Annotated in this window: 36 protein-coding genes, 2 rRNA genes and 3 pseudogenes (1 of these 41 cut by a window edge); 11 read left to right on the top strand and 30 right to left on the bottom strand. The window is 55.5% G+C overall.

The features are described from left to right. Together QTO31_RS18800 and QTO31_RS18805 are read right to left on the bottom strand one after the other, a co-directional pair. Positions 1-237, bottom strand: the 5' portion of a protein-coding gene (locus tag QTO31_RS18800) for a GNAT family N-acetyltransferase (protein WP_301430673.1). The gene continues 600 nt to the left of window position 1, outside the view; 237 of the gene's 837 nt are visible here — the first part of the coding sequence; it begins with the start codon at positions 235-237; its stop codon lies beyond the left edge, outside the window. Positions 238-459: 222 nt separating this feature from the next. Next, a complete protein-coding gene (locus QTO31_RS18805; RefSeq protein WP_031461288.1) occupies positions 460-690 on the bottom strand; it encodes a hypothetical protein in 231 nt (76 codons plus the stop codon). A gap of 581 nt (positions 691-1,271) precedes the next feature. Between QTO31_RS18805 and QTO31_RS18810 the strand changes: the two genes are divergently transcribed. Then, the gene (locus QTO31_RS18810) at positions 1,272-5,711 is read left to right on the top strand and encodes an NB-ARC domain-containing protein (RefSeq protein WP_301430674.1); all 4,440 of its coding nucleotides are present in this window, start codon (positions 1,272-1,274) and stop codon (positions 5,709-5,711) included. An 85-nt stretch (positions 5,712-5,796) separates the two neighbouring features. On the opposite strand, the pseudogene QTO31_RS18815 reads toward QTO31_RS18810, so the two are convergent. From QTO31_RS18815 to QTO31_RS18835, 6 genes and pseudogenes are all read right to left on the bottom strand, one after another. Beyond that, a pseudogene (locus tag QTO31_RS18815) lies at positions 5,797-7,062 on the bottom strand (tryptophanase); the annotation flags it as partial. A gap of 3 nt (positions 7,063-7,065) precedes the next feature. Continuing rightward, the gene (locus tag QTO31_RS18820; protein WP_301430676.1) at positions 7,066-8,406 is read right to left on the bottom strand and encodes an RNA-guided endonuclease InsQ/TnpB family protein; all 1,341 of its coding nucleotides are present in this window, start codon (positions 8,404-8,406) and stop codon (positions 7,066-7,068) included. 8 nt (positions 8,407-8,414) lie between these two features. Then, positions 8,415-9,041, bottom strand: a pseudogene (locus tag QTO31_RS19375) (IS607 family transposase); the annotation flags it as partial. A gap of 41 nt (positions 9,042-9,082) precedes the next feature. After that, positions 9,083-9,250 (bottom strand): annotated as a pseudogene (locus QTO31_RS18825) (tyrosine phenol-lyase); the annotation flags it as partial. Between the two features lie 50 nt (positions 9,251-9,300). Beyond that, positions 9,301-10,440, bottom strand: coding sequence for an NAD(P)/FAD-dependent oxidoreductase (locus QTO31_RS18830; RefSeq protein ID WP_031461039.1), 1,140 nt, complete (start codon positions 10,438-10,440; stop codon positions 9,301-9,303). A gap of 98 nt (positions 10,441-10,538) precedes the next feature. Further along, positions 10,539-10,784 carry a sulfurtransferase TusA family protein gene (locus QTO31_RS18835; protein ID WP_301430678.1) on the bottom strand — a complete coding sequence of 82 codons (246 nt, stop codon included), beginning with the start codon at positions 10,782-10,784 and terminating at the stop codon, positions 10,539-10,541. A 430-nt stretch (positions 10,785-11,214) separates the two neighbouring features. Here QTO31_RS18835 and QTO31_RS18840 point away from each other — a divergent pair, with 430 nt between their 5' ends. From QTO31_RS18840 to QTO31_RS18865, 6 genes are all read left to right on the top strand, one after another. Continuing rightward, on the top strand, positions 11,215-12,390 hold the full coding sequence (locus QTO31_RS18840) for a GNAT family N-acetyltransferase (RefSeq protein WP_301430680.1): 1,176 nt from the start codon (positions 11,215-11,217) through the stop codon (positions 12,388-12,390). Positions 12,391-12,686: 296 nt separating this feature from the next. Then, complete coding sequence (locus tag QTO31_RS18845; protein ID WP_031461042.1) at positions 12,687-13,043, top strand: hypothetical protein; 357 nt, start codon at positions 12,687-12,689, stop codon at positions 13,041-13,043. A gap of 61 nt (positions 13,044-13,104) precedes the next feature. Further along, positions 13,105-13,683 carry a copper chaperone PCu(A)C gene (locus tag QTO31_RS18850; RefSeq protein WP_301430681.1) on the top strand — a complete coding sequence of 193 codons (579 nt, stop codon included), beginning with the start codon at positions 13,105-13,107 and terminating at the stop codon, positions 13,681-13,683. Positions 13,684-13,857: 174 nt separating this feature from the next. Beyond that, positions 13,858-14,454: an SCO family protein gene (locus tag QTO31_RS18855; RefSeq protein ID WP_031461044.1), complete on the top strand. Its 597-nt coding sequence runs from the start codon at positions 13,858-13,860 to the stop codon at positions 14,452-14,454. 26 nt (positions 14,455-14,480) lie between these two features. Continuing rightward, positions 14,481-14,861, top strand: coding sequence for a hypothetical protein (locus QTO31_RS18860; RefSeq protein WP_301430684.1), 381 nt, complete (start codon positions 14,481-14,483; stop codon positions 14,859-14,861). Between the two features lie 70 nt (positions 14,862-14,931). Continuing rightward, on the top strand, positions 14,932-16,149 hold the full coding sequence (locus QTO31_RS18865) for an NAD(P)/FAD-dependent oxidoreductase (protein ID WP_301430686.1): 1,218 nt from the start codon (positions 14,932-14,934) through the stop codon (positions 16,147-16,149). 16 nt (positions 16,150-16,165) lie between these two features. On the opposite strand, the gene QTO31_RS18870 is transcribed toward QTO31_RS18865, so the two are convergent. The 9 genes from QTO31_RS18870 to QTO31_RS18910 all read right to left on the bottom strand — a co-directional run bounded on the left by QTO31_RS18870 (position 16,166) and on the right by QTO31_RS18910 (position 29,097). Next, the gene (locus QTO31_RS18870; protein WP_301430688.1) at positions 16,166-17,812 is read right to left on the bottom strand and encodes an amidohydrolase; all 1,647 of its coding nucleotides are present in this window, start codon (positions 17,810-17,812) and stop codon (positions 16,166-16,168) included. An 82-nt stretch (positions 17,813-17,894) separates the two neighbouring features. Continuing rightward, positions 17,895-18,791, bottom strand: coding sequence for an ROK family protein (locus QTO31_RS18875; protein WP_301430689.1), 897 nt, complete (start codon positions 18,789-18,791; stop codon positions 17,895-17,897). A 184-nt stretch (positions 18,792-18,975) separates the two neighbouring features. Then, positions 18,976-20,280 (bottom strand): diaminopimelate decarboxylase, encoded by a 1,305-nt coding sequence (gene lysA / locus QTO31_RS18880; protein ID WP_301430691.1) that lies wholly within the window; start codon positions 20,278-20,280, stop codon positions 18,976-18,978. Next, complete coding sequence (locus QTO31_RS18885) at positions 20,277-20,915, bottom strand: HDIG domain-containing metalloprotein (RefSeq protein ID WP_031461049.1); 639 nt, start codon at positions 20,913-20,915, stop codon at positions 20,277-20,279. Before QTO31_RS18885 ends, lysA begins: the two co-directional genes overlap by 4 nt. A gap of 1,397 nt (positions 20,916-22,312) precedes the next feature. Beyond that, complete coding sequence (locus tag QTO31_RS18890; protein ID WP_301430693.1) at positions 22,313-24,865, bottom strand: heavy metal translocating P-type ATPase; 2,553 nt, start codon at positions 24,863-24,865, stop codon at positions 22,313-22,315. Positions 24,866-25,722: 857 nt separating this feature from the next. Next, positions 25,723-25,947, bottom strand: a complete 225-nt coding sequence (locus QTO31_RS18895; RefSeq protein ID WP_028459238.1) for a heavy-metal-associated domain-containing protein — start codon at positions 25,945-25,947, stop codon at positions 25,723-25,725. 15 nt (positions 25,948-25,962) lie between these two features. Next, positions 25,963-26,238 (bottom strand): metal-sensitive transcriptional regulator, encoded by a 276-nt coding sequence (locus QTO31_RS18900; protein WP_301430695.1) that lies wholly within the window; start codon positions 26,236-26,238, stop codon positions 25,963-25,965. Positions 26,239-26,674: 436 nt separating this feature from the next. Beyond that, positions 26,675-27,532, bottom strand: coding sequence for an ABC transporter ATP-binding protein (locus tag QTO31_RS18905; protein WP_411278407.1), 858 nt, complete (start codon positions 27,530-27,532; stop codon positions 26,675-26,677). A 20-nt stretch (positions 27,533-27,552) separates the two neighbouring features. Then, positions 27,553-29,097 (bottom strand): aldehyde dehydrogenase family protein, encoded by a 1,545-nt coding sequence (locus QTO31_RS18910; RefSeq protein WP_028459235.1) that lies wholly within the window; start codon positions 29,095-29,097, stop codon positions 27,553-27,555. Between the two features lie 414 nt (positions 29,098-29,511). Between QTO31_RS18910 and QTO31_RS18915 the strand changes: the two genes are divergently transcribed. Beyond that, complete coding sequence (locus QTO31_RS18915; protein WP_301430700.1) at positions 29,512-33,108, top strand: CHAT domain-containing protein; 3,597 nt, start codon at positions 29,512-29,514, stop codon at positions 33,106-33,108. 69 nt (positions 33,109-33,177) lie between these two features. Here the strand turns inward: QTO31_RS18915 and rrf are convergent. From rrf to QTO31_RS18945, 6 genes are all read right to left on the bottom strand, one after another. Beyond that, positions 33,178-33,292: ribosomal RNA gene (rrf, locus tag QTO31_RS18920) — 5S ribosomal RNA — on the bottom strand. Positions 33,293-33,382: 90 nt separating this feature from the next. Further along, positions 33,383-36,324: ribosomal RNA gene (locus tag QTO31_RS18925) — 23S ribosomal RNA — on the bottom strand. 706 nt (positions 36,325-37,030) lie between these two features. Then, the gene (locus QTO31_RS18930; RefSeq protein ID WP_031461430.1) at positions 37,031-37,657 is read right to left on the bottom strand and encodes an ATP-binding cassette domain-containing protein; all 627 of its coding nucleotides are present in this window, start codon (positions 37,655-37,657) and stop codon (positions 37,031-37,033) included. Further along, positions 37,644-38,069: a hypothetical protein gene (locus QTO31_RS18935; RefSeq protein WP_301430701.1), complete on the bottom strand. Its 426-nt coding sequence runs from the start codon at positions 38,067-38,069 to the stop codon at positions 37,644-37,646. Before QTO31_RS18935 ends, QTO31_RS18930 begins: the two co-directional genes overlap by 14 nt. After that, positions 38,066-39,193 (bottom strand): hypothetical protein, encoded by a 1,128-nt coding sequence (locus QTO31_RS18940; protein WP_301430702.1) that lies wholly within the window; start codon positions 39,191-39,193, stop codon positions 38,066-38,068. The genes QTO31_RS18935 and QTO31_RS18940 overlap by 4 nt, the downstream gene beginning before the upstream one ends. A 167-nt stretch (positions 39,194-39,360) precedes the next feature. Further along, on the bottom strand, positions 39,361-39,831 hold the full coding sequence (locus QTO31_RS18945; RefSeq protein WP_301430703.1) for a hypothetical protein: 471 nt from the start codon (positions 39,829-39,831) through the stop codon (positions 39,361-39,363). A 257-nt stretch (positions 39,832-40,088) separates the two neighbouring features. Between QTO31_RS18945 and QTO31_RS18950 the strand changes: the two genes are divergently transcribed. Beyond that, positions 40,089-40,805 (top strand): DUF5995 family protein, encoded by a 717-nt coding sequence (locus QTO31_RS18950; protein ID WP_301430704.1) that lies wholly within the window; start codon positions 40,089-40,091, stop codon positions 40,803-40,805. Positions 40,806-40,853: 48 nt separating this feature from the next. Continuing rightward, entirely contained in the window at positions 40,854-41,414 is a 561-nt protein-coding gene (locus QTO31_RS18955; RefSeq protein ID WP_301430706.1) for a VTT domain-containing protein, read from the top strand. Positions 41,415-41,550: 136 nt separating this feature from the next. On the opposite strand, the gene bchE is transcribed toward QTO31_RS18955, so the two are convergent. From bchE to QTO31_RS18990, 7 genes are all read right to left on the bottom strand, one after another. Further along, positions 41,551-43,197 (bottom strand): magnesium-protoporphyrin IX monomethyl ester anaerobic oxidative cyclase, encoded by a 1,647-nt coding sequence (bchE, locus tag QTO31_RS18960; RefSeq protein ID WP_028459226.1) that lies wholly within the window; start codon positions 43,195-43,197, stop codon positions 41,551-41,553. Between the two features lie 64 nt (positions 43,198-43,261). After that, positions 43,262-43,873: a bacteriochlorophyll 4-vinyl reductase gene (gene bchJ, locus QTO31_RS18965; RefSeq protein WP_031459962.1), complete on the bottom strand. Its 612-nt coding sequence runs from the start codon at positions 43,871-43,873 to the stop codon at positions 43,262-43,264. Between the two features lie 308 nt (positions 43,874-44,181). After that, positions 44,182-44,994, bottom strand: a complete 813-nt coding sequence (locus QTO31_RS18970; protein WP_301430710.1) for a TlyA family RNA methyltransferase — start codon at positions 44,992-44,994, stop codon at positions 44,182-44,184. A 1-nt stretch (position 44,995) separates the two neighbouring features. Next, the gene (locus tag QTO31_RS18975; protein ID WP_301430711.1) at positions 44,996-45,337 is read right to left on the bottom strand and encodes a hypothetical protein; all 342 of its coding nucleotides are present in this window, start codon (positions 45,335-45,337) and stop codon (positions 44,996-44,998) included. A gap of 243 nt (positions 45,338-45,580) precedes the next feature. Next, positions 45,581-46,090 (bottom strand): NUDIX domain-containing protein, encoded by a 510-nt coding sequence (locus QTO31_RS18980; RefSeq protein ID WP_301430712.1) that lies wholly within the window; start codon positions 46,088-46,090, stop codon positions 45,581-45,583. Positions 46,091-46,300: 210 nt separating this feature from the next. Continuing rightward, positions 46,301-47,371 carry a CobW family GTP-binding protein gene (locus QTO31_RS18985; RefSeq protein WP_301430713.1) on the bottom strand — a complete coding sequence of 357 codons (1,071 nt, stop codon included), beginning with the start codon at positions 47,369-47,371 and terminating at the stop codon, positions 46,301-46,303. An 8-nt stretch (positions 47,372-47,379) separates the two neighbouring features. Continuing rightward, positions 47,380-47,616: an FmdB family zinc ribbon protein gene (locus QTO31_RS18990; RefSeq protein ID WP_301430714.1), complete on the bottom strand. Its 237-nt coding sequence runs from the start codon at positions 47,614-47,616 to the stop codon at positions 47,380-47,382. Between the two features lie 471 nt (positions 47,617-48,087). Between QTO31_RS18990 and QTO31_RS18995 the strand changes: the two genes are divergently transcribed. Next, positions 48,088-48,597: a glutathione peroxidase gene (locus QTO31_RS18995; protein WP_031459968.1), complete on the top strand. Its 510-nt coding sequence runs from the start codon at positions 48,088-48,090 to the stop codon at positions 48,595-48,597. The last annotated feature ends 231 nt before the right edge of the window (positions 48,598-48,828 follow it).

Genomic DNA, 48,828 nt, shown 5'->3' on the forward strand with positions numbered 1-48,828 from the left:
GATCCCCCGCCGACGCCACGCCGGATCAACGGCAATCACTGCTTCAATCGCAAAATAGCCGTACATCACAATTCCGCCGACCAGGGTATCACCAAACCGCGCCGCAGCCATCGTCGGCGCCAGATCGGTGTTGAGATAGAGAGGTAGTTCGATACTATCGGTACGATTGCAGCGCTCGAAGAGTGCAATCAGTTCTGGCCATTCGCTAGCGGGGACAATGGCGATGTCAGGCGTCATAGCGGTAGCAATATCCTTTCCGCAACTCGTGCATTCAGTGCAGCAACGGTGATATTGTAGCGCGAATTTGGGTTCACTTCGCCCCCCCTGCAAGCGGGGCATGCTACCCCCCCCTAGCCCCCCGCTTGCGGGGGGGTGGGGGGGGTGACGCACCTACAGTGCCACAAAAAAAACCGACGCGATTGCGTCGGTCGGGTACGGTGGCCTGGCAGGCACAACGTATCAGGCGTACTCTTCAACCGAATGCTTGACAGCGCGAGCAGCACGTCGGCGAATACCGGCATCAAGCTGGGCGAAGAACTCATCGGGCGTCACACTCGCCGCAGCGCAGGCATCGGCGAAACGCAGGTTGCTGCGGTCAATGCGATATTCACGCAAAAAAGTGCGTGCCTCAGCACCAAACGTCTGCAATATGTCCTCAACTGTGTACTGCTCAAAGGTTCCGTTGCGCATTGCTGTACTCCTTTCGATGTATCAGGACTATCTTCGTCGTGACGGCTTCATTGCCGATTGCGCTTTCATTATACTGGATATTTTATACAACTGCAAGAGGTTTGAATTGTGCAAAATGTACAAATCTCAAGTCCTCTCAGCTTCGTATGCTGCTACCATCCGCCGAGTGTATGGGCACGCCATCACGAGCGGCCAGGAAATCATTGCTAACTCACTCTCGCCTGAGCTTTTTAAACATGCCCGATTTTTGGTCGTGCTTGCCAGCGCAGCCTCTCACTCTTACAACGCATCCTCACTATGCGCGATTGGTTTTGGATAGGCCGCTGGCCTCCGTCCTGTTGTCGGCAGCGACATATCGCCTGATGCACCAACATGCCATCTGAGGCAAGTGCTGTTCCGTCCTTTCGCCCTGTTTGGGAGTAGCAGGTGAACACGGGAGAATACGAGAGATGCAATATCCCGCAGTAGCGGCACCGAAAATACTCAAAAACCCTACGTTCCTCCGATCAAAATACTGTTTCATGTGCTATCATTCTCACTAGAAACGGCTCACACGTCACACCTGAACAAGGAATTGTAGGATGCTCGAAGCACTCTTCTCCGCCATCGCCGAAGCCGTCTTTGGCTACCTGCTCCAGGAGAGCACCCTGACAGAGCGCATCCGCGCCACCCTTGGTCTTGACCCAACGCGCCGCGCCTTCCAGACCGCGCTGGCGCAGACGTATGCCGCCTTCGCCCGCCAGCACCCGGAGTGGACAGCCGCGCTCTTTGACGAAACCTTCCTCAACAGCCGGGATGTCGTGCCACTGCTGGCTACGCTGCTTACCCGCCGCGGTCAACCCGACCCGGCCCACCTGGCGCGTCTGTTCGCTGCGCACCTCGGGCATCCCGACCCCGACCGCTGGGAACGGCTAGGTGACGCCACCCGTGCTGCTGCCGACTTCCTGACCTGGCTGGAGGCCGAACTGGCGCGCCAAGACGCTCTGCAACCTCTTTACGATAGCCGTGCGCTGGAGCGCATTGCCGAACACACCGGGGCCATTCGCCGGGCGCTAGAAGCGCTGGCGCACAACCGGCAAACGGCAGCCGACCTCGATCTCCTGCGGCAGGCGCTGCGCGATGGTCAGATCACGCTGGCGACCGGCAATCGCGCCGTGGCTCTCGGTAGCAGCGCCGACAGCGCGGTCATCGTTACCGGCGACGGCAATATCGTTCAGGTGCTGAATGTCCAACAGCGCACCGACCTGGAGCGCCTGCTGACCACCCGCCGTTATAACCTCCCCTCGCTGCCGGAGCACTATGTCCTGCGTGAAGCAGACCTGGAACGGCTGCGGCAGGCGCTGCTGAACAATGGCGCCGTTGCCCTGGGCATTGTCGGCGTGAAGGGCATGGGTGGCATTGGCAAGTCGGTGCTGGCTGCTGCCCTGGCCCGTGATCTTGCCGTGCAGGCCGCCTTTCCCGATGGCATCGTCTGGCTGCCCATCGGTCGCGAGCCAAACCTGCCCGCCCGCCAGGAAGAACTCTACCTCTTTCTGACCGGTCAGCGCGAGAACTTTCGCGACGCGATCCAGGGCCGCAGCTTCTTGAGAGTTGCACTGGAGGGCAAGACCTGCCTGGTGATCCTGGACGACGTCTGGGACTCCAGCCACACCGAAGCCTTTCCCGTGGTGACCGGTTCGGCGACCCGTTACCTGATCACCACCCGTAACGCCGAGGTCTTGCAGACGCTCAACGCGCCCCCCGTTTCGCTGGACGTACTCAGCCCGGATCAGGCATTGAGTCTGCTGGCCGATTGGACCGGGCAACCCGTTACGAATCTGCCATCGATAGCCTGCGAGGTAGCGCGGGAGTGTGGCTACCTGCCGCTGGCGCTGGCGATGGTAGGCGCCTTCGTGCGCCAGAACCCTGAAAGCTGGGAGCGGGCGCTGCACCGCTTGCGGAACACTGACCTGGAGAAACTCCGCCGCCTCTTCCCCGGCTACGAGCACCCCACCCTGCTGGCGGCGCTGGAGGTGAGCGTGGATGCGTTGCCGAAGGACGCCTGCACCCGCTACCTGGATCTGGCCGTCTTCCCTGAAGAGGCCGCGATTCCGCTTCCCATCCTGCACGCCTTCTGGCAACCGCTGGGGCTAGATGATGATGACGTGTTCGACCTGGCGGAGACCTTTGTGAACCGCTCGCTGGCCCGCCGCGATGAGGACGGCCACCTGCGCCTGCACGACCTGCAGCACGACTACCTGCGCGCCCGCGCTGGGAACGCCCTGCCCGATCTGCACCGTCGCTTCCTGCTGGCCTGTGCCCGCAGTCTTCTTGGTGCCGCCGATGAAACGCTGGAAGGGCTGCCCTGGCATCGGCTGCCATCGCAACCCAACTACCTGTGGGATCGGCTGGTCTATCATCACCTACAGGCTGGCGCCTGGGACGCCCTCTTCACCCTGCTGACCGACTTCGACTTCCTGGAAGCGCGTTGCCGGGCGACGACCGTCTTCGACCTGGAAGCCGACTACCGCCAGGCTCTGGCTGCCTGGCCGCCGGCAGATGCCGCACGGCGAGACGTGCTGGCCGCCTTCGAGGAGCGCCTGCGCCTGGAATCCTCGCGCATTGCCCAGGCGCCTGAATGGCTCTTTCCGGCCCTCTATAACTACCTGCGCTGGCTTGATGCCCCGGACGGCCCGCTCCATCGGCTGTGCGACACTGCTGCATCCCACCGCACGAATTACCTGCGCTCCCGCCTCGACCCACGGCCTGAACCACCGCTCTGGCTGCGCTCCCTGGAAGGCCATACGGCTGCGGTGACCGCGGTGGCGCTCAGCCCCGACGGGCGCACCATCGTCAGCGGCTCCCTTGACGGCACCGTCAAGGTGTGGGACGCCGCAAGCGGGCGCCTGCTCCGCTCCCTCGAAGGCCATACGGATGCGGTGCTCGCCGTGGCCCTCAGCGCCGACGGGCGCACCATCGTCAGCGGCTCTGCTGACCGCACCGTCAAGGTGTGGGACGCCCACGACGGGCGCCTGCTCCGCTCCCTCGAAGGCCATACGCATTGGGTGACCGCCGTGGCCCTCAGCGCCGACGGGCGCACCATCGTCAGCGGCTCTGCTGACCGCACCGTCAAAGTGTGGGACGCCCACGACGGGCGCCTGCTGCGCTCCCTGGAAGGCCATACGGATTGGGTGAGAGCCGTGGCGCTCAGCCCCGACGGGCGCACCATCGTCAGCGGCGCGGATGACCGCACCGTCAAGGTGTGGGACGCCCACGACGGGCGCCTGCTCCGCTCCCTGGAAGGCCATACGGATTGGGTGAGAGCCGTGGCGCTCAGCGCCGACGGGCGCACCATCGTCAGCGGCTCCAAAGACCGCACCGTCAAGGTGTGGGACGCCCACGACGGGCGCCTGCTCCGCTCCCTGGAAGGCCATACGGATTGGGTGCGGGCCGTGGCGCTCAGCCCCGACGGAAGCACCATCGTCAGCGGCGCGGATGACAACACCGTCAGGGTGTGGGACGCCCACGACGGGCGCCTGCTCCGCTCCCTGGAAGGCCATACGGGTTGGGTGTTGGCAGTGGCAGTCAGCCCCGACGGGCGCACCATCGTCAGCGGCTCCCTTGACGGCACCGTCAAGGTGTGGGACGCCGCAAGCGGGCGCCTGCGCCGCTCCCTGGCAGGCCATACGTTTGGGGTAGACGCCGTGGCGCTCAGCCCCGACGGAAGCACCATCGTCAGCGGCTCCCATGACGGCACCGTCAAGGTGTGGGACGCCGCAAGCGGGCGCCTGCTCCGCTCCCTGGCAGGCCATACGCATTGGGTGAACGCCATGGCGCTCAGCCCCGACGGGCGCACCATCGTCAGCGGCTCCCATGCCGGCACCGTCAAGGTGTGGGACACCCACGACGGGCGCCTGCTCCGCTCCCTGGAAGGCCATACGGATGCGGTGACCGCGGTGGCGCTCAGCGCCGACGGGCGCACCATCGTCAGCGGCTCCAAAGACCGCACCGTCAAGGTGTGGGACGCCCACGACGGGCGCCTGCTCCGCTCCCTCGAAGGCCATACGGATGAGGTGAACGCCGTGGCCCTCAGCGCCGACGGGCGCACCATCGTCAGCGGCGCGGATGACTGCACCGTCAAGGTGTGGGACGCCCACGACGGGCGCCTGCTCCGCTCCCTGGCAGGCCATACGGCTGCGGTGAACGCCGTGGCGCTCAGCGCCGACGGGCGCACCATCGTCAGCGGCTCCAAAGACCGCACCGTCAAGGTGTGGGACGCCCACGACGGGCGCCTGCTCCGCTCCCTGGCAGGCCATACGGATGAGGTGAGAGCCGTGGCGCTCAGCCCCGACGGAAGCACCATCGTCAGCGGCTCGTGGGATAACACCCTGAAGGTGTGGGACGCCCACGACGGGCGCCTGCTCCGCTCCCTGGCAGGCCATACGCGATGGGTGACCGCAGTGGCGCTCAGCGCCGACGGGCGCACCATCGTCAGCGGCGCGGATGACCGCACCGTCAAGGTGTGGGACGCCCACGACGGGCGCCTGCTCCGCTCCCTAGAAGGCCATACGGATGATGTGAGAGCCGTGGCGCTCAGCCCCGACGGGCGCACCATCGTCAGCGGCTCTGCTGACCGCACCGTCAAGGTGTGGGACGCCGCAAGCGGGCACCTGCTCCGCTCCCTGGCAGGCCATACGGGTGCGGTGAACGCCGTGGCCCTCAGCCCCGACGGGCGCACCATCGTCAGCGGCTCTGCTGACCGCACCGTCAAGGTGTGGGACGCCGCAAGCGGGCACCTGCTCCGCTCCCTGGCAGGCCATACGGATGCGGTGCTCGCCGTGGCCCTCAGCCCCGACGGGCGCACCATCGTCAGCGGATCGCATGACCGCACCATCAGAGCCTGGGACCTGGTAAGCGGCGAGTCGCGGGTGCTCTTCTGGAATGACGCTGCCATCTTCAGCCTGGCACTTTCCGGCGATGGTCAACTGCTGGCATGCGGCGATAAGTCTGGGCGGGTGTGGATCTTTGATGTGGTGGCGTAGGGGCGCAACGTGTGGAGTGTAGATGGAAGAGGCAACACGCCAGGTTGCCTCTTCGACGGCTTCTGAATGCTCTGGCGATGGTGTACTATAGGTTCTTATCGGCTATCGGCTCAAAACGGGCTTGGAAGAACCGCAGATAGCGTGGCTCATACACCATGCGTAGTCCGCGAGCGTGCGCTCGTTGATCGTAAACCGCTTTCACCGATTCAGCTACTACGTCCATATGGGCCTGGGTATAGACCCGGCGTGGAATAGCGAGGCGGGTCAATTCCAGTTTGGGATAGTAGTGCTGACCGGTCTTCGGATCACGTCCGGCGCTGGCAATGCCCCGTTCCATTGCCCGCACTCCCGAATCGAGGTACAACTCGGCGGCCAGCGTCTGCGCCGGGAAGAGGTCTTGTGGCAAATGTGGGTAGAAACGGCGGGCGTCAAGAAAGATGGCGTGACCGCCGACAGGCACAACGATCGGGATGCCCCAATCGAGCAACAGCTCTCCCAGATAACGTACCTGACCGATCCGCGCCCGAATATAGTCTTCCTGGAGTGATTCTTCTATCCCGACCGCCAGTGCCTCCATATCGCGGCCAGCCATCCCACCATACGTATGTAACCCTTCATACACAACAACCAGATTGCGCGCTTCATCGGCCAGTTGCTCATCGTTAACCGCTAACCATCCACCAATATTGACCAGCGCATCCTTCTTTGCGCTCATCCACGCACCATCGGTGTAAGAACAAAACTCGCGCACGATGGCAGCGATGCTGTGTTCGGCATAACCAGGTTCACGCTCTTTGATGAAGAAGGCATTCTCAACCAGGCGGGTCGCATCGAGAAAGATGCGAATACCGTAGTGGTCACACAGTGCACGTAGTGCGCGCACATTTGCCATACTCACCGGCTGACCACCAGCCATGTTGACAGTGCCGGCCAGACTGATGTACGCAATCTGTTCTGGGCCGACCTGCTTGATCAGCGTCGCGAGCTTATCGAGATTGACATCGCCTTTGAACGGATACTGACTGAGCGGATCATGCGCTTCGTCAATGATCACATCAACGAAAATACCACCTGCCAGCTCCTGGTGCAGGCGTGTCGTCGTGAAATACATGTTGCTAGGCACATACTGCCCACGTCGGATTGCAATCTGACTGATCAGATGCTCGGCGCCACGACCTTGATGGGTAGGAATAACATGCCGGTAGCCATACGTCTGCTGCACCACTGCCTCTAATCGGTAGAAGCTGCGACTACCGGCATACGCCTCATCACCCATCATCAGCGCAGCCCACTGGCGGTCACTCATGGCATTGGTGCCGCTATCGGTCAGCAGATCGATATAGACATCCTGCTATCAAGAAAGTGCGCAAAAGTGCGCACGGTTCTCTTCCTGCCCCGACGTGTCTTGATGACCACCGTCGTCTCTGACAGGCGTGACTTTCCCGGCTGCGGCGGGGACGGTCCCCGCTGCAGCGCCGCCATTACTGGTCGGACTCGCCACGGGTAGGGCAGTTTCGGTTGCCAGCCGTTTCAGGTTCCGCGCCGCATTGAGGTCACGGTCATGGTGCGCGCCACATTGCGCACACACCCATTCTCGATCGCTCAACGTCAGCGCCTCGTTCTTCCAGCCACACTTGGAACAGAGTCGGCTACTTGGATACCAACGATCGGCGATGATGAGATGAGTACCGTAGCGTTTCGCCTTGTATTCCACCTGCGAGCGGAACACACCAAAGCCCACGTCAGAGATGGCGCGGGCGAGTCTCTCGTTCGCGAGCATCCCTTTGACGTTTACATCCTCGATCACTACCGCTTGGTTTTCGCGGCAGAGTCGGGTCGTGAGCTTATGAGTAACGTCCGCTCGGAGATTGGCAAGGCGGGCATAGAGCCTTGCCAATGTCGCAGCGGACTTTCGCCGGTTGTTCGATACCGGCAGGCGCGTTCCTTTGGGCAGGCGGGCATGGCGTCCAAACCCCGCCATCTCTTTGGCGGCTTGCAGCTTGCGGCTGAGACGCCGACCGCGAATCTTGAGGCGACGCAGCGCTGCGTTGAGCGGCTTTGGCGCTTCGATGACTTCGCCGCTGGAGATCGTTGCGGCAGCCGTAACGCCCAAGTCGATGCCGTTGACATCGTGCGCCGTGCGACGCCGATAGCATTGCGCATCAGGCACTTCGACCTGTATGGCCACAAACCAACGATCCGCCGTGCGCGAGACCGTCGCGCCCAGTATCTTTCCTTTGAAGCGCAGTTCCTCGGTCATGGCGACGTCGCCGATCTTGGGTAGGCGGATCGTCTTGCCGTCCAGACGGAACTTGTCGTTGGCTACGTAAAAGCTGTCGCGGCAGCGCCCCTTTTTCTTGAAGCGCGGTGCGTGCGCCTCTTTGCCAGCCTTGAGGTCGGTGAAGAATCTTTCCCAGGCTTTGGCGAGATGGGCAAACGGCTGGGCGTGTGCGTCCCGGTGAATGTCTCGCAACCACGGCCGTCCCTTCTCGTCGAGCCACTGTGGGTCGGTGTATTTGATGGCGTTGAACTGCTTTTTGAGCGCCATGGCGTTTGGCCTGCCGCCTGCTGCGTATTGCCTGTTCCACTCATTGAGCGCCCAGTTCCAGACACGCCGCGCCGTGCCGCAGGCGCGCTTGACGTAGTCCACCTGCTCAGGAGTCGGACAAAGAGCGATCTTGTGGGTTCGTTGCATGGTTGGGCCTGTTTGACGCCATGTGCATCCTGTTTCAGCGCTGCATCCACCTGCTTTCGATCGTTCCTCACACCGTATCGCCGAGACGAACAACCGTGCACGATGGTCATCACGTCTTGCACCATTTCCGGTTCGGGAGACAGCCGTTCCTGGGTGAGCACCAGCACTGCGCAGCCATGGGTTTTGGCGTCATGTTCGAACCACTCAACGCCGAAACGGGTGAGGCGGTCTCGGTGCGCGAGGATCAGCATCGTGACGTCCCGTCGCCCGATCTCGTCCATACGGGCCAGAAACCGCTTGCGCGTGACGTTCAACCCGCCGCCCACTTCCTCGATACACTCGACCCCCGCCAATCCCTTCGCCACCACGACCTCTTCCAGCACGTTGCGCTGATTCGCCAGGTCCGGCTGCTGTGCTGCACGCGATACCCGACAGGAGGCGACCAGCGTGGGTGGCGCATGGTTCGCCTGCCGCAAACCGATGACCGCACGGATTTGCGTCTCAGGGGAGAGACGGCGGTTGCTGTCCGTTCGGGCCACCGGAATCAGCCTTCCTTCGCGTTCCCAACGCTGCAACGTCTTGACCGAGACACCAAGGAGTGTTGCGGCTTTCCCTGTGCGCATGGTGTTTTCCATGAGATACACTATCGCGTACTAGAAGTCAAGCTAGAGTCCGGCTCCGAGCGTAACAAGAAGGTATTGTAGCCTGCCGCCTTCAGCGCCGCTTCGCGTTCAGCCCGACTGATGATCCGTAGTGGTTCGACCATCTTGATTTTCCACGGTTCGGCCCACGAACGGCGCCCAAACTGTTGCCCCATCGTCTGAGGGTAGTCCTGATCCTGCATACGTGCCTCGTCGCAATTGTTGCATACGCCGTTGTTGCCAATCTCTCACCCTAGACAATTCCAGTCGGTATCAGATGCCAGTAGGCCCGATTGAGCAACGCCTTTTCGTAGTGATAATAGGCGCTCGGCTTTGGTGGATGGGGTGGATGCGTGTAATCGAAGACCAGTTGGGTGGCCTGACCATAACCGGTCTCGAGAAAGCACATCACCTGACCCTGATACCGTTCATCACTCGGTTTGCCTTTGATTTCACCGGCAATCCGGTGGGCGATCACTTTAGCCTCGAAATGCGCAGCGGCGCCACTCTTACTCACCGGCAGATCGGTCGCATCACCTACTCCGTAGATGTACGGAAACTGTTTGTGTTGCAGTGTTTCTCGATCGGTGGGTAGCCAACCCTGCGCATCACCCAACCCCGACTCACTGATGATCGTTGCTCCCCGATGTGGTGGTACCAATACCAACAGATCGTAGGGTAAGGTCGTTCCTTCAAGCGATGAAATAGTGCGGTTGACGGGATCAATCTGCTCGGTGTTGAAGAAGAGTTCGTACTGAATACCTCGCTCTTCCATCAGCGGCGTCACGAATTGAGACACGCTTTCGATGGTAAAGACGCGACCAATCGGCGAAAGATACGTAATCTCGGTTTTCTCACGCAAACCACGCTTACGTAGTTCATCCTCGAGCAGAAACGTGAACTCCAGCGGCGCCGGTGGGCACTTGTAGGGAATATCCGCCACACCAATGACGATCCGACCACCGCTAAATTCACGCAACGCTGCGTGCAGCCGCAGCGCAGCTTCCGCGCTGTAGAAATGGTGTGCACCCTCGCTGTAACCGGGCACCGCAGACGGCTCAAGTCGTGCGCCAGTCGCAATCACGAGATAGTCAAACGGCACTTGTGCCCCGTCGGCCATTTCCACATAACGCTCGTGTGGATCGATCCGTACTGCATCGCCAACAATCAAATCTACCGCACGACGCAACAACGAACGCTCACTGCGCTCCCAACGTTCGGGTGGCGGGCCACCGAACGGCACGTAGAGCCAGCCGGGTTGGTAGATATGTTTGCCGGTGCGATCAATCAATGTAATCTGGGCCTGTTTGCGCGTCAATTGACTGGCCAGTAGGTTAGCAACCAGTGTACCACCTACACCGCCACCCAAAATCACAATCTGTTTGACTATCATAGTCGTTACCTTCTCGGTATCGGCTACGAGGCCGATAGCCACCTTGCACCACACCTCACCGGTGGGCGCACACTCAATCTAATCCTGATAAACACTTATCAACGCATTTTGCGCACGACAAAGCGGGTAAATCCTTGTTCGGGGAAGGCACCGATAAACTCGTGTCCTGCCTTTTGTACCCAGATCGGAATGTCTTTCGCCGAGCCAGGATCACTCGACAATACAGCGACAACCGAGCCAACCGGCACACTCTTGATACCTCTAATCAGTTCCATCATCGGCCCAGGGCAATGGCTGCCACGAGCATCAATCTCTTTGTCAATTGCTACGTTTGGGCTGGTCATACATGCCTCCTCCGGTCAACGCTGACCGCATGTATTCCTTGTGACAACTATAGCATTACGATTCGTCTTCAAACAGAAAGAAGTCACAACATATTCGGTACAGGTGGCAACTATTGACTTAGCGACAACATCCACAACACACGGCAACGAACCATCATTGACCAGAATGCCGCAGTATAATGGAACAACAACACATCGTCACGACCTGTTCGGTGATAACAATGAGTCCACTGCACAAACTAACCACGGAGCACACAGAGTACACAGAGCGTGTAAGATTTATGAATAAAAGGATAATTTTTGGCCATTGGGCGTATGGAAGAACATTTTTCACAACCCTATGTTCAATGAAAGATAACATTATCTTTAGCCTCTGCGATCTCTGTGGTCTCTGTGGTGAAAAGATCACCTTTTTGCAGTGGAGTCAACAATGCAAACCGTCCTGACCGCACACTATCTTGATCCAACTGACCGCAACTGGAACGCAACGATTGATACGCTGTGGCAACAGGCAGGTGCTGCGCAGAATCCAGCCTTTATTCCGCCCCATTTTGTCAAGAGCACGTTTCCGCGCATGGGCGGATTGGTGGTAGCCTTCTACACAGGTGAACGCCTTAGCGGGATCGGTCTTCTCTTTCCGCGGGCGATCATCAACAACAATCGCCACTACACCCTTCGCCTCCACGAGATACACGAGCGGCTCGCCGATGCAGCCGTTCAAGCGGCACTTGCTAAAACACCGGCCATTATCTACCGTCCAACCGACGGTACAACCTTTACTCCTACTGCCCCGCGTCCTGCCGGTGTCTGGATTGGGCCGCCGCAAGCCGGTGATCTGGACGCCATCACTACCCTCTACCGTAAGGTATGGGGCAGTCAACCCTATCCGCCTGACCTGTTTAGCCGCGAATTCGGTCCTGGCACTGCCCTTGTCGCTACTGTTGACGGTCAATTGGCTGGGTTCCTGCTCGGTTTCCTACGTTTCGGCTGCTCACCCACGGCGAAGAACGAACTGGCAATTGAGTCGCAAGTGCTAGCCGTTGACCCGGCTTACCGGCAGCACGGTCTCGCTACTCGTTTGAAACAGGAACAGGCGCGTCTGGCGCTGGCTAGCGGTTTACACTGCATCCACTGGACGGTCGATCCGCTACAACTGCCGAATGCCATACTCAATTTCAATCACCTGCATGCTGTTGCTGGTGAATTTGTGCGCGGCTACTATCCGGTACGCAACGAGCAGAACCTGGTCACTGCCTCGCGTTTTGGGATAACCTGGTTGCCGACTACGCTACACGGTCGGCAGGGCTTATCTGACAAACGCCAACGGTTTCAGCTCAGTAATCTGCCGAATGTTGCCATCTTGAATGAGGGCCTCCGCTTGCGCTCCGTTTTCGCCGACCCACTATTTATTGCTATCGAAATACCCTCCGATTGGACTGCGCTCCAACATCGTGATCTGAATCACGCGATGGCCTGGCGTAGCACAACCGATGAACTGTTTGCGACGTGGATTGGTTGGGACAGATACGTGATCTACGCGGTAGCCGGTGATGCTGGCGGTCATCACTATCTCGTTGGCAGGCCAGCCGGTGCCTGGATATGGTAACAGGAGGGGTAGCTTCCCAACCCACCCTCGCAGGGTTCGTCTCGCGAATGATGGCAGACATGGCCCAGAAACCCACACACCGGGGGTAAGCCGTGTGCATCGGGGATAGTCGTGCGGGGATGAACGAATAGAATGAGCAAGATCGGAAAGCCGAGTTTCTGATCTGGTGCTCAAGTTGCGAGTTGATATCCCTCATTCTCAGGCGAGAAAGCATTACCATACGGCATAAGAACAATCGAACACTGGTTACAAAATCTCTACCATCGGTTTGAGAAGTTTGATGTATACTATCTGTGATGATTGTGCATTTTGGTGCAAATACGGTACATCGTACCGTCATCCTGTGGATACTGGCCTTCCTGATTGGGCCATGGCCGGCACTCTCGTGCATCATTCACTGCTTCCACCTGCCGCGTGTCCACGCGGCGGGGATTGAGCATTTTCTATGCAATGTGCCCCATCCTTCTACCCAACACGAGACCAACACTCCACCAGTACGGTACGATTTGCTGCCATTTGCCCTCATCACAGTCATTGGGATGTACATTGTCATTCGGCGGATGACAACACGCATAACCATTCCCCTTTCATCATTCATCGTCCCGCCCGATCCCCCACCACCTCGCAAGACGTGCTTCTGGGTGGCAGGTTAAGGAAGCACCGTATCTGTAGTTTATATGTGTGAGACGATGTACTCTCTTGCGAGGTGATACTATGCGACGCTTTTTTACGCTGTTGGGAGTAACTCTCTTAATGGTACTACTGGTTGGGTGTGGTGCGAACCAGAGCACAGGTCAGAGCGCAACTGCTGGCATTACAGTCCGTGACCCCTGGGTACGTGCAGCGATGATGAATATGGCAGGCGATCAATCCGGTGCTATGGGCAACATGCAGGGCAACATGGGCCAGGCAACACCAATGGCCGGTATGGAAGGTGGTCATGGTCATGGTCATGGTCACGGCCATGAGTATGGCAGTCAAGCCGTAAGCGCCGCGTACATGGTGCTGGTCAATAATAGTGCCAATGCCGACGCGATTGTCAAAGCCGAGAGCGATGTAGCCAAGACAGTCGAGCTGCATAACGTGATAATGGAAAACAATGTGATGCAAATGCGGCAGGTTGAAGCCATTGAAGTCCCAGCAAACGGCCAGGTTGAACTGAAGCCCGGCGGATTCCATGTAATGCTTATCGGTCTGACCCGCGATCTCAAGGAAGGTGATGAGGTTGTGATCAAGCTCACAACCCGCAGCGGTAAGACGATTGAGGTCAAGGCACCGGTGCGTAAGCCGTAGAATCCTTCCAGAGTCGATATCGATAAGGAGGGGACAGCATGAAATCTGTCCCCTCCGCTATCCAACAGCAGCAAATGCTCAACAGACGTGCGCCGTCACTGCATCCATCACAGTAGAGCTGATAATACGGTAAGCAGCAAACAGGTTCCGCTTGTTCTGATTGCAGGTACTCTTATGAAACGCATCTTTTTATCAATCCTTGCCATACTCAGCGCACTCCTTCTCAGTAGCTGCGGTGCCTATGAATTTCGTGGTACGGTGCTTGAACCACCTAATCCGGCGCCAGAATTACCCCTTACCGATCAATTTGGTAATGAGTTCCGTCTCAGTAACTATCGCGGTAAGATTGTGCTGCTCTTTTTTGGGTTTACGCATTGCCCGGATATTTGCCCTACTGCGCTTGGTGATTTGAAACGCGTGATGGAGAAGCTTGGGAACGACGCCGAAAAAGTCCAGGTTGTCCTCGTATCAGTTGATCCTGAACGTGATACGCCTGATCTGATGCAACGCTATCTGGCAGCATTTCACCCGACGTTTCTGGGGCTGAACGGTGATCGGGCGGTGCTCGAAAAAGCTTATAAAGACTACGGGGTTACCGCGATTCGTCGTGACTTACCGAACTCAGGCTTAGGCTACACCATTGATCATTCCGGTTATATTTACGCTATCGATCAGGCTGGAAACTGGCGCCTGCTCTGGGCCCATGGCACTCCGGTTGATGATATTGTCAGCGACGTCCAGGCCCTGCTGCGCAATCCACCTCGCTCGTAGCCAGAGCAGACAACAAGATACGTTCTATGGCGTCGAATCGCATCCTTACGACACGAGCGCGAGTCACTATCTTACTGGCAACTATCGCTACTATTGGCGTAAGCGGTTTCTTTCTCTGGCAAACGACAACCGACCGCCAACGCCAGTTAGTCTTTGAGATACCACCCGGCACTGCGGCCCGCATCGCCGCTGGTGAAGTGGTGAACATTTTCCCGTCTACAATTGTGATCGATCTGCGTCAGAAAGATACGCTGGTTATTCAGAACAATGATAGTGAAGAGGTTACAATCGGTCCGTTCAAAATCGTTCCCGGTCAACGTCTCGTGCAACGTTACTGGAGTCCCGGCGTTTACGAGCTGATCTGTTCGGTGCATCCAGGTGAGCAGTTGCGAATCGTGGTGCAGTGAACGGTTATCTCACCTATGAGAAACTTACGCTACAATAGAAAGAAGAAGCAGTGTTCTCCATAGGAATGGTATGTTGCTTTCGTACTGGCATGCCACGCTCAACCAACCACCACTGACCGGGATCGACCTGCCGCCAACTGCCGGGATCGTTGTGGTCGGCGCCGGTGTCGTTGGTGCTGCTACTGCACTTTGGCTGGCACGTGCTGGCCTTAAGCCGCTAATCATTGATCGTTACGGACCGGCAGCCGGCGCGAGTGGGAACAATGGCGGTATTCTGGCCGCCGGTCTGGCCGAGAACTATCTGGCAGCTACTGCCCGCTACGGCGCAGCCACGGCCCGCGACCTCTACGCACTTAGCCTGGCCGGTCAGCGTCTGATGGTTGAGCTGATCCAGCAAGAGCAGATCGAATGCGATCTCCGTTTGCACGGTAACCTCAATTTTGCTATCGGTGAAGCGCAATTGACCCTCGCCGGTGCGACTGTCGCCGCACTCCAGGCTGACGGATTTCCGGCGCAGTTGCTTGATCGGGATGCTGCGCAAGAGTTGGTTTCTATCCCTCTCGGCGCCGCTGTGAGTGGCGCCCGCTTCAATCCTGCTGCCGGTACGGTACATTCGGGTCGCTTAGTATACGGTTTGATCGCCGCTGCCCAACGCTATGGCGCTCAGTGCAGTTGGGGAGTCACACTTCAACGCATCGTCGTCACCAATAATAGCCTACGCTTGGAAACCGACCGTCGCTCGATTGAGGTGGCTGCCGCTATCGTTGCCGTTAATGCCTGGAGTGGTGAAGTGCTGCCAGAACTGGCCCAGCAGATTCAGATGGTGCGCGGACAGATGCTCTGCACGGCGCCAGTTGCGCCATTTATTGCGTGTGGCTTCGATGCCAGTCTAACCTCAACTGGCGAATACGGGCAACAAGTTCCCACTAGTCAGGTTCTGTTCGGTGGTTGTCGTGCTATTGCGCCGAATAACGATGTTGGTGTTCCAGCCGGTGAAGTTAGCCCTGAAGTACAGGGTGCACTCGAGACAGGTCTTGGTCGCCTGTTCCCAACGCTCGCCGGCATTACCATTGAACGTCGCTGGTCAGGCGCAATGGCCTTTACCTCCGACTATTTGCCAATTGTCTACCATCCTTATTCTGGCCTGTTCGCAGTCGGCGGTTTTTCTGGTCACGGCATGCCATTTGCTGCCATCATTGGCCGTTATCTCGCCGAGGCAGTGCAGACCGGTATCTTCCCTAACGCACTGACCCCGCTGCGTATTGATCGCCCGACGTTGCAGACGTAGAAGTAATTGGGTCACCTTAACGCTCGCTAAAACCGTCACGCATGTACACAATATTCCCGCCCAAAATAGTCATCTCAACCTGAATCTGCTTAATTTCCTCGGCGGGACACGTAAAATAGTCGCGATCAAGAACAGCCATGTCAGCGAGAAAACCAGGTGCGAGGGGACCTTTCAGATGTTCTTCACGAGTTAACCAGGCGCCAGCTACTGTATAAGCATAGAGCGCCTCTTCACGACTCACCGCCTGATCAGGAGCAATTAAGGTGCCTTTCCAACTTTTCCTCGTCACCAGACTGTACAGACCAATGAAGGGATTGAAATGTACCGTGCTAGGTACATCACTTGTCGCTACTACCCGAATGCCATGATCAAGATAGGTTCGCATCGGTTTATAACGAGCTGCCAGTTCCGGGCCAACATCACGAAACAGATCATCTCCTTCGTAGTAGATAAAGGTCGGTTGAATTACGACAGCAAGGCCATGACGCGCCATATGCTGTAAACTCTCTTCAGTCGCAAAATAGCCATGGATCAAATTATGACGATGCTCACGCGGATGGGCAGAAAGTACTTCGGCAAAAGCACGAGCCGCTTCATGATGTGCTCGATCACCGATTGCGTGAATACCAATGTCCCAGCCAAGTGTATGACCACGGGTAAAGAATTCGTGCAGCTCCTTCGGATCGAGCCGATTGTAGTTATAAACTCGATCCTCTCCCAAAAAAGGCTGAAACATCCACGCTGTGTGCGATGTGGTGCCTCCGTCAATTGCCATTTTTAAACCACCGATACGTAGCCACTCATCACCTAAACCACTTAAGCCGCCGAGCGCAGCCGCACGCCCATCAAGTTCAGCACGTGTTTCACTCTCACGGAAACCATGCCAGGAAACAAGGAGACATGCCCGTACCGGTAAGCGACCGGCCCGCCGGGCCGCCAGATAGGCCTGGATTTCCCATGGCTGTAAGCCTGGATCAAGGATGCTAGTGATACCATAGGAAAGATACGCTTGTCCAGCCACTGCCAGAGCCTCCACACACTCAGCCTGAGTGGGGCGCGGGATCAGGCGTCGGCAAAGTTCTTTTGCCGCAGCACGGAGAATCCCCGTCGGTGAACCGTCAGGTTCACGCTCAATCTTCCCGCCACTTGGATCAGGCATCGCCGCAGTTACACCCGCTAGCGCCAGTGCTCGTGAGTTAACGACATCCATGTTGAAAAAGCGCTTCAGCAACACCGGATGTTCGGTTGTCGCCTGATCGAGATCATGGCGGCTAGGTAGACGCCCTTCTTGAAAGAGAGACTCATTCCAACCCTCGCCAACAATCCATTCGCCAGCCGGGGTGATTGCTGCTGCCGCCCGTACCCGTTCAATCAGCTCGGCAATCGAAGTACAGTCATCAAGACCAATCCGCTTTAACTTGAGACCCATCTCAAGCATATGGTTATGCGCATCGTTAATGCCGGGAATGACTGAACGTCCTTTCAAATCGATCTGAAGCGTTGTCGATCCGGCCAGTGCCAGTACTGCTTCATCACTGCCTAAAGCGACAACTCGGCCATCTTTGCAAGCTACGGCATGACACCGAGGTAATGGTTGATACAACGTGTAAATCGTGGCGTTATAGAGGATCAGATCAGGTGCAAGATCACGGGCTAGCAGCATACAAACCTCTTTTCCTCGGCCTAGAAATCTGTTGGAAACAGAGCATCTCCAGAAGCCGACAATAGACACCATCTACTTTTTTCTACCCTGCTACTCTCATCGCCAGGGCAATCGCCCCCAGCACACCGGCGCGTGACCCTAACGCTGGCGGTACGATCAACTGTTCGGGGTGAACGAGAATGTGGGGATGCTGCAAGTAACCGTTTAACCACCGCTGCGTTGCTGCCCGCACACGTGGAAACATGTGTGGCTGACTCATAACACCGCCGCCAACAATGATGCGTTGCGGCGAAAGAATGCAGAGCAACGTCGCCATTGCCTGACCAAGATAATCAGCCTCGAGCTCCCAGGCTGGATGATCGGCAGGCAATTGTTCAGCCGGCGCATGCCAGCGCGCTTTGATTGCCGGGCCACACGCCAAACCCTCTAGACAATCACTGTGATAGGGGCAAATACCGGTAAACGGATCACGTTCTGGATCACGTACCAGACGAATATGACCCATTTCAGGATGGATCAATCCGTGCACCAATCTACCGCCAACTAGCGCCCCACCGCCAATTCCTGTACCAACCGTGATATACACAGCAACGTCGCAGTCACGCGCTGCTCCCCACTGTTGTTCACCGAGCAGGGCCACATTGACATCAGTATCAAAGCCGATGGGTCGCCCTAATGCCCGCTGGAGTGTGCCAACCACATCCGTATTTGCCCATCCCGGCTTCGGTGTAGTAGTGATATACCCATACGATGATGAGAGCGGATTGAGATCAACCGGCCCAAATGACCCGACCCCAATTGCAGCCAATTGTTCAGAATCATGTGCACGGAAAAATTCGACAGCGCAGCTTAGCGTCTCGGCAGGCGTTGTAGTTGGAAAACGAGTTTCAGCCCGAATATCATCTGGCCCCGTCCCAATAGCACAAACCCATTTCGTGCCACCAGCTTCAATGCCACCGTAGAGGGGAGTATGTGTCATACGAACCTCGCACCCCGATTAACATGGGGTCAAACAAAAAAGAGTTTACCGCAAAGAGGATATTTCACGACGGAGAGGTCAGCCTCTAAAATCCTCTCCGCAGAGTGCGCTGTGTTCAAGCCGCCTCCCTTTCCAATGAAAAACTCAATGGCAAAAGAAACTAATATCTTGTCTCATAAACACCTTACATGTCGAGAAACTGATCGCGAGCCAGAACATCTTCCTCGCTTTCACGGCGCTGAAGCAGGCACACCTTTCCATCACCGACCAACACTAGTGCCGGACGAGGCACGAGGTTGTAATTGCTGGCCATACTCAGTGTGTACGCACCGGCTGTTGCTACCGCGAGCACATCACCCGGCTCCGCCAACGGCAACTCAATCTCGCGTAACAGCACATCACCCGACTCACAGTAACGTCCACCCACATCAAGCTTCGTGGATGCCGATACATTGGCCCGATTCGCCAACATTGCACTGTAACGAGCACCGTAAAGCGCGGGTCGAATGTTATCGGCCATCCCGCCATCGATATGCAGCCATCGTTCGCCCTTCCGCCCGATCACCCGATACAATGCTACCCCGGCACGGGCAACAATTGAACGTCCTGGCTCAACGGTCAGACGTGGCAACGGAAGAGCATGTTGTGCACAGGCCCGACACATAGCCGCACTCACAATGTGTGCGTAGTGTTCAATATCGGTTGCTGGCTGATCGGCGGTGTAAGGTACCCCCAGCCCGCCTCCCGGACTAAGTTCTTCTGGAATGACCCCAAGGCGATCACGTGACCGGGCCGCCAGTGCTACCAGGACCTCAACCGTTGCCGTGACCTGATCGAGCGCAAAGAGTTGTGATCCGATATGGGCGTGGAAGCCTAACCAGCGTAAGCCGGGGGCGGTTAGTGTCTGCGCAACAGCTTGATCAAGGCTGTCGAGCGGTAAGCCAAACTTAGCGGTAGCGCTCCCTGTTGCGATATGCGCATGAGTATCGGCTTCGATGGCCGGGGCTACCCGCAGCAGTACCCCCTGTGGCAAAGCGAGATGGGCCGTTAAAGCACGTAAACGCGCCAGCTCATCAAGGTTATCAACCACAATTGCCCCGACTCGCCAGGCAATGGCCCGCTCTAATTCGAGATCACTCTTTGCATTACCGTGCAGGTGAACATGCTCCAGTGGCATGCCGGCTCGTTTGGCCACCAGTAATTCGGTTGCCGACACTACATCCAGCCCCAGCCCTTCCTGGGCCACTATTTGAGCCAGCGCCGTATTCAGTAATGCCTTTCCAGCATAATGTACCCTTGTCGGGCCGGGATACGCAGCCGCGAATGCAGTACGGTATCTCCGCATTGCACCACGCAATGTTGCCTCATCGAGGAGATACAGTGGCGTACCAAAACGCTCGGCTAACGCAACCGTGTCGCATCCGCCAATGAACAGGCGGCCCGCAATAATAGCTGCCGTCTCCGGCCAGACATGAGGGGCGAATGTCATGCATTTGTTCCTACCAGACCGAGGCGCGGTGCAGCCGCACGCAGAGCGGTAATCACTTCACCGATCAGGGCATCAAGCTCCATACCGATTACTTCGGCTCCATGGATGATCCCTTCGCGACTAACCTTTGCAGCGAAGGCTTTGTCTTTCATCTTTTTGCGCACCGAGGGAACTTCAACGCTGTAGATACTTTTATCGGGGCGAACCAACGCTACTGCGGTAACAAAACCACTCAGTTCGTCAACGGCGTAAAGTGTTCGTTCGAGCGGTGTCTCTGGTACTATTCCACTGTAATCAGCATGGCTGAGGATAGCCCGCAGTACTTCTGGTGACCAGCCCGTCGACCGCAAGTAGGCAACACCGTAGAAGGGATGCCCTGGCAATTCGGCTGGGAGTTCATCACCACGCAACAATGCCTCAGAGATAGCCGTTGTCGCTGGCCCGGCAACCGGCATATGCGGATAGCGCTCGAAGTCGAGATCGTGCAGTAATCCCACTGCGGTCCACAGATCGACATCAGCACCTTGCTTTTCGGCAAAGTGCGTCATACAGGCGGCAACCGCTTCACAATGCTTACGTAGACTATCTGAAGCAATCCATTCGTGCATAATCTGACGAGCTTTATCGGTGAGCATCACGGCTCCTTTGTCATTGTCGATTCAGGGAATGGCTACATATCGCTTTTTATCATACCACGTTTGCAATCGCTTCGGGCGGCATGTTGTACGTTTTACATGTACTCGCTTGGGTATAAGCTTGAACGGGTGCGAACCCCACCCACGTTGACATAGGGCTTTACGACACCTGGGTGCGTGGCGAGAATCTATTGGTTGGCGCATCAGCACACCATCACGTCTACAAGCGAAGGATAAGGAGCTAGAGCCAGCGCCATCGCTGCGGTGAGGTTTAGCCTTTCAGAAACTCGTGGTTTTGCTCAGCAGGGGCGCCGGCTGAAGTGGCGAGCAACGAAGCGTCGTATCAAACACCTGGGCTTGTGCTGAGACACGATCATGGATCGACGCGATGGAACCGGGTGAAACCGGGTTCAGCGCCGGTGCTGCGGTGCACGCCTGGCGGCCCTCACCTTCCCCCCTAGCCCCCTTCCTCTCCCGCGCTGCGGGAGAGGAAGGGGGAGGATGGAGGCAAAAGAACGGCGGCCCCCCTCACGCAATAGGCGCTGCGGGAGAGGACGGGGGAGCGGAGAGGCGGGAGTGAAAGAACGGCGGCCCCCCTCACGCAATAGGCGCTGCGGGAGAGGACGGGGGAGCGGAGAGGCGGGAGTGAAAGAACGGTGGCCCTCCTCACGCGATAGGTGCTGCGGGAGAGGAAGGGGGAGGCGAGAGGCGGGAGCGAAAGAACGGTGGCCCCCCTCACGCAATAGGCGCTGCGGGAGAGGACAGGGGAGCGGAGAGGCGGGAGTGAAAGAACGGTGCCCTCCTCACGCAATAGGCGCTGCGGGAGAGGACGGGGGAGCGGAGAGGCGGGAGCGAAAGAACGGCGGCCCCCCTCACGCAATAGGCGCTGCGGGAGAGGACGGGGGAGCGGAGAGGCGGGAGCGAAAGAACGGTGGCCCCCCTCACGCAATAGGCGCTGCGGGAGAGGACGGGGGAGGGTGGGGGGTGCGAAAGCATATTGGTAACCTTCCATGCGATGGTTTCACAGGTATGGTACGTGCCCGATGAGAAATCTGGGTTTCTGATCAGGTTCTTAGTCCACACGGTCGCCTTGATACGCGGCAAGAACCCATCGGCTGGAGCATCAGCACCTATCGGGGGCAGGTTGGGAAGCCGCCCCGACCGCTGCGGTAAAAGGTATCATCGGCAAAACAAGTGAAGGTTTGCTGTAGACTAGCATCGGCATGGGAAGCGCAGCACCTTATCGTGCGCTGCGGACGCATTAAGTAACCGACCCTCCGCTTCTCTCTGCTGGTGACCGGGAAAAACGTTGAAAATCCTCACGTTAACAGAATATGTCTTGAACACAATACGACCGTTGGCAATCACGCAGTGCTGTGAGCACACCCTCACCTTGCTTAGGTCATATTCACCCGCCGTAGCCGCAGCGAATTGCTGACAACGAAAACTGACGAAAAGGCCATTGCTGCCGCTGCCAGTACTGGGCTCAACTGCCAGCCGGTGAAGGGGTAGAAAACTCCTGCTGCCACCGGGATCAATACGACATTGTAGGCAAAAGCCCAAAAGAGATTCCAGCGAATGGTGCGTACCGTGGCGCGACTAAGCCTGATAGCCTGAGCAACTCCACGCGGATCGCTGCGCATTAATGTAATGTCAGCCGTTTCCATCGCCACGTCAGTACCACTCCCCATCGCAATCCCAACATCGGCCTGAGCCAGAGCTGGGGCATCGTTGATCCCGTCGCCAACCATAGCTACTCGTTGCGGCTTACCGGCCTCTCCACCCTGTTGCAAGCGCGCTACAACTGCCGCTTTTTCATCTGGCTTTACTTCGGCATACACAGCGGTTAGCGGAATGCCAACTGCTGCTGCAATAGCGGCTGCCGTGCGCTGATTATCACCGGTTAGCAAGGCAACCGCGATCCCAAGCTGCCGCAACTGGGTTACCGCCTCTGCTGCGGTTGGCTTGACCGTATCGGCTAAGGCGATCACGCCCCAAACCTCACCATCAACTGCCACAACGATTGCCGTCTTACCGCCTTCCTGTAACTGATCAACCAATGCTTGCACCGGTGCTACATCCAGCCCATACGTCTGCAACCAGCGCACCGTACCGATCAGGACCCTTTGCCCATGCACCTCAGCCTCGACCCCGGCGCCACTAACTGCCTGGAAGCGCGTCGGTCGTTCGACCGTCAGCCCACGGGCCTGCGCCGCCTTGACAATGGCAACCCCTAATGGATGCTCACTTCGGCTTTCTGCTGCTGCCGCTAATTGCAGGAGTTCCTGATCGGTTACCTGCGCACTGTGCATGCCCTGAACCAATACCGGCCTGGTTACTGTCACAATATCGGTAACTTCAGGACGACCATGCGTGATCGTACCGGTCTTGTCGAACACCACCATTTGCAAGGTGGCTGCTCGCTCCAGAGCCTCGGCGTTGCGGATCAGGATGCCATGCGCTGCACCGGTACCCGTCCCAACCATGATGGCAGTTGGAGTCGCTAAACCCAACGCGCACGGGCAGGCGATCACCAATACCGCCACCGCAAAAATAAGTGCCTGCGTCAAACCGACCCCGGCCCATAACCAACCGAGAAACGTGATCAGAGCGATGGCTATCACAATGGGCACAAACACGGCTGAGACACGATCAACCAACGCCTGCACCGGCGCTTTTGATCCCTGCGCCTCCTGTACCAGCCGCACAATTTGTGCCAGAGCCGAATCTTTGCCAATCCGCGTCGCTCGCATCTGGAAACTACCGCTGCGATTGATTGTTCCCCCAAAAACCGGATCGCCAGCCTGCTTTTCAACCGGTAGACTCTCACCGGTTAGCATACTCTCATCGATCGTCGATTCGCCGGTGACTATGACCCCATCGACCGGAATCTTCTCACCCGGTCGAACAATGACCATCTCACCAACCCGTACTTCGGTGAGCGGCACATCAACCTCTTGTCCACCACGTACTACTCGTGCAGTTTTCGGCTGAAGTCCGATCAGGGCTTTAATCGCAGCACTCGTTTGCCCTTTTGCTCGCGCCTCAAGATATTTACCGACCAGAATCAGCGTAATAATCAGCGCTGCCGTCTCAAAATAGACATGACCAGGCATCCCGCTGATCAAGATCGCCAGACTGTACACATAGGCTGCCGACGAGCCGAGAGCGATCAGCGTATCCATGGTAGCAGTACGTGCACGTAGTGCCCGCCAGGCGTAGCGGTAGAAATCGCGTCCCGCGTAGAACTGAACCGGTGTAGCCAGTATTAGGAACAGCCAGTTCAGCAGATCGTCACGCGCTGCCACCATCGTCATTATTTCAGACATGGTTGCATCGCGCATTGCCGCCATCATCGCTGCCCCATCACCGATCAGCCACGGTGCAATCAAGCCAAAATCTCGCGCCATCGACAGCACAAATAGCGGCAATCCACAGATAATACCAACCAACAGCCGCCGTCGTCGCTCGCTCATCTCGGCTTCACGAACCCGAGTCTCAACATCTTCGCCAGCTTCACCGACATCAGTAGACTCAATAACGCCGTACCCAACCTCTTCAACCGCCGCTACCAACCCAGAGCGTTCAACCATTCCTGGCACATAGCGCACGAACGCCTGCTCACTCGCCAAATTGACCTCGGCAGACAACACACCCGGTATCTTACGCAACGCCTTCTCAACCCGCGCCGAACAACTCGCACAGGTCATACCGGTAATCGGCAAGGTTACTTCGTCAACAACCACGCCATAACCGGCCTGCTCAACGGTCTGCTGCAACAGCTCAGGCTGCGTCTGCGTCGGATCATAACGCACCAACGCCTGTTCACTCGCCAGATTGACCTCGGCGGTCAGAACACCCGGTACTTTACGCAATGCCTTTTCAACCCGTGCCGAACAACTCGCGCAGGTCATACCGGTAATCGGCAATCTGATTTCACATTCGGACATAGGATGGAGTCCCTTTCTGCAGGGTTGCTACGTTTATTGTCTCACCGGGCGAACCCCAAGCCATTAGCGGCACGACGGCGCCGTACCCCTACCGGTGGGTACCGCCGATGGACAGCATACCCGATGCCCATGATGTACAACCCGTATTTAGCCATCAGGTGCATCCTGTGTCTTGCATCTCCATATTGTCACGGCAGTGTGGTAGGTATGGGTAAGGACGGATGCCCTTCCTGACCCGGCTGGTATGGTTAGCAGTGTATCGCGTCATCGTCTTACACCTTGACTAGTGAGTGCCGCTTTGGCTATTCGACCATCGGCACATCTCGGCACTACGGTATTCGCATCAGCACGAGTCAGGGCAACCTGTGCTGACCTTCATTTCAAGTTCTGCAACGAGATATTTCGAATAGGCTCTAAATGTCTTCCAACCTTAGCTGAGAGTGTGGTTGAAAAGACCCAATGGTTTTTACATCGCCCTTTTCCACTCTGCGTTATGTGAATCGCACGATGCGGGCATAGATAATCACCGTTTCATCATCGCCGCCTTTTCCACTCTGCGTTATATGAATCGCACGATGCGGGCATAGATAATCACCGTTTCATCATCGCCCTTTTCCACTCTGCGTTATATGAATCGCACGATGCAGGCATAGATAATCACCGTTTCATCATCGCCGCCTTTTCCACTCTGCGTTATATGAATCGCACGATGCGGGCCAGAGGCCCGCGCACCCAGGCAACCGCGTGAGGAGAAAAATGCCGCACGCATCATTGGATTTTATCTGTTGGATCACACGTTATTCGGATCGGCTCCGACGCGGCGTACAAAGGAAGGAGTCAAAAGAGAACGGTAGTAACTAACAGGCAATCCCCAACGGCGTCACATCATCGTAGCCTGCCTCTTTGATTGCCATCACAATATCGGTGATGTCAACGTTCTCATCGTGAACAACGGTTACGATCTTGCTGTTCAAATCAACCTCGACCTGTGACACGCCGCTGAGTGTGCCAACTTCCTTTCGTACTGCCTGTACACAATGCTGACACGATACACCGGGCACGCGAAACTGCTCAGTGACCATCGACAACCTCCTGTTTCAGCGATGAATATTCTCAAAAACCTGCAACAACTCGGTAAGCACCCGCTCCCGTTCAGCAACATCCTCACTCCGAATCGCAGTCGTAACGCAATGATGCAGATGTCTTGACAGAATCAGCACATCGAGTTTGGCCAACGCCTGCTGGATCGCACGAGTTTGATTGAGCACATCGATACAATACGCATCTTCTTCCACCATACGCTGAACACCGCGAATATGGCCTTCGATGATCTTCAAGCGATTGAGGATCTGCTGCTTTTGATCCTGCTCCATAGGATATTCCTTATTGTTTAAGCGTAAGCCATCATCGCGCGCGGATAGGTGCGTGTTCACGCACGGGGAAGCAGACACTCCACCGCTCAAGATGACCGTCTACCCCTCCCCCCAGGGAGGGGTAGGTAAGAGTAGCATACCATATCAGTCAACGGCGTGCAAGAAAGAGGGATTTTCAACGTTCTTTCCTACCCGGTAGTGGGAGGGTGAGGAGCGCAGGAAGAGGAAGAGAGGCAGGCACCTAAACCGCCCCACAGATTTCCATTCGGATGGTGGTCTGTGGCCGAGCCACACTGCATTGCCCTGCACAACGTGGGCAGGAGGTCCTCACTCCCAGGCGACCACCTTGCAGAACTGATCCCCATCGTCCGCCCGTTGAGTGCGTCTGGAACCCACTCTTCCCTCGTACTCCTCATCTACCTTCTATATTTCAACTTCATATTTCCACCACCATCGCCGCTTGCCCATCGCTTTGATCGCGTCGCAGCACCCGACGCAACTCGGCAACCAGAAGGTGCAGACGCTCATCATCACGTAACTCGGCCTGTCTTGGACGCGGCAAATTGATAGTGACCTCGGCCAAGACCCGTGCCGGACGCCGACTCAAGACAATCACGCGATCGGCGAGCAATACTGCCTCAGCCAGATTATGCGTCACCATCAGCACAGCCGGTTTCGGTTCAATCGTAGAAAGCAAATCCAACAGCTCACCTTGCAACTGCTCACGGGTCAATTCATCGAGAGCGCTGAAGGGTTCATCGAGCAGCAACACCGGTGGCGCCAGGGCTAGTGCCCGGGCCAACGCGACTCGTTGTTGCATGCCACCCGACAATTGGCGCGGCAACCGCTCGGCCGCATCACTCAGCCCCACTCGCGCCAACAATTCGGCCACCCGTCTGTCACGGTCAGCCGGTGTCCATCCGGCCAACTCAAGCGGTAACGCAATATTCGCCGCCGTATCACGCCATTCCAGCAATGCAGCCGATTGAAACGCGATCCCAAAGCGACGCTCACGTCGAGCCTTGAGCGGCGACAGGCCTAACAGCTTTACTTCGCCCGTATCCGCCTGCTCAAGCCCCGAGACAATGCGCAACAGCGTGCTCTTGCCACAGCCACTCGGACCGACTAAGGCCACAACTTCGCCAACCGCGACCGAAACATCGATCCCTGCTAGTACCTGCACTTCACCGGTACGAGTGTGATAGCGTTTGGTAACACTCTGTACTCTGATCGCAGGCTGTGCCGATGCTTCAGCCGACAGATTGTCAACAGGTTTGTCAACTGTTAAGAACATACCAATGACGTGTCTAACAATCACCGTTGCTCTGGCAGTAGCGTATAATCAGGGAAATTGCCGTACAATCTTTCCCCTGGCGCACCTACGGTCACTGCCTCGACCAGATACTTCCCGCCAACAAAACACCCCTTCCACGAGGCGCCCATACCACCAAAAACCTCTTCACGATCACCACGTGAACGCATTCGGTTGATTCCAACCTTGAAGGCCCGCAACTCGCCGGCAATCATCTGCCCCAATTTTGGATCATCAGTCGCAATCGACGAGACTAGATTACCGTTCGAGACGTTCATCTCGCTAATCAGTTCTTCAATGCTATCAACAATCACGATTGTATCAATGGGGCCAAACGGTTCGTTATGATGCAACCGGCAGTTCCGTGGTACATTCAACAGTGCAATCGGTGCCATATACGCTGAAATATCCTGATCGGGTAAAAACAGGTCAGGATTTAGTTCACCCTCGTACAGACAGATAGCACCAGCCCCTATCGCTTCACTGTAAAGCACGCGCAGTTCTTCAACTTTCTTGGCATTGATCAGTGGGCCAAAGTCAAGCCGTGGCAGCGGATCACCCGCTCGATCGACCAATACTGGGTTTCCGATCTGGAGACTCTTCAATACCGGCAGGTACATATCAAGGAATTTAGGAAAGAGGCGGCGCTGCACAACGTAACGGATGTAAGCCGTACAGCGTTGTTTCCCGTAAGCAAACCCTTTCTTAATCTGCTGCGCCAGATTTGCCCAATCGGAGAAATCCCATATTCCGTAACAGTTGACCCCCTCCATCTCGAGCATGTAGCGCTTATTGCGGTCGTACAGTGAAGCTGCAATGTCACGACCATTCGTTCTCCCGCCGACAAATGCCAGACAAGCCACATCGGCATTCCGCACCAGTGCATCACTCAGTGCACCACCTGAGCCGCTCACCAACGAAACGGGTAAACCGGCCCGACGGGCAATGGCAAAGCCTAGCGTAAGCGAAAACAGGCCACCGTCTGATGGGGTTTTGGCAATCACCGCATTACCGGCCAGCGTCTGTACCAGCACAGCGTGCATAAGCACCGAGTACGGGTAATTCCACGAAGCGATATTGGAGATCAAACCCAGTGGCCGGCGTCCATTCATCATCCACTCGATCTGGTCGAGATACCATTCGACCCCATCAAGACAACGATCAACATCATCACACGCCAGATGATACGGCTTGCCAATTTCCCACATCAGCAGGTACACGATCAAATCACGGTACTGTCGCAACCCATCTATCGCTTCACGCACTCGCCGTCGTCGCTCATCAAGATCGGTTTTCGCCCATTGTTCATGCTCACGAGCAGCAAAACGAACCGCCCGTTTTGCAGTATCCAGATCAATCATCGGCATCCGACCTAATTCACTACCATCAATAGCGGTACTGTAATGTTTCCCATGGCCGGGCCAACCCCAGGTTCCCTCAATCAAATTGAGGACGTGTCCTTCAGCGTTAAAGGCTTCAGGAACTGCTGCCCGTAACTGCGCCATCAGATGCGACCATTCACACTCCGGTGCGATGATTTTGCTCATACTACTTCCTCTTCAGAAACTGTGATATTTGACACAATCACAGTATATCACGCTAGAGACAAGCGTTATACCTATTCCAGGGAAGGTGTATCGGCAATCGAGATAAGTGTGTGAGGGTCTTCAGGTGTTCATCCTCTGGTACGATGAAAGCACCATTTCTCTGCGCACGAACGGATACATTACGAGCGCGGAACGTCATTCAGACGCTCAAAACGTCTTCCGACCTGCACAGTCGTCCGAGAGTGCGGGCCGCTGGAATGTGCTCTACCGTGGCAGAGGTATCAACCCACCCCTACCAATGCTTTCCCTCTTCCCAATTTATTCAGAGAGAGAAAGCATCTTGCCCCTCCTTCGTGACCAACCACTATGCTACACTATACACCAACAATGTCCGGGCCAGAGGTGTAACAAACTATGGATCATCGCACCGACCTACTCATACGACCACTGCGACGCAACCAGGGATTTTCGCAGCCAAATACATACACTATCGAATTACAGTATGGCGACGGTCGCCGTCTTGTCGCAAGTGAAGATGTACAATTTAATTTGCTTCTCCCCGAATCGAGTGATCCCGACAGTATTGCTCGCTTCGGTCAGACCCTCTTCCAACGCCTCTTTCCAGGTCGCTTGCGACATGCCGTGCTCACAGCAAGGCAACTTGCTATCCAAAACCAACAACCGCTCCGCCTTCGATTAGCGCTCGATCCGCTCGATGCTGAGCTTCAGGCTATTCCGTGGGAATTGCTCCACTTCCCGGTAGCAGACAATCAGAGTCGGGCCTTACCGCTCACAACCAGTAATCATATCCTCTTTTCGCGCTATATTGATAGCGAGCAGTTTCCACTGCGTGATCCGCTTGATCACCGTCCCATTCGCATGCTCATAGTGCTGAGCGAACCTTCTGATCTCGAACGCTGGCGTTTATCACCCTTCGACCGCAACGCGACCGAGCAAGATTTTCGACAGCGTTTTCGTCCGTTTATTGATACCGGACAGTTGTCTTGCGATATTCTGCCCCGTGCCGGAGAAGCAGAACTTCGTACTGCGTTAGAACAAGGTTCCCTCCAACAACAGAACGAACGTGGCTACGATATCGTGCTCTATTTGGGTCACGCCCTCTTTGCGCCAGCATACGGTACTCGCCTCTTGCTTGAACATGGTGCGCAACGGCGTGGTCGACTCCTCGATGGCATGGAATTTGCCCGTATTCTGGCCCAATTGCCAGCTTCCCATCAACCAACGATGATCGCACTGATCGCCTGCAACAGTGCTACGGTTGATCTTCAAGCCCCGCTGAGCAATTTAGCTGCCCGTCTCATCGCCGATAGTGGGATCCCGGCAGTACTGGCAATGCAGCGACTAGTGTCAATTGACCTTGCCCGTGATTTTACCCAACACTTGACCGAGATACTGTTGCGCAACGGCCTTATCGATCTGGCGGTTGCCACTGCACGCCGACGCATTTATCGTCCCGATAGTGTCAACTGGAGTACACCCGTTCTTTATACCCGCCTGGCGACCGGACGTCTGTTTCAGCCCAGTGCGTTGCTTAGTTATATTGAATGGTTACTGCAACAAGAAGATTTCAAACGCTGGGCCGGTTATGAGTATATCGACGTTGGCTGTATCACGATTCCGGCCGAACAGTACGCCCAACTGTCCCAACGTCGCCCCGAAAATCCCCCTCCAATCAGCTCAACCCGCGATATGTTGTTAAACCTGGTAACAACCGCTGCCAAAGATGGCAAAGGGCAATGTATCGTTCTGGCCGGCTCCCAACAGTCTGGTCAAACGACCATTTTACGTCGCGTCTGCTACGATTTAGCGCGGCAGGCACTTCTTGACGTTAGAGCACCGGTCGGCGTTTTCGTCTCGCTGAACGGTTACACACAGGTGAGCGGTGAATTACGAATCTACCATCATATTGTTGAACAGGTTCGCCAGCAACACCTCGCGCTTGCCGACCAGCTCGATGCTCTATTTCGCGGAAGAACACAAGGCCCCACCCAACGCCCACGCCTGGTTTTTTTGCTCGACGATCTGGATCAGGTGGTGGAAAGTCAATGGCAAGAATTGCTGCGCGATCTCAACACAGCTCGTCAGCGCCTGCCCGACCAGAGCTTCATCATCGCAGCACCACAGACGTTTACTCCCTTAACGGCTGATCAGAATATTACCATACTGGCTATCCAACCGCTTGATGAACAGAGCATTATCGATTATGTTCGTCAGCGTAATCGCCGCCAGGCTAAGCAAATCATTGAACGCATGCGTGAGTATCGTTTGTACAACCTGGCAAATGATCCACGAATGCTAACCCTTATTTTCGAGCGTCTTTCAACCAATGGTCAGCAAAATATTACTTATCATCACATTATTGAAGAGTTTCTCGCTCAGGAACTACGCAACCTTGACCATTCTTATCAGATGGGGAACGTTGCGCACGAGAGTTTATATCAACTTGCCTGGCATTTACGCTGGCAAATGAGCGAATATCTTTCGCTAAGCGAGGTTTTTACTATTCTCGCTCAGGTGCGTCGTAACCGAGATTACAGTTTAGAAAATCTCTTTCGTCAACTCAGCAATACCCAACTCCTCACCATCATCGGTCAACAGGCGATTTGTTTCACAAATTCAGCAGTCGCTGCCTATTGTGCAGCAAAAGCACTCTATCACAGCCCGGATCGTGCGCAATTGTTGGCTAATATCGTTGCGCTATGTGCAGATGTTGAACGTCAACACTGGTGGGAAGATGTATTGTATGCGCTGGTCAGCTTTCTCGATAAACCCGAAGAATTACTACAGCACATCGCCGACTCACTGCGCGCCGGTAACAATCGGCTGGCAGTTCTGGCTGCACGCTGCCTGGAAGCACTCCCACCATCGAGCATGCAAGCCTTGCCTGAATTTCTCCGTCATGAATTGATCGATACCTGTCTGCTCCAACTCGATGAACGGCAAGAGCCTCAACCCGAACGACGTAAAACTCTGGTGAGTGCACTCGGCAAGCTTGATTATCCACAAGTTCGGCAACAGCTACGACATATATCCGTCAACAAGGTACGTCAGACCAGCAATGGGCCGCGCTACGAATATACGAACATCCGCATCGCAGCCGCTCGCGCTCTGCGTGATCTTTATCTCCCCACTTTTCAGCGTCGAGATGGTGGCAGCACACCTGCCGAAGCGTTTGATCGGACATCAATATCTGTCAGACAGTTACGTGATGATCGCCCCCTGATCGAGCTAATGTCTGCCTGGCTGAAAGCAGAGAGCGGCCGGCGCGAGCTGAGGCATCTGCTGCGCACCTCACCACTGGCCCCCGAACGGGCAATTGCTGCCTTTGCGTTAGCCGATGTAAGCACTACTCCATCACAGCAGCTCTGTGATGCCCGATTCCTTCTGCGTATGATTGTCGCTCCATCTGACACCATCAACACACCCATTAGCGACGATTGGGTTGACACTATGTGGGCGGCGGCTGATGCCCTCACGCTCCTCGACCCAGAATACGTTATCCCATTGATCATCACTCTGATCCGTCGCAAACCCGATATGCCCGCTCCAGCCGCCCAACAGATCGCTTACCTGGCCGGTCGCTTGCGTATCAATCAACCACTGGTGATTGACTGGTTGCTAACGTTGCTCATTATAAATCCCAGCCAAAGTGTAAAGGCGCGTGCATTACAATCGCTGGCCTGGATCGGCGAGAGTGCGGCTTCACGCACGATTGCCATCGTAGGCGGGAGTAGCCTCACGATCAAGCAACTGATCGAAGAAATTGCCCTTTGGCGACAACCACTCCCAACTTTCGCCATTGGCACATTTCAGCATGCTTTCTCCATCAGCGGTAATCAAGCCCTTTATCTCAGGCGTAAAGCGATTGAAGCACTGGCCTGGATTGGCGACAGAAACACCCTACGCGAACTAGACAGCTACTTCAAATACTGGCCACTCGAACTACGTACTCAGTGGTACATAAGTCGCAGCAGTTTACTGAGGAGATAGAAAAGAAGATTTCTTGACAAAAAACCCCGCTCGGCGACCAGTAATCGTCGCCGAGCGGGGGGGAATGAACGGGTGCATGGACCTAGGTTCCCAGCGGTGAGCCGCCAGTAGGATCGGCGCTGCGGTGTTTCACGACCCGGTTCGGGATGGGACGGGGTGGGTCCACCGCGCTCCACACACACCCATTGGGAGAAGAGACCGTCGTCCCTTCACCCCTCACGCGATTGCTTGCTCGTGCACCCTGTTTTCCTGCTGCCGGTCGGTTCGCCGTGACGGAAGGAAGCCCTCGCCCCTGCGCACCGGTCGCCTCTACGGGTCACCCCGCCTCCAGCTCCGGCCGCTTGGCCCGCTCATCTCGCGGGGGGCTTACCAGCCTTGCGCTGTGAGAGCAGTCGTCTTGCGGCGTGTTTCCCACTTAGATGCTTTCAGCGGTTCTCACTCCCGGACATAGCTACGGAGCCTGCAGGACGCCCTACAACTCCTCCACCAGCGGTCCGTCCAGCCCGGTCCTCTCGTACTAGGGCCAGCCCCGCGCACTGCTCTAGGCGCTCAGAGCGGATAGAGACCGAACTGTCTCACGACGTTCTGAACCCAGCTCGCGTGCCGCTTTCATGGGCGAACAGCCCAACCCTTGGGACCTACTCCAGCCCCAGGATGCGACGAGCCGACATCGAGGTGCCACGCTCCGCCGTCGATATGAACTCTTGGGCGGTCTGAGCCTGTTATCCCCGGGGTAGCTTTTATCCGTTAAGCCACAGGCCTTCCACCCGGTCCTGTGGGATCACTACGGCCGACTTTCATCCCTGCTCGGCCGGTCTGCCTCGCAGTCAAGCGCCCTTCTGCCGTTGCACTCCACGGCGGATGACCATCCCGCCTGAGGGCGCCGTTGCGCGCCTCCGTTACCCTTTAGGAGGCGACCGCCCCAGTCAAACTACCCACCAGCCACCGTCCCCGCCTGCAGCGGGTGAGGGCAGCGCAGACCGAAGAGTGGTATTTCACCGTCGGCTCCAGCCAGCCCGCAAGCCAGCCTTCTCCGCCTCCCACCTATCCTCCGCATCGGCCTCCGCTACCCGATGGCAAGCTGTAGTAAAGCTCCACGGGGTCTTTTTGTCCCGCTCTGAGTTGGCCGCATCTTCACGGCCACTGCAATTTCACCGAGCCCCCGGTCGAGACAGTGCCCAGGTCGTTATGCCTTTCGTGCGGGTCGGAACTTACCCGACAAGGAATTTCGCTACCTTAGGACTGTTATAGTTACAGCCGCCGTTTACCGGGGCTTCGGTTTGGAGCTTGCACCCCGCCCCTTAACCTTCCGGCACTGGGCAGGCATCACCCCCTATACGTCGCCTTTCGGCTTGAGCAGGGAGCTGTGGTTCTGGTAACCAGTCGCCCGGGCCTGGACCCTGCGGCTGCCTCGCGCTCCACCCGCCAGGGGTTTCACGCTACGCGCAGCACCCCTTCTTCCGAAGGTACGGGGTCAATTTGCCGAGTTCCTTAACCGGGGGTCACTCGTCCACCTTGGTCTCCTCGACCTGTCTACCGGTGTCGGTTTGCGGTACGGGCGTGGAGGGTCTCCCGAGCCGGCCTTTCTTGGCTGCACAGGCGCCTCGCCATTGGGAGGCGGAGGTCCGCCCCCCTTTCACTCGCCTCTCGGTCACCGCCGCACGGATTTGCGTCGTGCGGCTCCCTACCGGCTTGGACGGCGCTCGTCTCGCCGCGGCGACTACCCCTCAGCGTCCGGCATTGGTCAAGCGACCGCTCCACGGTACAGGACTATCAACCTGTTGTCCATCAGGTCAGGCGTGTGCCGTCCCCTTAGGCCCGACTACCCTGCCGCGGTGCACCCGTGCGGCAGAACCCTTAGACGTTCGGTGGCGATGATTGCGACATCGCTTCTCCGTTACTCATTCCGGCATTCGCACTCGTCGTCACTCCAGCGACGCTTCCGCGCCGCCTTCGCTGCGACGACGACGCTCCCCTACCGTTTGCCGATGGCAAACCCGCAGCTTCGGTGCATCGCTTTGCCCCGTTACAGCGTCGGCGCAGCGCTGCTTGACCAGTGAGCTGTTACGCACTCTTTCAAGGATGGCTGCTTCTAAGCCAACCTCCTGGTTGTCTGAGCGGCGCCACAACCTTTCCCACTCAGCGATGACTTGGGGACCTTAGCTGGCGGTCTGGGTTGTTTCCCTCTCGACGACGGATGTTCGCACCCGCCGTCTCACGCGCGGTGCCCACCCCTGGCATTTGCAGTTTGCCGTCGCTTGGTAAGCGGTGAAGCCCCCGCACAACAACAGGGCTCTACCTCCAGGGGAACCAGAGCCGCGGCTGTACCTCAATACATTTCGGGGAGAACCAGCTATCTCCGTGTTCGATTGGCATTTCACCCCTACCCACAGCTCATCCGAGCCTTTTGCAACAGACACCGGTGCGGCCCTCCACGTCCTGTTAGGGACGCTTCAGCCTGGCCATGGGTAGCTCACACGGTTTCGGGTCTATCCCCGGCGACGGTCGCCCGTTTCAGGCTCGCGTTCACTCCGGCTCCGGCTGGCACTGCCTTAACCACGCCACCGAGGATAACTCGCCGGATCATACTCCAAAAGGCACGCGGTCACCGGTGTTTCCGGCTCCCACGGCGTGGAAGCACACGATTTCAGGGTCTCTTTCACTCCCCTCACCGGGGTACTTTTCACCGTTCCCTCACGGTACTGTGCGCTATCGGTCACTGCGTGTAGGTTGCCTTGGACAGTGGTCTGCCCGGCTTCAGCCCGGGTTCTTCGTGCCCGGACCTACTCAGGAGCGACCCACCCGGCTAAGGCGCTTGCCTACGCGACTCTCACGCTCTGCGGTGCAGGGTTCCACACTGCTTCGGCGCAGCGCGGTCGCCTGGGTGACCGACGAGCAGGTCGGTCAGGGGTCGTCCTCCAACCCCGCGTGCGCAACGGCTGCTCCCTTGGACACGCACGCGGTTTAGGCTGCACCCGGTTCGCTCGCCGCTACTACGGGTGTGGTTTACTCTTCCTCCGGCTACTGAGATGTTTCAGTTGGCCGGGTTCCCGCTCCGCATCAGCGGAGCGCTGCCAGCTGGCAGCGGGTTGCCCCATTCGGAGACCTCCGGATCACAGCCTGCACGCGGCTCCCCGGAGCATATCGGTGCCGTGCCCCGTCCTTCATCGGCACGCAGCGCCATGGCATCCATCGTGTGCTCATCATGTCTTCCTTCCGTCACGGCCAACCGACCGTGACCCGGTCACACGGTGCGGGTGGACGCACACACCGCTGACCGGCAGCAAATAACTCTTTGCAATCACGTGAGTTGTTAAGGTACGACACGCCCGTTGGCGAAAAAAAGCGGTGCAGGCAAAGTGCGCTGCGCCGGAAGCAACGGGCCAGTTGGTTGCGGAGCGTACCCAGTGGGTCGTCCTCCGTGTCATCGCCGGAGCGATTGACGAGGAAGAGTATAGCAAGCCTGGCGGATTTTGTCAAGCGGGGGCGAGAAGACAATATCACGAGCTTGGCAACGTTCGTACCGTGTGCAGGAAAAGGCAGTGCATAGCAGAATGAAGATTGCGAGCGATAGAGCGATTCCCACTTCGTCTACAGCGCATGAGGAGACATATTGCTTCCCGTTCCGACGTGCGCTGCCCGCCCCCGTTTGTCACGCCGATAACGCCCGTCCCTGCCGGTAGGGGTGGGTTCGCAACCTGCCCATAACGATGACTGGCTGGGCACCTACTGGCGGCACGGTACGTGCCCAATGAAAAGTTTTTGACCAGGCTCAAAGCCTGCCCGCTGTCTCCAGCATTAGCATTTCTGCCCGACACGGACTAGCCGACCGCGTACCCAGGGACAATCATCATCGCCGTCAGCGAGTGCCCAACGTTCCTCGGTGTTTCTCCATACAATAGCCAACGAGCGAGCCGCAAAGTTAAACGTGCTTGAAAATGACGTGCTTATCTTCTCCTACGTTCAGGCTGATAAATGAGTCAATGGTTCTTCGGGCCGTCATCAACACGACCCCATCTGTTGTTAAAGCCTCCACAAGACAACGCATATACTGTTCCCCAGATCCATCTATGCCAATCAATGGATCATCAAGCAACGTTAATGCTCTGCGCAACACATACGCAGCAAGCAATTGCACGCGCCGTTTTTGGCCCTGTGACATCTTCTCAATCGGTGTGCGAACAAACGGCGCTAGCTCAAACAGTTCCAAACCTGCTGCTACGTAATCAGCGCTCGGGCGGGTACGATAAAACTCAGCAACGAGATTCACATACTCGATAGGGTTTAAGAATGGCGGCAAGTCAATAATTTCTGGAACATAAAATATAGAACGTTTAACACGAACATCCTTGTAGATACTCTTCCCACATAGCAACACATCACCCCGTAATGGTCGGCAAATCCCGGCGACTGTTTTCATAAGAGTAGATTTGCCTACCCCATTTGGGCCATATAATAGGAGACTTTCCCCTCTTCTCAGGGTCAGTGACACGTTCAGCAGTGGCGATGTATAACCGCATTCAAGATCCTGGACATCAAGCATCTCCATCGCGAACTCCCACGTACCAATGATGAAGATCGACAGGTAAACTTAGCATGTGAACGAGTAACGGAAGTGCCAGAATTGGATCGACAACGTACACCAGCATTCCAAATAGGGGCAAGAGCATCCCAGGTAGCAGAGCTGCGAAAAGAGAACGGATCGGCGATAGATAACCATCAATATGCACTCGCACAAAAAGCGTATGTCGCTCCACTTCAATCGGAACACCATCTGGTAAAAAAAGGATGTGGAGAATTTCATGCAAAACGACACCGGCCGGTACAAGCAAAGCCGCCACTCCCAATCTGCAAAATAGCTCAAACCATATAAAAGATAGGGGCAGCAGAAAAATAAATGGCAGCCATAGAGCTTTGATCGTGAGAACCGTCCAAAAGGTATAAGCGATCCGCTCTCTCATACGCTCCCCTGGCGCGCATCAAAAAGCATATCAATGTCGTAGAAGATAAGCACTAAAGTAATAAAGCAAATAAAAAGAAACCATGGAGAAGACCAAAGAGCTATACTGTGAGTAAGTACTAAATACAACCCCGCTGCGTAACCAAGCCATCTTGAACGTTCATCAGTTCGGAAAACAGTATTAACAAAGACTCCTATTAATAAAATATTAACTAAGATCCATGCCTCAATCTCAGTAAATTGCAAAAGATACAAAATGACACCACAGGGTAAATTGAGAATACACCCTAAAATGAACACCATTATACGGCGAGAAAAAGGTGTCTTCTGAATTGCGCGAAGATCAAACAGAAACATATCTGCCCATCTGACCCCGATCAAATTCACAAACGGCAACAAAATCACTAACGTTGACACACCAAAAAAGGCGGTCAAGAGCAGGGGTTGTGAAAAATCTGGATTGCGGAAATTAATCGCCCCTTCTTCTATGGTTAATCTCATAGAAGATCCAATCCCTGATAGGTATAGATCAAACATTAACAGGATCGCTGCGATAAGAAGAACTCTTCTCGGCGAATAGTAGAGTGCATACCAGTGATAATTTGTGATGCGATTTCCAACAAGAAGGATCGCTTCTATCAAGCAAGGAATACATAGCAACACGAGTGCTACGACATCAACAGCATGAAACACTGCCAAAGAGAGCAAAAAGAGGATGATAATCGATGGAATAGCCCAAATAGAGCGGCTAACCAGGAGAGTAAATACAAGCAGCGCGTTCCCATATAACATTAGTATGGGCGAGAACGGATAAAACGGCCAGAGACTTACCAGAAAAGGCGGCGTTATGACCATCCAACCAACGAGAGCGAGTCGTTCCTTTTCGCCAGGCAAGGTTACATGAAAATCATTCAAAGCAAGAAGTTGTCTTGGTTCAATCATTTTATATAGCACATAAGCAAAGATCCAAAAATAAAAAGTTATCGTTACATTCAATTCACTATTTGAAACGGGTGATCGATGAGGTAACAGAAAAAAGAGTGCGATTGCAAACAGCCATACCAGGAGATAATCTTTTTTGTACAACAGCCCTTTTACGTATAAATGAAGGATTTTCCATGACATAGCTATAACTAGCATCCAACGCAATACTTTATCGATTACTCATGAGCACAGAATAACTCCTTTGACCAGGCTCAGCTAGAGATGATAGTAGACCTTGTGCGTTATCGCCTTGACATCACCTAACCCGTTGAAGAGACATTCCTATACACGCACCATGCAATTCCGGTCTATCTGTAGCAATTGCACATCACCTCGAAAAGCGTAAGCGAAAATCTAGCAGTGATGCCGCAACTTTGCACAGGATTCGGAGTACATACGACCGCACGACAATAACCACAGGCCCCTCCATAGAGCTTGAGAATAGCGAGAGGGATAACAACAATTATTGGCCAGATCGCAAGAAAATAATAACCACGTCGACCTGTTGTGACTGCCAAACGATGCGATAACAATACAAACAGAAGACCAACAATCGTTCCCGGTATCAAGACCAAAGCATTCTTAACAGTATACTTGCCCGCCTCTTCCTGAATCCAGGGGACATCAACACCTTGCATTGCTGCAAAGACGCTTAAAAAGAGAACCATTATGGAACTTAGCACAACAACGATAAGTACATACAGCACAAAGAATATCTTTTGGAAAGATCGCAATGGTAGATCGTGAACATTGCTCTTGGTAAAAAAGCTGTGAATCATAACCTTTCCTCCGAATGCTGCTATGCTATCCCCTGTGTCATCGCCAGAGCGATTGGCGAAAGTGAGTGTAGCAAGCCCGGCAGATTTCATTAGACGGGCTGACAAAATTATTCACGAGGTGGATTTTCGACCACGGCATGGGTAGGTTATCAGATGTTAGTGAGGATATTTGCTCTGCATGGTACACTGTTTATGAAAATATCAACTCCCTATCAATCATAAGCAGAAAGGGCAATGATCTCTTGCTGACTGAACGAATGACAACACAGGTCGAACAATGGACGGCACTCAACGACCGGCGGGTCATCTTTCTTGCCTGTTACCAACGTATGACCGATCATATGCTCGCTGGCGTCGCAGGTGGTGAGTTTCACGACCCCGATTGGGTCGCGCAGTTGATCAATGATTTTGCCGACTACTACTTTGCAGCTCTTCAATCCTGGGATCAAGGCGCAAGTGCACCTCTAGTCTGGCAGTACACATTTGCCTGTGCTGCAAATCAGAATATGTCGGTGGTACAACATCTGCTGCTAGGAGTGAACGCTCATATTAATTGTCACCTGGTATTGGTATTAGACGACTTATTGCGACCAGAGTGGCCCGAACTTTCGCCAACGCAACGGGATCGGCGTCATCATGATTACCTAACCGTCAATCGGGTTATCCAGCGAACTATTGACCGGGTGCAAGATGAAGTGATCGGCCCCTACTCTAAAATGCTACAGCTCGTCGATGTTGCCTGTGGCCCGCTCGACGAGTGGTGTACTGCACGTTTGATCCGAAACTGGCGTGATGACGTTTGGCAACAAGCTATGACGCTTATAAGATTGTCCGACAATGAAGAACGCAAGATCATGCGCCAGCGTGTCGATCAGCGAGCATTGGATCGTGCGCACTTACTGAGTGGTAATGTACGAGCAATGAGGAGCTTTGGGTATCCTTTACGCTGGTTGAAACGCCTGCGTTTGCTTTAACGAAATCGTGTTCCACGTCAAATGGTAACGAATATATCGCGAGGAACTATGTCTGTCGAAACACCACTTCCACTCTGGCGGGTATGGCTTTGGCCCGCAGTTGTCGGTATCGCCATTGCAGTCGCCAATATTCTCGTCTTCATCCTTCTGCCCCCCGATCTGGTTGAACGTCTAGGCGCCCTCGGTTACGTGGGCGCCTTTCTTTCTGCCGGTATCGCCAATGCCTCGATTGTGGTACCGGTACCGTACTATCCGTTACTGATCCGACTAGGTCAGGCCTTTAACCCATACGGTGTTGCCCTGGCAGCGGCTGCTGGATCGGTTTTGGGTGAACTGGTCGCATTCTACGCCGGACGCAGCGGTCGGAAAGCGATGGAACGCACATCGTTCTACGAATGGGTACATCGCCAGATGCAACACCCCTGGCGAGCACCGCTAGTGCTTTTCATCCTTTCCGCACCACCTAACCCCTTTTTCGACGTTGCCGGTATCATTGCCGGCGCCGTTGGCATACCGGTCTGGGTCTTTGTCATCAGTGTCTTTCTGGCTCGCATTGTGCGTATGGGTCTGGTCGTCGTGTTGGGATATACCCTGTTTGGTGGATGGTGAGCAGTTGGAAACGGGGAATGTTTTCAGTAGCCTAAGAGTACACCAGAAGGGGCGGGCTGCAAACCCACCCCACAAACCTGGCTAACAGCACGAGAGGTTCATACCCTCGCCACCTAACGACGTCATCAGGCTATGCTCATGGAGTCGGCTGTGAAGATTTTTGGGCCTCCGTCGTTGCTACTTCAAGCGGTAAATTCAATGGATTTTCAGCTTGAATTTTGATCTCTTCTGGATCAATGCCAGGCGCCGCACCACCAAACGTCGTGTCGGCATTCAAAACCTTCTGCTGCTTCAGTGCAGCAATCTGCTCTGGAGTCAAAACCCGTGACTCGTCGAAGCCGAGATCGATCTCAAGCTGCGTCCCACGCACATGGACACGGCCGAGATCGTAGAAGCGGCGCGTGACGGTTGTCTTCATAAAGGCGCGTAAGCAGCCGAGCATATACCGCCGCTTGAAGGGGTCTTTAATGAAGGGGTACTCCAGAAAGGCTTTGCGCATGTAGAAGCGGGCATAGTTACGCAATACCCCTTTCAAAACATCTTCGCGATCCATCAGATCGGGCTTCATAATAGGGGTCACGAAATTATACTTCGAGTAGTCACGCACCTCTACCCGATCGCCTAACTCTTCAAACAGCTCGGCAAACGGCCACGGCGTATACATATTCCAGTTGGCCATATCCGGCTTCCAATCGAGCACATAACGATACGTCTCTTCGATGGTCTCGGGCGTTTCGTTTTCCATCCCCATAATGAACTGCGCCTCGGCGACCATCCCGTGCTTCTTGATCAACTCAATTGCCCGCTTGTTTTGTTCAATCGTCGTCTGCTTGCGGAACCGGTCAAGATTCATCTGGGCCGCAGCTTCCGTACCAAGCGAGATGTGCACCAATCCTGCTGCACGCCAGAGCGGTAACAGGGCCTCATCGCGCAGAATATCGGTCACACGGGTATTGATCCCCCAGTAAACTGGAAGCTTACGCCGAACCAGTTCCTCGCAGAGAGCAGTGAATTTCTTCCGGTTAATCGTTGGTTCTTCGTCGGCCAGAATGAAGAAGCCAACCTTGTATTCACGCACCAGAGTCTCAATCTCATCAACAAACTTCTGTGGGCTGCGCGCACGATAGCGACGCCAGAACTTCCACTGCGAGCAGAAACGACAGGTGAAGGGGCATCCACGGGCAAAATTGGGCACCGCAACCCGAACATTTAACGGAACGTAGATATACCGTTTCCAGTCGTAGAGACTCCAATCCGGTGTGAGTTTATCGAGATCGGCAATCGGATCGCGTGCCGGAGTCGCGACAACCTTGCCATCTTCAAGATAGGCAATACCCCTGATATTCATGCGATCACGGCGATCACTCCCATAAGCAATTGCCTGCATCAGTTCAACGATAATCTCTTCCCCTTCTCCCCGCACGATGTAGTCAATCCAGGGCGCCTCGGTTAAGACCTGACCATACATAAAGGTAGGGTGAATGCCGCCGAGGATCAGACGCGCATTCGGCAGCTCTTCGCGGGCAATTTGGAGTGTCTCCTGCGCTTTGTAAATCATCGGCGTAATGGCAGTCGCCATCACCACATCTGGCCGATTGTGCCGAAAAATTTGACGAATCTGATCGTTGGATAAATCCTCGGTCATTGCATCGACAAAGCGCAGATTATCAAAACCTGCTGTACGCAATGCGCCCCCGATGTATGCCACCCAGCTTGGCGGCCAATTCCCGGCAATTTCAGCGCCACCGGCATGATAGTTGGGCTGGATCATCATGATCCGCATGCGTGACCTCTCTTCCTTTTTGACGACCAACTCTGAACTACACTTGCAAGCAAAAAAGAGAACCTTATTTGCTCAAAGAGACGTGAAATTCGCACTGCACAGCACCCATTGCCCGACACGCGACCTCTTCTACCCGTAGTCGATCACAAACGACGCGCCGCAGCAAACCTTCAAACGCTGCCCGATAATAGGCACAGACAGGCTCATGAGCCTGTACACCCCGTGCTTCTACGCTATCGGCCAGTGTTAGACGCCAGACCGGTTGCAACGTATAGCCAAAGCGACCACTACCGGCAAACGTCCAGGCATGACGGGCAATGGCGGGCAAAAACATGCGCAAGGCAAACCCAACCGGTAAGCGAGGTAACAGCAGTCGAATGAAGCCCGGTACGCGATTGGTTGCCACGTAGTTCGCCGTTAGATCACCAGAACGTGCGAGGATCTGCATCGCCGCCGAAATCCCCAACCACCGACGCAGATCGTCGATCAGCGCACCAAATTCGCTTTCGGGCAGCATGTGATCGGGCATGGCCTCAAGCAGATGGGCACGTCCGGTACGACGCAACCACGCAGTAACTGCCTCATCACCGTACTGTTCACGCGCAGCGGCGACCGTCTGGATGATTGAATTCGGACCAATCTGGGGTCCTGCGGAAATCTGCGCGACCTCTTGCATAGTCAGCCCACGCCATTGCTTGAGATGTCAACGTATGCCTTAAATGTAACATTTTTATCTTGAGTTGCCAGTTGTGATTCGTTTACCGGGTGTAAAATATGGGTGAACGAAGCTGTGCAAAGGTCGGGCAAACGCTGGAATGAGGTCGGAAATCTTGCGTCACAATCATTGGTACAACGCGGGATCGTCCGGCAAGGTATGCCAGGAGTGTGAGCAAAAACCCATCGTCATGCGAGGGTGAAACGCCGGTCACCCGCAGACGACTCGATGAGGATAATGATGTAACCGATCCGCTACCGACATTGCCCTCAACGATCACCTACAGAAGGGACACTATCGCTTCGACCGGACAGCAACGCATCGATAGCACGTTCGAATACAATGATCGGACGGCTTGGGTGAAAGAGTACGAGAAACTCGACATTACCGGCTGGACCGGTAATCGGCGAGCGGGTGAGTCCGGCCGGATTAAGACCGTTGGCTGCTCCGAAGGTCAGAATATCCTGTAGCACTTGCGCATGAACAGCCGGATCGCGAACCACGCCGCCCTTCCCGACCTGCTTAGGACCGGCTTCAAATTGTGGTTTGATCAGAGCCACAATCCAGGCCTGCGACGTTATCAGTCGCTGTACCGCAGGCAATACTAACCGCAGCGAGATAAAACTGACATCGATCACCGCACAATCGGCCAACACGTCGCCCGGCAGCGCCGAAAGATAGCGAATATTGGTACGTTCAAGCACAACCACCCGTTGATCGTTACGTAAACGGTGATCAAGGATGCCGTATCCAACATCAACGGCAAAGACCCGGCTGGCGCCGCGTTGGAGTAACACATCCGTAAAGCCACCGGTCGAGGCGCCGACATCTATCGCCGTCAGACCACTGGGATCGAGGGCAAACTGATCGAGTGCGTGGGCCAGTTTGAAGCCACCACGACTGACGTAGGGCAATCCCGCACGCAGTTCAATATGCACATCCCCGTCTACCAACGTACCGGCCTTGGTCTGTACTTGACCATTGACCAGCACGTGCCCTGCCATAATCAAGGCTTGCGCGCGGGCGCGTGTTTCAGCCAATCCACGGGCAACAAGCAACTGATCCAGACGCTGACGTGGCATATTAGTCGTCCCGTTGCAATTCAAGCTCGAGACGAGCAATTTCCTCTTCTAGCTCGGCAATCATCACCCGCAGCCATTCAGGAGGTGGGTTATGCGGATCGTGGAGTTGAGGACGCAGCATTCGCAATTGATTCCGTCGTAACCGCAACTGCTCACGAATTGTTGACTGTCGATCAATCGGCGCTGGCGAAGGGGGAAGCGGCTGACCGGCCAGATACTCGGTGACCAGATCGGTAATCAATTCATCAAGCTCAATGCCGCGCTCGCGAAGCAACCAGTTAAGCTGCTCACGCTGAGCAGCAGTTACGCGAAAACGGGTTGGAATAGTAAAGTATCCGCTCATGATTCGCTATTATAGCGCAAGTTGTTACCGGTGGAAGAAGCGAGATGTTCGCGGAGGGAATAAGGAAGGGGAAGCAAAAGTTACCGTTCCCGCTTCTTTCCTACCTCTGCCATCATTGCTGCTCTGCTATGCCAAAAAAGAACGCCGAATCCCGAAGAAGCAGCAACGAGACTGATCGCCCGTCACAGATACTCCCTCTCGCCTGCCGGATAATGCCAAACCCGGCCCACATTCAGACTCTGCTCAGGTAAGTGGCCGCCATTGACGAAGCTGAGTAAAGAAGCGCATGACCATCTCGGTGTGCAACGGAAACGCTAATTCAACCGGCTCGGTCACCATCACGCGCTCAGCAGCTTCGCTATTCGGCAGAAAAGGTGGCAGGTCTTGACTCCGCAACTGAGGACCAATCCCGAACACAAGCAGGTAGCCATCAGAGGTACTACGGACTGCAAAATCGCTAATCAAGGCCGGATCAACCTCGACACAAGCCTCTTCGTACAACTCACGCGCCGCCGCGTCTTGCCAGCGCTCTCCCATCTCGATAAAACCACCGGGCAGCGCTAGCTGGCCACGTCGGGGGTAAGCGGAGCGCCGTATCAAAAGCAGCCCATCATCAACCGGCTGCAACAACAAAACCACCGGTAAAGGGTTGCGATAGGTCGTACTACCACAGTTGGTACATATACGCGGCCAGGATTGATGTTCGGCAAAAGGATGCCCGCAGAATGAACAGAACGAATGTTGGCGATACATGTCACTTTAGAGTAACAACTGACGATTCTAAATGAGGGTTTTAGTATAACATAAAAACGATGGTAAATGGGAATCGATACATCACGTTACGCTGATGATAGACAGAGAGGCGGGTCAAGAACCCGCCCCATCACACCGTGTATCATCTGGTCAATGTGTCAGGAAGAGTTACGAAGAGCGACCAAAACCACAACCGCTGCCCACACTATCCTACGCCACCGACGAACGTACCCAGGTTTGTTGTGCCGCCACAGCCTCGCTGCCAGCAGTATCTACAGCGAGACAGCGGTCAAACTTAGCCTGCAACGTAGCCTCATCAATACCATCGGGTAAACCGATGAAAACCATCCGTGTTTGCGGCATCTCATCGCCCCATGGTTCGCCAACCGTCACGTGTACACGTACTCCGACAAGCTGAAGCATCGCTTTGCGCTGTGGCACTTCGGCCAGATACACAAACCCCTTACCACGAAAAATGGTCGGTGGAAGGTTGAGAATAACCTGGCGGAACGCACCCAACGTGAATGGCCGATCACTAACGTAACTCCAGGTGGCAAACTCGGCCCCGTGATCGTGGTGATGCTCACCATCATCCTCTGCGTGATCGTGGTGGTGTTCACGGATATGATCAGGTTGCGTATGATGATCAGCAAGGTGCAACGGTACAAGACCGGCAGGACGTTCGATCCCAAGCAGCAGCCCAAGCGGAACATCACCATACGCCGCCGATAGGATTCGGGCCTGGGGAACAATCCGCCGAATCCATTCCTCTACCACACGATGGCGCTCTGCGGGAACCAGATCAATTTTATTGAGCACAACAATGTCTGCCGCACTGATCTGATCGACGATCAGCGATTCGTAAGATGGCTGCTGATCGACGTACTCAGCGTCGACGACAGTAATAATGCCGTCGAGGCGGAACAGCGCACGCAATTCAGGGAGCAGAAAAGTATCGGCAACTGCCCACGGATCGCTCACGCCGCTGGTTTCGATCACCACATATTCGGGCGGCTGGGGACGTTCGAGGAGTTGGAGGGCCGCCCGCAGCAGATCATCGCGAATCGTACAGCATATACAACCATTTGCCAGCGCAATGGTATCACTATCCACATCAACGACAAGCTGCGCATCGATATTGATCGTGCCGAAATCATTGACCAACACCGCCGTGCGCCGACCGAGATCGGCACGCAGAATCCGATTTAAGAGCGTTGTCTTACCGGAACCGAGAAACCCGGTGATAATAGTGATCGGGATAGCCTGAGCATTCATACTCATTTCCCTCCTCAAGAACGCCGACGCGGTCGGCAGCAGACACAGTCAACCCCATGCACAATTCGTGCGACCTGTTCAGGCGTGGCATACACCGGCGATGACGAACGATGAATATGAACCGTACTGACAGTACGCACACATAAACCGTGGCAGATCGGACATTCCACCGGATCATCGGCTTGCCAGGCAGGTCGTCGCTCTTCAAGCTCAATCTCGCATTCTGGACATTCGTAAACGTAAAGTGGCATACGTACTACCCTCTCTTCCTGACCACACGCCCGGACAGGATGTAGTGTACTGTCGTTTGCGCCGATCAATTTCGGGAATGTAGCTTTCCACCACGAAGGACAAACCGCGCAGCGACTAGCTTTTGATACAATATATCACTAATGATCACCCACGTCAATGCGGCAGGCGTTGTTGAGGAGAGATAAGGAAGGCGAGGCGAGTGCGGCATTGTGCGAGAGAACGACCATCGCGTATCTTTCGTTGTTCCTCTTCCTCACCGCTCACGGGAGCGGAAGAGAACCGGACCAGAGGATCAACCGTGCATGTTAGGGAATAGCAGCATGTTGCAGTTACGAGCTGAGCAGTGGCCCTGATCCTCTGCACACCGCTACGGAATCGCTCACTTTTTTTCGTGGCAAAATCATTTTGGTAGTATAATATTACTGCACAGTAAATACACAGGATTTTCACAGTATCAGAGGAACAATCGTATGACTATCTATCAGTTCTCAGCACAACGTATTGACGGATCGACCCAATCGCTGGCCGATTTTCGCGGCCAGGTCTTACTTATCGTGAACGTTGCCAGTATGTGTGGGCTGGCACCGCAATACGCCGGCCTCGAACAACTCTACCGTCGTTACCGAGATCAAGGGTTTTCCGTATTGGGTTTTCCGAGCAACCAATTTATGCAGGAGCCACGCAGCAATGAAGCGATTGCTCAGTTCTGCGAACGAACATACAACGTGACATTTCCGCTGTTCGCTAAGGTTGATGTAAATGGACCAAACGAGCATCCTCTATTCACGTACCTTAAGGCCCAGCTCCCCGGCCTCTTTGGTAGTACTGCAATTAAGTGGAATTTCACGAAGTTTTTGGTTGATCGCAATGGAAAACCGTACCGCCGGTATGCACCGACCGAGCTTCCTTCGCAGATCGAAGAGGACATTGTTGCATTACTACGCCAGCAACCGGTACCGCAGAGTATGGCTGCACAGTAGCTGAGGAGACTTTCGCCTTCGTTCCCACCAAGTTGGGGGTAGATCGTATCAGTGAAGGGGCAGTGCCCTGGCCTCCCTGCCAGAGGTTTTTGACGTTCTCGGCTTGGGATTTACCCGAAACATCTTAGCGCCTGATCGAAAACGCAGATCTCTCATTGGGCGTGTCCCGTACCCGTGCAATCATTGCGTGAGGGGGTCCAACATACTTTTGCGCCGTGTAGGAAAGGGGAA

The sequence above is a fragment of the Chloroflexus sp. MS-CIW-1 genome, from assembly GCF_030444705.1.
Taxonomy (GTDB): Bacteria; Chloroflexota; Chloroflexia; order Chloroflexales; family Chloroflexaceae; genus Chloroflexus.

Excerpts from the sequence above, each read along its gene's own strand:
- QTO31_RS18820 (WP_301430676.1), bottom strand. The coding sequence starts at position 8,406 with ATGCAACGAACCCACAAGATCGCTCTTTGTCCGACTCCTGAGCAGGTG.
- QTO31_RS18910 (WP_028459235.1), bottom strand. The coding sequence starts at position 29,097 with ATGAGCAAAATCATCGCACCGGAGTGTGAATGGTCGCATCTGATGGCG.
- QTO31_RS18990 (WP_301430714.1), bottom strand. The coding sequence starts at position 47,616 with ATGCCACTTTACGTTTACGAATGTCCAGAATGCGAGATTGAGCTTGAA.
- QTO31_RS18945 (WP_301430703.1), bottom strand. The coding sequence starts at position 39,831 with ATGATTCACAGCTTTTTTACCAAGAGCAATGTTCACGATCTACCATTG.
- QTO31_RS18955 (WP_301430706.1), top strand. The coding sequence starts at position 40,854 with ATGTCTGTCGAAACACCACTTCCACTCTGGCGGGTATGGCTTTGGCCC.
- QTO31_RS18895 (WP_028459238.1), bottom strand. The coding sequence starts at position 25,947 with ATGGTCACTGAGCAGTTTCGCGTGCCCGGTGTATCGTGTCAGCATTGT.
- QTO31_RS18915 (WP_301430700.1), top strand. The coding sequence starts at position 29,512 with ATGGATCATCGCACCGACCTACTCATACGACCACTGCGACGCAACCAG.
- QTO31_RS18905 (WP_411278407.1), bottom strand. The coding sequence starts at position 27,532 with ATGTTCTTAACAGTTGACAAACCTGTTGACAATCTGTCGGCTGAAGCA.
- QTO31_RS18845 (WP_031461042.1), top strand. The coding sequence starts at position 12,687 with ATGATTGTGCATTTTGGTGCAAATACGGTACATCGTACCGTCATCCTG.
- bchJ (WP_031459962.1), bottom strand. The coding sequence starts at position 43,873 with ATGCAAGAGGTCGCGCAGATTTCCGCAGGACCCCAGATTGGTCCGAAT.
- QTO31_RS18875 (WP_301430689.1), bottom strand. The coding sequence starts at position 18,791 with ATGACACATACTCCCCTCTACGGTGGCATTGAAGCTGGTGGCACGAAA.
- QTO31_RS18885 (WP_031461049.1), bottom strand. The coding sequence starts at position 20,915 with ATGCTCACCGATAAAGCTCGTCAGATTATGCACGAATGGATTGCTTCA.
- QTO31_RS18980 (WP_301430712.1), bottom strand. The coding sequence starts at position 46,090 with ATGTATCGCCAACATTCGTTCTGTTCATTCTGCGGGCATCCTTTTGCC.
- QTO31_RS18840 (WP_301430680.1), top strand. The coding sequence starts at position 11,215 with ATGCAAACCGTCCTGACCGCACACTATCTTGATCCAACTGACCGCAAC.
- QTO31_RS18975 (WP_301430711.1), bottom strand. The coding sequence starts at position 45,337 with ATGAGCGGATACTTTACTATTCCAACCCGTTTTCGCGTAACTGCTGCT.
- QTO31_RS18810 (WP_301430674.1), top strand. The coding sequence starts at position 1,272 with ATGCTCGAAGCACTCTTCTCCGCCATCGCCGAAGCCGTCTTTGGCTAC.
- QTO31_RS18860 (WP_301430684.1), top strand. The coding sequence starts at position 14,481 with ATGGCGTCGAATCGCATCCTTACGACACGAGCGCGAGTCACTATCTTA.
- QTO31_RS18890 (WP_301430693.1), bottom strand. The coding sequence starts at position 24,865 with ATGTCCGAATGTGAAATCAGATTGCCGATTACCGGTATGACCTGCGCG.
- QTO31_RS18865 (WP_301430686.1), top strand. The coding sequence starts at position 14,932 with ATGTTGCTTTCGTACTGGCATGCCACGCTCAACCAACCACCACTGACC.
- QTO31_RS18950 (WP_301430704.1), top strand. The coding sequence starts at position 40,089 with ATGACAACACAGGTCGAACAATGGACGGCACTCAACGACCGGCGGGTC.
- QTO31_RS18900 (WP_301430695.1), bottom strand. The coding sequence starts at position 26,238 with ATGGAGCAGGATCAAAAGCAGCAGATCCTCAATCGCTTGAAGATCATC.
- QTO31_RS18940 (WP_301430702.1), bottom strand. The coding sequence starts at position 39,193 with ATGTCATGGAAAATCCTTCATTTATACGTAAAAGGGCTGTTGTACAAA.
- QTO31_RS18870 (WP_301430688.1), bottom strand. The coding sequence starts at position 17,812 with ATGCTGCTAGCCCGTGATCTTGCACCTGATCTGATCCTCTATAACGCC.
- QTO31_RS18970 (WP_301430710.1), bottom strand. The coding sequence starts at position 44,994 with ATGCCACGTCAGCGTCTGGATCAGTTGCTTGTTGCCCGTGGATTGGCT.
- QTO31_RS18830 (WP_031461039.1), bottom strand. The coding sequence starts at position 10,440 with ATGATAGTCAAACAGATTGTGATTTTGGGTGGCGGTGTAGGTGGTACA.
- lysA (WP_301430691.1), bottom strand. The coding sequence starts at position 20,280 with ATGACATTCGCCCCTCATGTCTGGCCGGAGACGGCAGCTATTATTGCG.
- QTO31_RS18805 (WP_031461288.1), bottom strand. The coding sequence starts at position 690 with ATGCGCAACGGAACCTTTGAGCAGTACACAGTTGAGGACATATTGCAG.
- QTO31_RS18985 (WP_301430713.1), bottom strand. The coding sequence starts at position 47,371 with ATGAGTATGAATGCTCAGGCTATCCCGATCACTATTATCACCGGGTTT.
- QTO31_RS18850 (WP_301430681.1), top strand. The coding sequence starts at position 13,105 with ATGCGACGCTTTTTTACGCTGTTGGGAGTAACTCTCTTAATGGTACTA.
- QTO31_RS18995 (WP_031459968.1), top strand. The coding sequence starts at position 48,088 with ATGACTATCTATCAGTTCTCAGCACAACGTATTGACGGATCGACCCAA.
- QTO31_RS18855 (WP_031461044.1), top strand. The coding sequence starts at position 13,858 with ATGAAACGCATCTTTTTATCAATCCTTGCCATACTCAGCGCACTCCTT.
- QTO31_RS18835 (WP_301430678.1), bottom strand. The coding sequence starts at position 10,784 with ATGACCAGCCCAAACGTAGCAATTGACAAAGAGATTGATGCTCGTGGC.
- QTO31_RS18935 (WP_301430701.1), bottom strand. The coding sequence starts at position 38,069 with ATGAGAGAGCGGATCGCTTATACCTTTTGGACGGTTCTCACGATCAAA.
- bchE (WP_028459226.1), bottom strand. The coding sequence starts at position 43,197 with ATGCGGATCATGATGATCCAGCCCAACTATCATGCCGGTGGCGCTGAA.
- QTO31_RS18930 (WP_031461430.1), bottom strand. The coding sequence starts at position 37,657 with ATGGAGATGCTTGATGTCCAGGATCTTGAATGCGGTTATACATCGCCA.